The sequence below is a fragment of the Hymenobacter sediminis genome, from assembly GCF_003231285.1.
Classification (GTDB): domain Bacteria; phylum Bacteroidota; class Bacteroidia; order Cytophagales; family Hymenobacteraceae; genus Hymenobacter; species Hymenobacter sediminis.
On record NZ_QKNS01000011.1, the window covers coordinates 1 to 57,671 of the forward strand.

The following is a 57,671-nucleotide window of genomic DNA, read 5'->3' on the forward strand; positions in this document are numbered from 1 at the left end:
CTTCTTCAAGAAAAATACGGCCGTATCGCCGCAGTTTTTTCGTGAATCAGTTGGGTTCGCAAAAGCAGAAGAAAGCTAGCGCTGTTGAGCTGCTAGCGTTTGGCTGGAGAAATCGTTTTTCTCAACCAGGCCGCGGGCTTTCTTCTATAGGCTGCTGGCTCCCAAAGAGACCCCATACGGCGCATGGTAGATAAAAAATTATAATTATATAGGTAATTTAGGTGGTGTTAAACAAATAGGGGAAAACCTCCGAGTCGTCCGGTTAGGCTGACGCGTTCCGGCTTGGCTGGCGCTGCAGCTTGGCCAGGTAGTTTTTCAGGGAGAGGTACTTGCCGTACTTCAGGTGCACGGCCACGATGGTGGCCAGCGGCACGCCCAGTGCGTGCAGGTGCAGAATCCGCTCGCGGTCGGCGTCGTACATCGACGGCTGCACCACACCCTTGGGCTTGCCCAGCGCGATGCCCTGCTCGCGCCGCGCCCGCAAGCCTTCCTTCGTGCGCTCGGAAACGAAGTCCCGCTCCAGCTCGGCCAGCATGGCGAAGATGGTGAGCAGGATTTTGTGGGTCATGTCGCGGTGATTCTGCGGGTCCAGGTCCAGGCCCTGCTTGACCAGGATCAGCCGGCACCGCTTCTGGTGAATCAACTCTTCAATCAGGCCCAGCACTTCGCGCAACGAGCGGCCCAGCCGCGAGAGCTCGGAGACGATGACCGTGTCGCCGGCAGCAACCTTGGCCAGCAGCTCGGGCAGGCGGCGCTGCCCGGCGGTGCGGCGGGAAGACATTTCTACTTCAATCCACTCGTCGAGGGTCCAGCGGTGCTCGACCAGGTAGCGGGCGATGAGGCTCTTCTGGCTCTCGGCCGATTGGGCGCTCGTGGAGACGCGGACGTAGCCAAATAGCATGGGCAAAACGGGCAGGTTAGCGATAAGGTAAATGCGCTTCGTAAAGGTACCGGTTTTCGATACCTTTACATGGACGTTAACGCTATCATTGGTGGGTAGAAATAACGGTCGTTTACACCATCGCATTTTGGGCACCTTATGGCCACGCACCTGCGGATTCACCTGGGCAAGGAGCGTGAACTATACGAGCAGCCCCCGCTGGTGCCGGCCACCGAGCAGGCGCGGGTATTTGCCGTGCCGGCATGGGCCGATGGGCACCTGGCCCGGATGCTGGTGCCGGCTAACCGCGTCGGGTTTCTGTTGCAGCTGGGCTACTTCCAGATTAGCCAGCGCTTCTACGTGGCCACCCGCTACCACGCGGCCGATGTGGCGTACGTGGCCCAGCAGCTGGGGCTGGAGCCCGACGACTTTGACCCGCTTCGCTACGCCGATGCCCGGTACTACGCCCATCAGCAGCTCTTGTGCGAGCAGTTGGGTATTGCGCGTTTCGACGCGGCCGCCACGGAGCGTTTGTACCAGGAGGCCGTGCGCCTGAGCAGCCAGCACCTCAAGCCGTCGACTGTCTTCGACTACCTGGTGCTGTTTCTGCACGAGCACCGGTTGGAACTGCCCACCTACAACACGCTGGCCGACCTCATCACGCGGGCCCTGCTCGCGTTTGAGAAACGGCTGCTCCACCGCTTGCAGCAGCACCTGCAGCCCGGCGAGCAGCGCTTGCTGGACCGGCTGCTGGCCGCCGACGACCCCGACGCCCGCGAGGCGGATGCGGACCGCCGCTACCCGCTCACCTTTCTCAAGCGCATCCGCCAGGGCCTGCGGGCCGGGGAAATCCGCGAACGGGTCACCCATTTCGCCTCCCTGCGGCAGCTCTTTGAGCAGCTGCAGCCGCTCTGGCAGCGGTTGCGCCTCTCCGACCAAGCCATCACCTACTACGCCGAGTACGTGCTGCGGGCCCAGGCCGCGCAACTCTACCGCCGCGATGAGCGGCGCTACCTCTACCTGCTCAGCTTCGTGGTGCACCAGTACTACGAGCTGGGTGATGCCCTGGTCGATACGCTGCTGCAAACCATGACCAGCGCCGCCAATCAGTGCCGCGAGCAGGTCAAGGAGACGCTTTACCAGCAACGCACCGCCACGCAGCAGCTAACCAATCAGGTCACGGGCCGGGGCTACCGGCACCTGCAGGCCCTGACCCAGATTCGCGCCCTGGTCGACGTGCCCGACGTGCCGGCCGAGCAAAAGCTCCAGCGCATCGACGCGCTGCTGCAGCGCCACCAGGTCACGGCCGCGCAACTCAGCGAAGACCACCAGCAGCTGGAGCAATTGCGCCAGGCCACCGAGCAGCAGGCCGGAGAGGCACTGTTTCACGAGGCGCTGGCCGCCGCCTCGTTGCGCCTGCAGACTAAGCTCGGGACCCTGGTCAAAGCGCTGGTCGTGGACGAAGCAACCACCCGCGCCGACCTGTGGCGGGCGGTGCAGTACTACCAGCAGCACGACGGGCACCTGGGCGCGCAGGTGCCGCTGGACTTTCTCTCGCTCACGCAACGGGCCTACGTCCTCGATGCGCAGGGCCGGTTGCGCCCATCGCTCTACAAAGCGCTGCTGTTTCTGGAGATGGCCACGGCCGTCAAGTCCGGCCAGCTCAACTTCACCTGCTGCTACCAGTACCGGGCCTTCGAGCACTACCTGCTGCCGGCCGCGCAGTGGGCCAAGCAGCGCGAAGCCCTGCTGGAACAGGCCGGGCTAAGTGCCTGGCGCGACTTTGCCACGGTGCAAACCACGCTTCAGGCGCAGCTGCAGGCCCAGTTTGCCGCCACGAACGCCCACCTGAGCGGGGCCGACAACCCGCACGCGCACCGCACCCCGGCCGGGCGCTACCGTCTCACCACGCCCCGGTTGCCGGCCGAGCAGCCCCGCCTGCCCGCCCACCTGTTTCCCCGCCACCGGGTGGTGCCCTTGCGCGAGGTGCTCACCAGCGTGGCCCGGCTCACCCAATTTGACACGGCTTTTGGCTCGTTGCCCAGCAAGCACGCCCGCACGCCGCCACCCTTATCGCAGCTGCTGGCCGCTCTGGTCGGACTCGGCTGCAACTTGGGCCTGCGCCGCTTGGCCCAGGTTGCGCCGCAGGTGGACGAAGCGGCCCTGCAGCGCCTGGCCAGCACCCATTTCTCGCTCGACAACCTGCGCCAGGCCAACGAGCTGATTCTAAACTTTACGCGCCAGCTGCGCCTGCGCGAGACCTTTCGGCTCTCGCCCGATGTGCTGCATAGCAGCAGCGACGGGCAGAAATACGACCTGGCCGTGGACTCGCTCGGCGGCAGCGCTTCCTTCAAATACTTCGGCAACCGCCGCGGCCTGACGGCCTACTCCTACGTGGACGAAACGCTGCTTGTCTTCGACTCGACCGTGTTCAGCGCTGCCGACCGCGAGGCCACGCACCTGCTAGAAGGGCTGTTGCGCCACGCCGTGCGGCCCACCGACGTGCACAGCACGGACACGCACGGCTACACGGAAGTCATTTTCGCCGTGACCCGCATGCTGGGCATCGCCTACGAGCCGCGCATCCGCCAGCTCACCAACCAGCAGCTCTACAGCTGGGAGCCCGTGGCCGCCCACCGCCAGCTGGGGCAGACGCTGCTGCCCGACGCGCGCCTCGACCCCGAACGCATCGCCCGGCACTGGGACGAGGTCCTGCGTCTGGTCGTCACCCTGAAGCTGCGTCACAGCGAGGCCTCGCGTCTGTTCGGCCGCCTCAACTCCTACGCCCGCCAGCACCCGCTTTACCGGGCCCTGAAAGAGCTGGGCCGGCTGGTTAAAACCGAGTTTCTGCTGCGCTACGTCGACCAGGTCGAACTACGCCAGCGCATCCAGAAGCAACTCAACAAGGGTGAAAGCGCCCACCGCCTGGCCCACGCCGTCTGGCACGGGCGCAACCAGGAGTTTCACGCGGCCACCCGCTCCGAGCAACTGGTGGCCGAGACCTGCAAGCGCCTACTGATGAACGCCATCATCTGCTGGAATTACCTGCACCTCTCCCAGCACCTGGCCCGGCTGCCGCCCGAGCAGCAGGCCGCCACCCTAGCCACGCTCTCGCCCTTCGCCGTGCTCTCCTACCGCCACCTGAACCTGCACGGCGAGTATGACTTCTCTGACCACCCCCTGCCGGCCGAAGCCCCATTTGACATGGACTTGATTGCCGCCTGGCAGCCGCCGAGCAAACCCGCGTAACCGGTCGAGTCGGAGGTTTTACCCTATTTGTTTAACAACACCCAACATTGAGCAAAGACGTGCCATAGGTCCATAACTCGTCAAAACCACCGTTGAACATGCATGTGGCAGTCAGCGGCGGCTGAGATTCCTTGCGCATGGAAAAGCTACCGTTCTATCCAGTCGACAGTTTGGTAAATTCTCTGGCTGAAACACCGGTAACATTCTAAGGCAAATCCATTATAATAGGAGTTTGGATTTCTTTCACGTGGATTACTTGTCCAATTATCCGTTCTGCTCGCCTTCTTCACCCTATGCCACAACTTACGGGTCTGCCGCTCTACTTCGAAAACCCTATTGGCCGCCTCTACGAACACCCCGACGGCTACGCCATTATTGCTTACAACAGTGGTCCTCGCCAGCTGGCTACCTTCCAGGCGTTTCTCCAGCATTTAGAGAATCTGCTGCGGCGCCACGGCTGGCATAAGGTTCTCGCTGATCACCGGCAGCTGGCGCCCTTTACGGAAGAGGAACACACCTTTTTACATGAACACTGGCTACAAACTGCCCACGCTATACAGCAACAGATGCTGACGGCCGTGCTGATCCCGGCCGAACGGCTGGCGCAATTACCAGCCAAGCAGCACCAAACTGTGCATGTCGGTACCTTGACCTACCATCTGTTTACTGACGCTGCTGCAGCTGCCGCTTGGCTGCATTTTCTTGCATAGATACGCCACTCTATTCTCTCAAACATAAATGCCTCTACTCTGTTACGGAGGCTAGTACATTTCTGTCCCTTACTCTACCTGCCCGTTCTGCTCCTCTGTGGCTCATCTGTCGCTCTACTTTGAAAATACTATGGCTAGCATCTTCGCTCATCCCGATGGCTACGTGTTGCTACGCTATCATCCGGGTCCGAGGACTTTAGCCGACGTGCAAAATGTACTTACCCACACCGGTAAGCTACTGACGCTTCGGAACTGGCATAAGCTTCTCAGCGACCAGCGGCAGCTCTCGCCTTTCACAGAGGACGAGCAAGCACTAATTTTAGACTACTGGCAGGCTCGCCACTTTGCAGCTGGTCTTACCTTGGGGGCTGTACTGCTCTCGCAGAATGTATTTACTCGCCTCTCCTTCCATACGATTCGGGAGCAGGCGTACGGCGCGCTACGCTATCAGGTCTTCGAGGATGAAGCCGAAGCCGCCGCCTGGCTTCGGCGCGCAACCGCGTCACGGCTGTAACGGCCCGCTAGTTGTGGCGAGCCGACATTCCTCGCTTCTGTTCCAGCAGCCAGGCAATCGCCTGCTCTTCTTGCTCGAAATACTGGTAGACCATGGGCAGGTTCCGCACGGCCGTTGTAACGGTGCGCGTTGCCAAGCGGGCAAAGACGTTGTTGGCCAGTACCACCGCCCCGAACCGGTAGCCGCCGTCTGCCACGGCCTGGGGAAGCCAGTGCCCAATGACGAATTCTTGCTCGGCGGGCGTGAAGGGCTCCATTAGGCGTTGATCTACCAGCAAACACCCGTCTCCGCGCCAGGCCAGCAGACGGGTTACCTGCCCCAGTAGCGTGGCGAAAGGTGCCAGTTCCCGCGCGCCGGGCCGATACGTAAGCCGGGCAAAGCCCAGGGGGTCATCGACAGCACGGCCGATGGCATTTTCGTAGTGGACGCGGTGAGGGGTAGACATGGGGCGAAGGTAGCCATTTAGGAAGTGTTGCCGAGCACGGGAGCGTGAATCCTCTTCTTGGAGTGCGCAGGCATGCTCTCTTCCTGGCTAAGCTCCCCCTGTCCGGAGCGTTGCGTTGAGGCAACCTATGTTTCGTGCTGCGCGCCTTCGCCCGCTACCCAGCAGTAAGACGGCTTTCTCCCGTTGGAACGGGTGTTGACCCATTGCTACCAGGGAAGCTATACCCACCTGCCCACCTTGCAAACCGTGCCCGCATTTGCCCACCAGTTACTGAACGCTACCGCCTCCCCGGTCGGGTCGTAGCCGCTTGGCCTGCGGCAGCCACGCCTGCGAGTCAAACCACTGTCCCTCCAAGGCAAGGTTGTCGTTGAGTAGATACGGGTACGAGAAGTCCCCGGCCTGGTCCAGATAGTTCTGGGCCCCGCGCATGGCTTCCAGCGGGTCTACGTACCCGCGCCAAGTAGCCCGCAACCAATGGTCGCCTTCTTCGAAGGTGAGCGTACAGCGGCTGCCATCGTGATCGGGCAAGGAGTTTAGGAGCATGGAGGAAAAATCAGAAAGTCATTCACCGAAAACAACTCCCTCTCTCAAGAAGCGGGTGTTGGCTTAGGGCAAGTACCTGGGCGCATCGCGCAGAGCACAGAACTCCGGCCAGGTGAGGGCACCGGCCTCATGCTGCGCCACCAGCCACGCCAAGCGCGCTTCCTGCGGGTGGGGAACTGGGACCAGGGTGCCGCGGCAGACCGGGAAGGGAGGGAAAATAGGGGAAGGAGTAGGTGGCAACTGGTCGTCGTAGCACATGGGCGCAAGGAGGCAAGCAATAGTGTGTAGCTACATACATCAAGCACAACCAGAACGTGCCCTGGCTGGACTGTCTTTTTCCTGCCCTAGGTTGCGCCGTGGCTGAACCAGAGACGGGCACGGCTCTGATTAAACATACTTATAACCACAACCCCTGCTCCCGATTCCGAGGCTGACGGTGAACTTGCTGCTTACCGGCCTACTCAGTCACGCTGGGGGCCAAGGCCTCACCCTGTACCGTTTGCACGATGTATCGGTGGAAGCGCTCGCGCACGGGCGCGTACTTTCCCGTCTTATCTTCCACTCCCGGTTCTTTTGTGTTGCGCCGCCAAGCGCTGCGCATGTTCGTTGCTAGCGGTCAGTTGCATTTCCAGTACCCGCACCTAGTCTTGCGCCAAAGGGTTGGCGGTCGCCGTGATCGAGACCTGCTCCAGCTTGGCGTTGACCGCGGCTACCTGCCGGGCCTGACCCAGCTACTGGCCACGGGGGAAGCTTGTTTATCTGGTGGAGAAGGCGTATACTGGAACTTGTTCTACTCTCCCGCGTGCATGCATTAGATTGTCTATATCAGCTCGGCGACGGCGCCGCTCACCGAAGCCGAATTGGAAGTGTTGCTGCAGCGCTGGCGGCAAAATAACGAGCGGGACGGCATTACGGGCCTGCTGCTCTACAGCCAGCCGGAGCAGCGCTTCATGCAACTCATCGAGGGGGAGGAGAAGCCACTGCGCCAGCTGTTTGCCCTGATTTTGAAAGATCACCGCCACCGTAACCTGCTCACCCTCTCCGACGGCCCCATTCCGGCCCGGGCTTTCCAGGACTGGCTAATGGGCTTTGAGGTAGTGAGCACAGCCGCCTTCAGCCAGCTGGCGGGCTACATTGATCCACAGAGCGCGGCTTTTCAGCACGCCTTACGTGGCAGTCAGGATGCGCTGATCCACGACTTGCTGGCTAGCTTCTCCTCCGAGCAGTCTTCGGGAGTGTAGGAAGGGGGGACCAGTCGATATACAGGCCATCCCGGACTGCCCGGGCACTCTTTTGCAAACTGACAGAGCAGGGAGTACTAGCCCAAACGTGGTGCCGCCCCTTTTTGTCACTGCGAGAGCTCGTCTGTTCGTGGTATAGGTCGATCATGGTTTGAGTGATGGACAGGCGTTGGTCTTTTCTCCCCACAGGCTCTTGCGCCCGCCCCTATCAGGGGTAAAGTTAAGGGCGCCGGAGATCAACCTGCTAAACCTTTGCTGGCGCTGGTTGCGGTCGAAGCGCACGTAGAGAGGCTGGGCTGCCCCTTCGAAGGCAACCGGCAGGTACGTGAGCCACTGCGACGGCTGGTACTCGCTTAGGGACAGGCGCAGCCACGCTACCTAATCGGCCCGCTCCTGCTTGAGTTCCCCGTTCCCGGAGACCATGGACTCGCCATCCACAAAGATCCGGATCAGGGCCACCTTATTCGGGTAGGCGGGCTCCATGAGCGACTTTATCTTGCCCCCCTCCCTAAATGGTGTCCGCAGCACGAGCCGGCCCGCGCGAGCTATAACAGCCGCAAAACCAGGGAGAGCAGCGCCTGCTGCTGGGCCGCCGCCTCGCTTGGCAGCGCGGCCAACTGGCTCCGCAATACCGCAGCCGTCGGCAGCGGCGTGCCGTCGGCCGAGCCCTGGGGCCACTGCTCAACTGGCCAGCTCTGTAGGACGTAGTCGAGCTGGTCAGCTAAGCGGGCTAGGCGAGCTGCGCGATAAGGATCAGCCGCGGAGAGGTGGAGCAATTCCCAGCGCAAGGTGCGCAACACGGTGGCGGTAGCCCCGGAACGAGCGGGGGATGAAAAAGAGGGGGGCATAAGTCAGGGCGGCAGGTAGGCCCTATACTGGAAAGCAGAGGGGAAAGATATACCTACGTGCCAACCGCTGGCGCCCGATCAGGCCGAACTGTTACCTGTACAAACTGCTTGCACCCGTGAACCCGGAAAAAGGGAACATAGGAGTAGTATGAAAGCGGTCAACGCCGTGACAAGCTACTTTAACTAATTTACTTTTTTTCAATACGATACAGAAGCTGGATTAGTGACAGGAAAACCCTGGTGGCTGTTGCAGAACCCATGCCTAGGGTGAGATAGATTTCGTAGCAGCAGGATGCAAGGCAAGAAGCAGTACCTCGATAAAGAGGGGACCCGCTTTCGGCTCTCCGAGCGGGTCCCGCCCCATAACCTCTATCGCCGGCTCAGGGAGCTCGTCGACTGGCGCTTTCTGTATGAGGAAACCAAGGCGCTTTACAGCCACACCGGGCAACCTCTACACTCTTTCCTGACGCTAGCGCAAGTGCTGACCCATTGGGAGTTTCCTGGCTTCAAGCGACTCGTGAAGGCCAGTTGTCATTAGTGTGGTTAGAGCAGATAGGTGCTGCTTAACTTATCAGCAACGCGCCGGCTACCCCTCATGGCATCAGCTTCTGCTTTGCCCTTTTACCCATGTACCAACTTCTCTATTTAAGTACTCTAAGCAGGGAGATGAGCGAGGCTGACCTGTTCGCCTTGTTAGCCCAGTCACGGGAGTACAACCGTCAGCATGCCATCACGGGGCTGTTGCTGCACGGGCAAGGGCACTTCATGCAGCTGTTAGAAGGGGAAGCCAGCATTGTACAAGCGCTCTATCAGCGCATCCAAGCGGATAGACGTCACCAGCAGGTGACGACCTTGCTGGAACAAACGGGTGAGGACCCGTATTCTCCTAGCTGGGCGATGGCGTACCACTCCCTACAGGCCAGTTGGGACTGGCCCCGCAGTTTTCTGCCGCTCAATGAACGCTTGGTGCAACGCTGCCGCACCTGGGCTCAGGTGCATCCGGAACTGGAGCCGCTGCACGGGTTCGCCTGGCAAGCCTTACCCTATCATCTGCGCGACGCCTTACGCACTTGAGCCCTGCTAGCCAGTAAGACCAGTCAATCTGATAAGTGCCCACTTTATAACTCGAAGCCCTGCTCTAAGCTTTGAGGCTGGCGGTCCAACTTGATGGAGCGTACGGTAGCCGTGTGCCTAGTTTGACTCCCGTAGCGCTCCTTAGCCAATATGCCCTAGAAGCGCCTGTCGAAAGCGACCCGGATATGCTCCGCCTTAGAGGACTACAGCTTACGAGTTGCTACCCAGCCGCTTCTCCTGCTGTGGCTGCGCTCGGGTACACTCAATGACCTACTACACCTGCTTGTGCCGACTGGCCATTACGCCGAACATTGCTCACAAACTCAATAAGTTGGGTTAGCGGACCTGCCACGGAAAAGCACTCTTCCCTAAATTGGTGCAACACTTACGGCAGCACGCTGCTGCTTCATCATCGCTAACCCAAGTAGGTACCGCGGCGCATAACCGGGGCGTGACGCAACAATAAATACAGCCCTGTTGCGGAGAGCTGTTGCACGACCGGTTCCGAAAATCCTCGCCAGTATACAGTTACCTGTGCCCTGGAAGCTAATTGCTCAATCTGCAGAATCGCTTGCTGTCCACAGCGGTCCATAACTTGCAGCTGGTGGCAATCCATCCAGAGCGGCGAGATACCTTCTGCGAGCAACTGCTTCGCGGCCGCAACGAGCTGAACGGCAGCCGCCGAATTACAACAGGATCCCTGCAGATGCAGGCCTCTATCGCCGCGCTGTCTTTCGGATTTAACCGTAAAAGTAGGTACCATCCATCACCAATCGTTTCTACCATGTAAGGGCGCAAAGTTACCCTCTGACGCTCCTGCTACTGTTCAGGATAAATTCGGATTTGTTCAGCAGAAAAATACGGATCTTTCATCTAGCAATCCGTATCGTGACTATGGAATTAGTGGGTAAAGGAGCTTGAAACGAATGAACACCTATACGTCCCATCCAGCGGGAGAGCTGTGGGCGCGGCCGGAAGGTTACCTGCACTTGATCTGGGGCCCGGGCTCACAGGACTCACAAGCGGCGCAGGCCCTCTTCGACGAGGTGGTATGTCTGCTCCAGGTCACGGGCTACCGCAAGCTGTTGACCGATCAACGCCTGCGAGCCCCGGCCACGAAGGAATACCTAGGCTGGCTACTGGTTGATTGGCTGCCGCGGGTAGGAATAGGCCGACTTCTAGCTCAGGTCGCCATTGTGGCTGCCAAGCCGCTGGAGCTGCGCCTGCAAGTGGGGGACATATGCACCGAGGGTCAGCAGCGGTACGGTATTCTCACCTACTTCTTTGCGACCACCGAGGAGGCTAGCCGGTGGCTGCAACAGCCAGAGTTACTTATGCCTAGTACATAATACGCTTTACTTTAGTCCCAAACCAGTACCCGGCCGGCTTGCTCCCTTTTCATCTTAGGTTGTACTGGTTTGCTCGTAGAGGGCTTCCAGGGCCATGGACCCATACCCCGACCCCACTGCTGTGGCTTGCATCACGGCCGGGTCCTGCAGGTGATAGTAGCGCTTTTAGAATCTAATAGGACTAAATTACCAGGTCAAATTCCTAACTAGACGCACGGCCGGAAACTTATTAGGGTTACCCCACTTGCTCCGGGTTGACAGGTGTATGTCCCGCAGTAGTAAAGTCGCCCCTAGTGCAACAGAAAAGCCTCACTTGCTTTCAAGTGAGGCTTTTCTGTATGTCGATGTGGTCTCCATGAGTACCCACTCGAAAAGTGAAAGCGTTCCTCCTGGTATTGGTGCACCCACTGCTCCAACGAGCATCGAAATGCCAGTGAAGTTATATTAAGGCCATTTTTAAGTTATGCGCCTTGGCGTATCAGCTAGATTAGTAACAACCACCAGGGCGCGGTGGCGCAGCCGGAAGGGAATTCCGTCGCGAAACCAATATTGAAGTAGATGGCCGTGGCTTTAGTCAAGCGTACCCGGCCATCGCGGTAGAGGGCGATGTGGATGCTGGACATGCTGGGGCTCAAGCGAATACAAGTATCGTAGTATCAATATGTTATTGATCGTATGATTTTGAAAGCTCAGCCGTTCGTTGTACTTTCCACTTCCCACTCTGCTCTTTGTCCCACCAGCATGCCCCTCTCCGCTCCCGTTTGTTTCGAGAATTCGCTGGCTCTCATCCTGGAGGAAGCACGGAGGCAATATTTGGAGATGGTCTGGTACCTAGCTCCATGAATCCTGTCGGCAGCGCAGAGCGTCATGAATGAGGTGCTGCGGTGTATGCAGCGCACGGGCTGGAACAAGGTACTCTTCCAGTCGCCCGCACTGAGCAGTTTTCCGCTCATCTATCATACTTGGCTGCTCTACGACTGGCTGCTCCGGGCCCAGGTCGCTGGCAGGCAGTATTACGCCCTGATCCCGCCGCCTTCTTAAATGGCCCATATGGCAGTGGCTGACTTACTGTGCGAACTACGGAGGCGGGGTGTTTGCTGCTGTGTTGCTGCATCTCACGAGCAAGCCGTGGACTGGCTCGATGACCATTCGTCTGACGTGTAGGGAGCAGATCTTTCGCGCTTTCGTACCCAACTGCATAAATAAAACAGCTTTTACAGCCTATTAAAGAAGGGACTCCCGATAGGGTGCTGTTTGTTCTGAGTTGCTTGCTAGTCACAATTCGAGGGCCTTCGGCCTGGCACTGTGCTGGGTAGCAAGAATACCTTTGAGGTATTCTTGCTCGCTCGCTTACCTGCTCATGCACACCCAGTTGCTTCCCGCTCCTCATCAGCCTTCCCTGGCTGTTCTTGCCCTGCTGCTGTTAAGCGGTACCGACCTGTTCGGCACCGGAGCCCCACTAGCAGTGCCGGTGCTTCCTTTACCAGGAGTGGAGGATATCCCTCCGATAACTCCCGCGGCAGCAGAACCTGAGCGGTTGGCCGCTTAGTCCTACTCGAGTAGGATGCTTAAGGCCAGTAGAGTGGAGGCTAGGTCGAGGGTGTCCATGCAGCCTGAGCCCAAGCCCACCTCAGCTTTAAATTCTCAGCGCGTTGTTACTTGTGTCAGGCGGCGCAGCTAGCACGCTACATTGCGTATATTGATTCCGGCCTATAACATAAGCCGCGATAAGTAGGCCACTGATCCCGCACCCTGCGGGTGCGGGGGCTTTTCTTAGCTATTAGTTCGGTAACTAGTAACAAGGATGGCCCTTGTCTTTTGCTGGACATAAAAAAGCCCCAACCTGGGTAGGCTGAGGCTTCTTTGTCATAGCTCAGAATAGAATGGATAGCAGGCGTAAAGAAGAGCAGTAGAAGAGCTGCACCGCTCTTATAAAAAGAAGCGGTTAGCATCTAGGCCCCGGCTCTTTGAGGAGAATGGGTGTGCAAACATCAACGTTAACACACACTCTCCGCTTGTGCTTGGTCTAACGGCAAGTTCTGAAGCAGGGTTATAGACGAGTTTGCCAGTTTTTGTCCTAATCTGAACAGTTAACGGGCTGCATGGTATATTTACCCTGGACTAATGCAAGGTCCATAGAATTAGGTGAATTTTGACCCCGTACTTTTTAGGTGCGGGGTCTTTTTATGCACGATTGTTTGCTTTGCTGAATCGGAAAGCAAAGACAGCGTAAGCGAGAAACGTAACAGAAATAAAGGCACGTAGGTGCGAAAACTTTACAAGGCTGCAAATTAATTCAAACGAAAGGGCCAGGGACTGCTGGCCCGGCTTCGACGAGTGCGACGGCCGAGCCTGCCTCTCGGCCAGCCGAACCTTCCCTGCGGAGCCGGCTGCCAACTTACTTGCCCGCCCCTGCGTTTGCTGCCCAAAGGAAGGCACCTACTGCCGTGATTATGATGATGCACTTTGCACGCATTCCCTGGGGACGCATCGCGCTGGCGTGGCTGCTTGTGGCCTTGTTCATGATGGGCCTGCTGTACGGACAGGCCTTGACTCGCCACGACGCGGTGAGCTGGCGCGAGGTTATTCTGAGTCCCTTGCTCAACAGCGCGCTCTGGGCCCTATTGACCCCCGTAGTGTTCTGGCTGGCGGCGCGCTACGACCTGACGGCGGGCCGGCGGCGGCTAGTTCGCTTCTTGCTGCTCCACCTCGGGGCCGGAGTGGCCGTGACCTTGCTCTACCGGGCCACCTACGTATTGCTGCTGCGGGTGCTGGCCGTGTCCGGCACACCAGTGAGTTGGAGTATTATTGTCGCCTCCCTGAATGTGTGGGTGCCCATGTACTGGCTGCTGCTGCTGGCAGCCTACGCCCTGGAGCTGTACGACAAGTACCGCCACCGCAGCCTGGAAGCGGCCCGGCTGGAAACCCAGCTGGTGCAGGCCCAACTGCAGGCGCTGAAAATGCAGTTGCGGCCCCACTTCCTGTTTAATGCTCTCAACGCTATTGCCGCGCTCACCGGCGACGACCCCAAGGCTGGGCAGCGGATGATGGGCAAACTGGGCCAGTTCCTGCGCCTGGTGCTGGAACAGGGCGACGTACAGCAGGTTGCTCTGGTCCGGGAAGTGGAGTTTACGGCCCTGTACCTGGAACTGGAACAGATTCGCTTCTCCGACCGGCTTACCGTATGCTATGAAATAGAGCCAGCGGCGCAGTCTGCCCTGGTGCCGAGCCTGCTGCTGCAACCCTTAGTGGAAAATGCCGTGCGCCACGGCATTGCCCGCACCGACGCAGGGGGCACCGTCTGCCTGCGGGCCCGCCGCCAGGCCGACCGGCTGCGGTTGGAAGTGCACGACGACGGTCCCGGGGCCCTTACTGCTGACCCTGTGTGGGGTATTGGGCTGCGCAACTGCGAGGAGCGCCTGCGCAGTCTCTACGGCTCCTCAGCCTCGTTGACCCTGGCAACGGCCCCGACTCAGGGCTTTACGGTGCGGCTGGACCTACCTTTTACTACTGAACGATAATTTCTACCCCCTCCTCTTGACTGCTATTCGTACCCTTCTGGTTGACGACGAGCCCCTGGCGCGCCGGCGCTTGCGACAACTGCTAGCCGACGCACCCGACTTTACCGTCAGCGGCGAGTGCCGCAACGGGGCTGAGGCAGTGGCGGCCTTGCAAAATGGCCCCCAAGTGGACCTCGTATTTTTGGACGTGCAAATGCCTGACCTGAGCGGGGTGCAAGTGCTCCGCCAACTCACGGGCGACGGGCCGTGGCCCCTGGTGGTGTTCGTCACGGCTTACGACACCTATACCCTACAGGCCTTCGAGACGCACGCGGTGGACTACTTGCTCAAGCCGCTGGAGGAAGAGCGCTTTGCCCAGTGTCTGGCGCATGTGCGGCGGCTGCTGGGGCCACCGCTACCGGTTGCGCAGCCCCCCCTGGAGCGGCTGCTCGTCAAGCAGACCGGCCACTATTATTTCGTGGCCACTGAGCAGGTACGCTACCTGGAGGCCAAGGGCAACTACGTGGCCGTGCATGCCGGCGGGCAGACCCATCAGGTGCGCGCTACGCTCGGGCACCTGGAAAGCCGGTTGGATCCGCAGACCTTCGTGCGCGTGCACCGTTCTCTGATCATTAACACGCACTACCTGCAAGACCTGCGTCCCTGGACTCGCGGCGAGTACGTGCTGACCATGCGCGACGGTACTTACCTGACGTCTTCGCGCGGTTACGGGGAGAACATCCAGCGCTTTTTAAAGGGGTTTACGCTCTGACCGCTGGCCGGGCGCATGAAGGGCGAGGCCATTCATCCCGCAAATAGTCCTACTCATCCCTGACACTGCTTCCTAGTGGGGCTGGTCGCCGTAAGCGCTTCCACACGCTGCCGGGCCTTTCGCTGGGTACGCGGATACCTTCCCTTTTTCTCAGTAGACTCTCCTTTTCCTGATGAAAACACTTTTTTCTACCCTTACCTCATCCCAATGGGCCCGGCCCTTGGCGGCTGCCGTGCTGCTCAGCCTGACGCTGCCCGGCTGCACCGACGACAACGACGATGTCGCCGAACCTGGGCTGATTCAGCCCACCAGCGCTGCCGTTCCCTTCGGCGAAGCCATGGACCCGCAGATGCGTGCGGTTATCCAACAGTTCGTTAGCTACGGCACTCCCCCACTGCCTACTCTTTCGCCCCGGCAGGCGCGTATGGCGCCCAGCGTGACGGACGCCGTGATGGAGTTACTCAAGCAAAACAACCGCCAGCCCAAAGCTGCCGCCGTTACCACCACGCAAAAGTTTATTCCCGGCTCCTATACTCCGCAGTCGGCCCCGGATGGCATCCTGGTGCGCATTTACACGCCCACGGGTGTGAGCGGGCCCCTGCCTGTGGTGGTGTACTACCACGGTGGAGGCTGGGTGATTGGCTCACTGGACGTGTACGAGCCCTCAGCTAAGGCATTGGCGGAAAAAAGCGGAGCCATCGTGGTGAACGTAGACTACCGCCTTTCCCCGGAAGCAAAATTTCCAGCGGCCCACGAGGATGCCTATGCGGCTTACAAATGGGCCCGTGACAACGCCGCTTCCTTTGGGGGTAATCCGGCCAAGGTCGCTACAGCAGGCGAAAGTGCCGGGGGCAACATGGCCGTAGCGGTGGCGCTGCTGGCCAAGGAGCGCACCTTTACCTTACCTACCCACATTCTATCGGTGTACCCAGTGGCCAACAACGACCTAAACACGGCCTCCTATATCCAGTACGCCGCCGCCCAGCCCCTGAACCGGCCCAACATCCAGTACTTCACCGCTAACTACTTTCGTACCATGGCCGACGGGGACGACCGGCTGATTTCGCTGGTGGACGTGGCCGACCTGCGCGGTTTGCCCGCCACCACCATCGTGGCCGCCGAGATTGATCCGCTGCAAACCGAGGGCAAGCAGCTCGCCGACAAGCTGACGCAGGTGGGCGTGGCCAACCAGTATATGCTCTACCCCGGCACTACCCACGAGTTCTTTGGGACCCACGACGTGGTGCCAAAGGCTAGCGAAGCCCAAACTTTTGCTGCCAACCGCCTGAAAGAGGCGCTACGCTAAACCAGCAAACCTGGCTCGTTTGCTGGCCTTACACGGCAAAGGGCGTTGTCCCCGGCTGCCTTTTCTTTCAGGCCTTATCGCACGCTTAGCAAGTGACAATGGGGGCACCACAGCACCAAGCGCTCCTGATATACTTCCCGGATATGCCATCGACTCCCAGCCTGGGGGCAGCGAGACAGAACCTACCTCTTTGTTCCCCAGGCTGGGGTAACGGTCAACCGATGCCTGTACCCTCTCTTCCCGTTTCTGCCCCTGTGGCGGCCCAACTTTCAATGCTACGTGCCGTGCGAGGGCAGCTGTTGCAGGTGTCACCGAAGCAACCCTACCGGCAAGTCCGCCTGCACCGGTTAGCGGATCAGCTTGAGTACATCGTGCATACGTGGCCTGCCGGGCATTGGCCTCTGACCTCCACGCAGGACCATGCGGTTCCTACCCCTTCCGACTGGCTCACGCGTTTAGCATGCCTCCCACCTGAGGCCGAGGCCCGCCACCGCGAGTTGCTCACGCTTATCGATCTTCTCCTGTAAACGAGTTCCGCCTGAAGCCCAATGGAGGCATGCTGGCAGGGCGCTGTTCCTCCGGCCTACCTAACTGCCGCCTTGCGGCCGATGTACTACGCCACCCAGGGCTATTATTTTGTTTAAACCATATGCCGCACCCTACCCTTTCCTACGTCCGCTTTGATGCCGGAGTAGAAGAAATTCAGCCCAACGAGCAGGCGCTCATCAATGAAACTGTGGAATCCATGGCCCGGGTCAACCGCTTCATGTTCGAGAAGCACCGCCACGCCATTCGCGACGCCCACGCCAAAAGCCACGGCATTCTGCGAGGGGAGCTGCACGTGTATCTCAACCTGCCCGAGCACCTGGCCCAGGGCCTGTTCCGGGAGCCCAAGGTGTACCCGATCATCATTCGCCTGTCCTCGGCTCCCGGCTCCATCGACCCCGATACGCAGTCAGCGGTGAAGGGCATGGCCGTGAAAATCATCGGGGTGGAAGGCAAGAAGTTTCTGGCCGACCAGGCCGACGAGGTCACCCAGGATTTCCTGCTGGTAAATGACACCATCATCCCAACCGGCGACATCAGGAGCTACCGCGACATGCAGCTGCGCCAGGAAAAGGTGATGACCCACGCCCCGGAGGTAGTCACTAAGCTCTTAACCGAGGCCGGCACGCTGGTAAACCAGGCCCTGGATGCCGTAGGCCTCAAGCAGGAAATTCCGCTGGTGGTGCCGCCTCACCCCAACAACCACCTGTTGGGCGAGACCTATACTACGCTCGGGGCCATCCGCTTCGGCGACTACGTATCCAAAATCAGCGTGGCCCCGCTTTCCGTGAACGTGCAACAGCTGGCCGGGGAGCAGGTGAAGATTACCGAGCCGGCTGGCTGGCGCGACCTGGTGGTAGACTTTTTCCGCACTCAAGGTGCCGAGTACGAGCTGCGTGCCCAACTCTGTACCGACCTGAAGACCATGCCCGTGGAGGATGCCGCCGTGGACTGGCCCCAGGAACAGAGCCCCTACCAGCCCCTGGGCAAAATCGTCATTCCGGCTCAGGATGCCTTCAGCCCCGCCCGCCGGGCCTTCGCCGATGATGTGCTGTCCTTCAATCCCTTCCACTGCCTGCCCGAGCACCAGCCTCTGGGCTCCATCAACCGGGCCCGCATCAAGGCCTACGAAACCTCCACGGCCTACCGCCATCGCATGAACGCCCAGCCCCGCCTCGAACCCCGAGACATTAATCAGCTACCGGATTAGTTAGAGAGCCGACGTACTACTCCTTTCCAAAAAGCCCCAACCATCCGGCTGGGGCTTTTTCATGAACTGGGTCGTGGAACTCCACTAGGCGGATAACCAGCCAGTTTTTTAAACATGCGGTTAAACGTTGATTTCGAGTTGAAGCCACAGTCAAACGCAACCCCGACCAGTGAATAATGGGCGTAGCGCGGGTCGGCTAGCTGGGCCATAGCAGCCCGCACCCGGTAGCCATTCACAAAGTCGCTAAAGTTACAGTGGCAGCCCGTGTTAATGACCCGCGACAGCACACCGGGCGGAAGCTGTAAAGCCTGGGCCAACTCCGCTAGGGTTAACTCCGGCCGCAACCAAGGCTGCTCGTCCTCCATAAGCTGCAGCAAACGGGTATGGTGGGCTTGCAAGTCGCCGGGCAGCGCTACCGGCTCGGCCGGCAGCGAAGGCGATGCAGGAAAGGGAACAGGCCGGGGTTCTGACGGCAAGGTGGAAGGCTTTGACACCGAAGCCGACTCACGGGGCGCCGGGGAATGGCCAGCAGGAGCCGACAACCGTCGAATACGCAGGGCGTGAAGCGGACTACTGACCGCGGCATAATTGGCTTGCAGGCCCACCACGACTAGGCCGTAAATTAGCAATCCCTGCCCGGCATAGAAGTACCACGCCGATTCAAAGTCCAACACGCCTATCTCCTGCAGGCCGGTGAATAGTATTCCCAATCCCAGGCCGGCCACCTGTAGGAGCAGCAGGTGGCGCAACCCGGCAAAGCGGAGCCGTTCTGGATTAGAGAAATGGTCGTCGAGGTAGCGGTAATAACGGCGGTAGCCCGCCAGCACGCGGAGCGTGTAGGCCAGCAGCGAGGCGTAGCCCAGCAAAGCCAAGGGTAGTTGGGCCTGCTCCAGTACGCGGGCAGCATCGCCTTTTGTGCCATAAAAATCAGGTAGCTGCTGCTGGTGCAGGCCACGCCACCACAGCAGGTCATACCCGGCGGCTACCGCAAACAGCGCCACCTGCAGCAGGCCCGGTAGCAGGTGGCGGAGTACGGGCTGCGCCTGGCCGGGCCGCGTTAGGCAGCGGAAGTACAAGTAGTAGGCAGGCCCCAGAAGCAGCGCTGGCTGCCAGGGGATATAGAACATAATCGTGGTATGGGCGTCATGACTATCGTACCAGCCGGCAAAGCCCAGCAGCCACTGCGCGACGCTCAACGTCGGTAGCCAGAGCAGCAGGGCCAGCCAAGCGTCAGGCGGCGTCGCCCGCCGTAGGGCTCGCCCCAGCAGCCACAGCGAGATCAGTACTCCCGGCACCACGAAGGGCAACAGCCCGGAGCTATATCCATTGAAGCGAAACAACATAGGGGTAAAAGTAGGCCCTTACGTTGAATGGAATACGCCTCGTTCACTTAGCTGTTGAAAGCCCGTTAGGGCGTAGGTGCCACGTTAAATGTTGCCCGGTAAACGGTCGTGTCCCCGCGGGCAAACCACACCTGCCGGTTGGGCTGTCCTGGCAGCTCGTACTGCCCGTCGCGGGTAAACTTTACTTCCGTGTAGGCATAGCCGGTCACGGTGGTAATGACCAGCCGATAGAGGCTATCCGGACCGGTAGGCTGAAGCAGCGTGTCGCGTTCCCAGTCCAACGGGTTATCACGGCCCCGCAGTCCAACTGTCTTGCCCCCATCGGGTACCCGGAGCAGATAGACCACCGTTTTGGGAGTAGCCTGCTGCACGCAGCTCGGCAGGCCTATCGCCAAGACGAGTAATAACCCCATCCGCGCTGGCCGCTGCCCGCCCGACCCAAGCCAGCCAGTTAAGAGATAGTCCAGCCCGAAGCGGCCACTACCCAGTACCAGCGCCGGCAAGCAGGCCCAGATAAAACCGATAGCAGGCAGCATGTTCCACAGCCCCTGGCCTGCCTGCTGCCAGAAGGCGGCCACCAACAACGTACACATGTTGAGAAAGGCCGCCAGCCGGGTTTGTAGTCCCAGCACCAGCAACAGGCCACCCACCGCTTCACTAAAGGCGGCTATCCAGGCAAAAAAAGCGGGAAATATGGCGAAGACTCCACCGAAGACGGCTACATCATTTGGAAACCAATAAGCCACCTCAAAGAACCCTAAGTTGTTCTCGGGCGGCGACCAGGGCAAGCCAAACTTCACGGCCCCGAAGCTGGTGGCCAGCAGGTAACCCCCGATTGCGCGCGGCAGCAGGAGCAAGGCATCCTGCCACCAGGCCGGCAACAGAACGGGTTGAACAAGGCGACGGAATACCGGTAGCACGTGAGGCAGCATGAGAGGAAAGTGAGAGGGTGAAAAAATAGAGTCCTCAAAGGTCTTGTCAACACCTGCTTCCCATGCCTCAATTTGCTATAGTAGGTCGTCTCAAATTATACATTGAGACGCATTGCTTCCTAGATTAAGCGCTTCACTGATTGTTTGCCCCCATCTTATGAATGAACCGCCGGTTGCCAGCATACCTGCGGTTTTGACGCCATATTCCTAACCACAGTTAGATCTCCAAGTTGGAACGTAACCCCTCGAACGTGACCCTTGATACCCTACGCAAGGTGTTCGGCGTTATGCAAACAGTCATCAAGATTCAGGTAGTACTGCAAGCACAGTAAGCAAGCCCCGACCATCCGGCCGGGGCTTTTCTGTTGCCACCTGTCGTAGCAACAGGTGCCAACCGGCTCAGGCGCACGGTGTACTCAGGCTGCCGATCGATAACGTTCCCCTGGCCCTCCTCGTTAAGCAAGCAACGCTTTCTATCCCCAGCCTGATGACGTACGCCCTGATCACCGGTGCCAACAAAGGCATCGGCTACGAAACAGCCCAGCAGCTACTGCACGCCGGTTACTTTGTCTTTCTGGGCTGCCGCGACGCAGCCAGCGGGCAGCAGGCGCAACACCGCCTGCAAGAGGCCGGTTATGACCAAGTGGAAGTGATTTCCCTGGACGTGACCAGTGACGAGTCGGTGCAGCAAGCGGTGGCAGCGGTACGCCGGCGCACGCCGCATCTGGATGCCTTGGTCAACAATGCCGGTATCCCCAGCCAAGATCTCACGCAGCTGCCTTCCGCTACGGCACTGGCTGATTTCTACTCCCTGTTCGAAACAAACTATTTCGGGGTGGTACGCACGACGCAGGCCTTTCTGCCCTTGTTGCGCCAGGCTGCTCACCCGCGCATCGTCAACCTTTCTTCCAGCCTGGGCTCGCTGACGCTGCAAGCCGACCCCACGTGGGAGTATTACGAGGTTAAACCCGTCACCTACTGCACGTCAAAGGCCCTGGTCAATGCCTGGACGATCCTGCTGGCGCATGAGCTGCGCGATACGCCATTCAAAGTCAACGCCGTCAATCCGGGACAGACGGCGACCGATTTTACCGGGCACGTAGGTCATTCGCCGGCGCACGCCGCACAACTAGTAGCAAACTATGTACAGCTACCCCCGAGCGGTCCTACGGGTCAGTTCTTCAGTGAAGACGGCCCGACCCCCTGGTAGCGTTGCCTGTCTTCCCCTGCGCGGGTATGAGCTTACATTCAGCAAGTGAGCAGGTTACTTTAGGTTATCGAAAGGCGATTCCGTCACGGCCACCACCAGCAACTTGGCCAGCACTAGTAAGCGCTATGGATTGGGCGCTTGTTGCCACAACTCCTGCAATTCGGCCTCTGTATAAAGCGCAAACGATAACCTTAAGGTGTCCGCTTCGTCCAAAAGTTGTAACTCGTCCTCTGTAATCATAGCACTCATACATAGGCGGAATAGAACAATTGAACTCGTCTGACAAGTTGAATTACCTTAACTAGCGGCTTATCATAAAACGAGTGGCTGTTGCAAAAGTAGAGCAGGAGCCAACAAAATGGATCAGGTAGTGGTAGCGCTATCACCTGACTGCCTTGCTGCAGTGCGTTGAAGTAGAGCCACTTCTTCAGATTATAGGCCATCGCGGCGGCATATAGGACTTTCGCGGCGCCTGCTTGGCCTTTCTTGCTGAGGTGGCGCAAGCCATAATACGTAATCAAACTGCCCAGTACGGGTTCTACGGTGGCGGCCCGCAGCCGCAGCATCCGTTTACCTACGCGGGTGGCCAAGCGCTCGAGCATACGGTCATACTGGGCTTTGTAGGGCGTATGATGTAGCCGCTTCTCCTTGGCCTTCTTGCCCTTGCACTGCTCCCGCATTGGGCAGATCTTGCAGTCCGCGGCCTTCGCCATGTAGCGTTTCTTGGCGTTTCCCTGGGGATCGACGAACAGCTTGTGAAACGTGAGTTGTTTGCCCTGAGGGCAGATGTAGCTATCACTGTCGGCATGGTAGGTAAAGCCCGCGCGCTCCGCCTTGTACATGCCGTGGGCCTGAATATAACCAGTCAGACCACGCGCTTCTAGTTGCTCGTAGTTCTCGCCGGAATAATAGCCCGCATCCGCAACGACGGTGGTCATTCCCATACCTAAGGTCTTCAGCCGCTGCTGGGTCGAGTCGACAATGGCGAGCAGATATCGGCTGTCACGCCAGTCTGCTAGGTCCGCATGGATGTGGGTAATCACGTGCCGGGCCGAATCGACACTCACACTGGCCGTATAGGCTAACTGGCGCGGCTTGCCCGACTTGAAGGCAATCCGTGCCTCCGGATCCGAGGGGCTGTAGTGGGTGAGGTTGCTGACGAGTTGCCCCGCTTTTTTGGGCGCAGCTTTTCGGATCGCCGCATGGTAGCGCTCGATGTGCCGTAAGCGGTATGGTGTAGCCGTTATAGGTGGGGTTTGGGCCGTGCCCTTCGTGGGGCTCGCCTCCATCGCCCCGCCAGCAAGCTTGGGCTTGAGTCGGCTCATGGACGCATTGGCTTTGATGTAGGCCGAGTCCAGCACCTGGGTATGACCACTCACCAGCCCTCTCTGAATACACAGACCAACAATATGGGTGAAGCAGGTTTCAAAGACGGAAACGGGCAGGCGTTGTCGGGTGCGCGACAGGGTACTGTGCCAAGGCAGCGGTTGCGCGAGATCATACCCAAGAAAGGCGCGGATGCCTAGATGCAGCTGGGCCAGTTCTAGCAGCTTGCGGTCGGAAGTGATATTCTCGAAGTGCTCGACCAAAAGCAGCTTGACAAACACGACAGGGTCTAGCGAGGGCCGGTCACCTGCGCTGTAAAAAGGCGCAAACAGGGGCCGGAAGAAGCTGAAGTCAATAGAGTGGTCGATCATCTTCAACAACCAATACGGTAAGGGCCACCTGTTCCCCTTTCCGAAGCTTCAGCTTCTTGACGTCAACCCGATAGTACCCGATGAAACCCGCCCGGATACGATACTTGCCCGGGAGGAGCTCTGCTCGAAAACGGCCAGCCGTATCCGTCGTGAGCATCACCCCGTTGACTGCCACCATGGCCACTTTCAACGGCTGCTTCGAGGCTGCGGTGAGAATGCATCCGGTCAGAATACTGCTTTGGGTGGAGGCTACTTCCCGTCGGATGGTATATGTCCCATGAGCGGACTGTGCATAGCTAGGCAAGCTGGCGCAACAACAACTTAAGAAGAAGCAACAAGAGGCGAAGTAGACGTTCAAGCAAGTAGTGTTTTCCGAAGATAGCTTATCAGTGTATATGACACGTCTCTCTTAGTGTGTTTTCTTTACATAATCCTTGTTATATACCTCAAGTTGGAAAAGTGGTAGATTATTGGCTGGCACTGCTGCCACACGTATGATGGTATATTTTTAGGATGAGTCCTTCTGATAGAGTTCTGTTTCTTAAGGCAACGCGTCAAGTGCGAGCCATGCCATTGCCCTTTGATGAATAATATTTCAAATTATGGGGTCTACCGTATGCCAAAGCTACCTCGTGAGCATCTGGTAAGTATGCGTCCCTTTCTCGGTTTCTCGTTCGTCTTTCTGCTCTTGGCCAGTGGGCCTACGCTCGGCCAAACCCATTCGGCACCGACAGGCCCGGACAATGCGGCTTGGTTGGACAGTGTGCAACACCTCTCGTTGCCCCAGCAAGTCGCTGCCGTGCGGCGGCGCGCGTGGCGCGACACGCTGCTGGCTCCTTATCAAACGCCAGTGTGTGGGATGGGCATAGCCGGTACCCCGGGCCGCGAAGCTTCCGCTCGGGGGCTGGCCACTCCCCCCAAGCCTGCTGGCTTCCCCTTGGTCTATGTGGTCAATGGGCGGGCGTTCTATCACAACGATGCAGCCACGGTTCGCCAGTGGCAAGGCCTGTTGCGCCACCAGCCTGTCCGGCAGGTGACGCTCCTGCGCGATATGGCGGCGATAGCCCTCTATGGCTCGCGAGCGGCCTATGGGGTCGTGGTCTTATCCAGTACGAAGGTAAAACGCCGTTCATATCGAGCAGGATGCCAGCACCCAACGTCAGTCCTCTTCGGACTTAGCAGGTTAGATAGCCCAACTCCTATACTCCAATCCTGGCGGGTACTGCCCAGCCCCAGCTGTTCTGTTGGAGCCGCTGCTCCCTAACCCCGTGGGGCAACCTACTTTATCCCTATCCTATTCAGGAACATCGTGTTCATTCAACTCTTGGCGATTGGGTTAGCCGTATAAATAATAGGGGAGGCATTTCCTTGACACTAGGTGCTGCCTGAACACCCCCGGCCATACGGTACTATTGTGTATGTTACATCCCATGCGCTACCGATCTCTCGTCCTTCTCATCCTGCTTCCGGCCTGTCAATTTAGTGACAAGCCCGCACAAGTGCTGAATCCACCCCCACCCGCCCAGGAAGCCGTCCAGCAACACCAGACTACCAGCCGCACGGTCAGCACGCTGGCTGGTAGAGCGGGTAGCAAAGGCAATGCCGATGGCACGGGATCGACGGCTCGTTTCTTCAGCCCCCAGGCCGTGGCCGTCGATGCGTCGGGCACGGTATACGTGGCCGACGGGAACAATAACTCGATCCGCAAAATTACGACCGCAGGCCACGTAAGCACCCTGGCCGGCGCCATGAACGCATACGACCCCAAGGTGGCGTGGGCCTTTGGCGAGCGGGGCAGTCGGGATGGCACCGGCGCGGCGGCGCGGTTCAACTATCCTTCGGGTGTGGCCGTGGATGCGGCGGGTAGCGTGTACGTGGCTGACCAACATAACCACACCATCCGCAAGATTACGGCGGCGGGCGTGGTCAGCACGCTGGCGGGCATGGCAGGGGAGCCGGGCAGTGTTGACGGCCCGGGTACGGCAGCCCGCTTTTATGCCCCAACAGGCGTGGCCGTGGACGCAGCCGGCACGGTGTATGTGACCGACGTAGGCAACTTCACTATCCGCAAGATTACGGCAGCAGGCGTGGTCAGTACGCTGGCCGGCACGGTGGGTAGCCGAGGCAGCACCGACAGCACCGGCCGGGCGGCTCGATTTGGCGCTCCCCACGGCATAGCCGTGGACGCGGGGGGCACGGTATATGTGACGGACGTATTCAACAACACCATTCGCAAGATTACGGCCGCGGGAGTAGTCAGCACCTTGGCCGGGAGGGCGGGTAACCGAGGCCGGGCCGACGGCCGGGGCACGGGGGCTGCTTTCCATTCCCCCTCGGGCGTGGCCGTGGATAGGAAGGGAATGGTCTATGTGGCTGACTCGGAAAACGGGGCCATCCGCCTCATCACCCCAGCAGGGGTGGTCAGCACGCTGGTGGGCCCGTCCCGCGCCAAAGGCAGCACCGACGTTCCCGGCGCGGCGGCTCGCTTCAACTACCCGATGGGCGTACCGATGGGCGTAGCCGTGGATGCGGCAGGAACCGTGTATGTGGCTGACCGATATAACCACACCATCTGGGCGATGAAGTAGCAGGGGATAGTTGGCCTGAAGCGCCAGCATCGCCTGCCGCAGGGTAGAGGTGGCAGGCAATCGACCGCAACAAGTGAATTCACGCTTAACCTAAGCACGCAATTAAGGTGCCCCTTCCTGGATAGGACGCTTTATCTTATGGTTCGTTCGATGCTGAATACCCTACCTGCCTTGTCTTATGTTCCGTGGTGTTGCAGCGGGCTGCTGCTGCTTGGTGTGAGCAGCAGCTGCAGGGAGCGAGCGCCCGCCACCGGGGCGCAGCAAGCGGGGACGACGACGGCCCAACCTACGCCGACCCGCCTGCCCGCCTGGCAAGAGCTGCGGGTGAATGATACGCTGGTACTGGAGTGCCGTCATCCGTACACGACGTTGGTCCCGGATACGGGGCGGCGCCCCATCGTTATGTGGTCCCACATGGCCCTGCGTGGGCAGCGGGGTTATTACCAGGTGCTGAGTCATCCGGATACCCTAGCCTTGTATTGTTTATACCAGTGCTTGGACGAGGCGTTGGTGGCGGCTCCGGGGGATATCCTGCAGTTTTCGGTGCTGGAGCGGGGCCACGTACCCCCGGAAAAAGTGCGACGTGACCAGCCGCTGCCCCAAGAGGCTATTGACGGATTGGACCGTTGGACTTGGGATGTTGCCTATCGACAATTTGCACGCTACTTGACGGCCGACCTGAAGGGTTTGCCCCGGCGCTACGAGCAATGCTTTGCCGGCGGTGTTAATGGCGAGGCGGAGGAAGAATACCGCCTGCTGCCGTACTGGATCAGCCGGGAGCAAGCCTTTCTGAAGCGCCAGCATCGCCTGCCACCCACCCGGCGCCTCCTGGCCTATAGTACCTTCAGCCGCGAATTAGCCACGCTCAACGATCCAAGATATAAGCGGGGGTATGGCCCTTTACTGCTACAGCTGCTACGAACATGGCGGGCCTACCCTATGCCCGCGGCCACGGCCCGTCACCTTGATGGTAGCATCCAGGAGCTAAGAAGGACGTTGCGAAGAGCGCCTTAGACTCGGTTGGCCCTACCTTTCGTCACGGCGCCGTTTCACGACCAATAGGTCAGCTTTTGGCCTTCTTTATCCGCCGTTGTCCACCCGCGCATCCCTGAAGCGTCCCATCTGATCGCTCCCGTCTCTCCCTTACTGAATCCGACTTACATGCGTTCTTTCTTGCTCGGACCGATCATCCGATCGTTACTCATTGGGGTTGTCACCATCGCGGTAACGGTGGGTCTAGATTTAATTAGCTCGAGTGGATTCTACAGTCGCCATGTGGGTGGAGTGCTCGGCCTGCCTACGTATCTGAGTACGGAGGGTACCAGGAGCATCCAGTGGATAGCGTTGGCGTGGGTGGCACTGAGCTTTGCCGGCTCATACATATGGCACACGCGGCACTTGGATCGCAAAACAGTTGTGGGCACCGTGGCCGAAGTCCTGATGTGTCTTCTATATGCTTGGTTGCTGTTGCTGGCGCTAGGCATATGGTTCTTTATGCCGGAGCCATACGATCCGAGTAAACGCCCGTTCATGGACTAAGCCAGCCCAACTGCTGGCTAGACCTCCAGCCTTGCAGGGCCGTAGCTACGGCTCAGAAAATAGTCTCTTTTAAGAACGTTGGCCCCTGCGTAAGCTGCTCTCAGGACACGGAGAAGGTCAGCCACCGCATACACCAGATACGAGCGTTTTTCGATGAGTATATCCCGAGAAGACAATCTCCCAGCGCCACAAGCAGGGATAGGAAGCCTGAGCCGCGCGCGGATGCCGTGGAAAAGGAGCCTCTATCTGCTGTGGGCACTAAGCGCGTGGGGCCTTGGTGCAGGCACGAGTGTGCAGGCCCAAGGGAGCACCCTTGATCTACTGACCATCGCGCAACAAACCTTTGACCAGCGCTTAGAAACGACTCTCCGCTACCAGCAGGCTGTCGAAGCTGACGGCGTGAGAGCCGTTACCCGGTGTTTGCAGGTGGGCCAGCGAGCCTATGTGCTGGAACGCTACACGGCCACTCCGCAAGGGCTGGGGCGGGTAACCGAACGGTATCAGTTGCTGAGCCAGGGCCCCGATACAGTCAGCCGCTCTACCGCTCGGTTCTTGTTGGGGAATGAGGTAACTCGTCGGGGCAAAACGGCTTGTGTAGGGGTATTTCATCAGTATACAACCCCGCTTACGATTGAGGCGGGGCAGCTATTTATCGTGGGTAACTTTAGCCCCGCCCGTTTCCTGGCGCTGGCATCGGAGCTCGTGCCCGCTGGGCAAACGCTTTATGTACAAAACACGGCCCCGGGCGTGAGTGGTGACACGCTTGCCTGCTACCGGCTGACGCGCGTTGGCTCAGACCGGGTCTGTCTCACCTTGCACGAGCGCCAACCAGCGGGTAGTCAGCGCTGGCACCGCAGTAGTCGCCTCACGTACCGGTGGGAGGCAGACCTCGCCCAGCACCAGGTGACAGCCACGCAGGTCCAGGCTGATGGGACGCCAGGGGGACAATGGGTACGCACGTATACGAACCGCACGGATTTTTTTGAATGCCACTTCTACTTCCGCCCCCCTGAGCGGGAAGGTGACGGACTGGCAAAGCAGGAGCTCTACCACCGTGAGTTTAAGCAACTCAGCCCGCAGCAGGCGCTGGACCGCTATACGCTGACGCTGCAAACAGAGCCGGCTCAGACACTCACCTTCGATATTGTGCACAGCTCCCATTGAGCCAGTGGCTGGTGGCAGATAGCGCCGTTTTAAATGGGGTCCCCCATGCTAGTCCACCCCGTCTCGGGAGAAGATGCGGTGGACTAGCGGCTCCATCCAGGCCATCATGTGCGCGAGGCTTCCTTTCTTGGGGGTACCCTTTGTTCGATTAGATTGAGATGATGCCACTACTTCGGTCATTGCTGCTGGGGCTGCTAACCTTCTGCGGATTGCTACTGCTGTTTGCCGCCAGTGATATAGAGCTCTACACGGACTATTTGGCGGGGCTGCCCGGGCTACCGAAGGTCTATTCCTACACTGCACTCGTGATCATCTGCCGGTTAAGCTGGGCGTGGGTAGTGCTTAGCATCGTCATTTCCTACGTGTGGCACACGCGGCGCCTGGACCGCACCACCCGCCTTGGTCTGGTGGCGGATGCTCTGATGCTGCTGCAATACGCCTGCTGGCTCGTGTTGGCCGTGGTGCTGGAGCTTCATTTGTTCTGGCGCCCCCTTGGACTTTCCAGGTAGCCAACCTAGCCATGGTTAAAAATTTGGTACAAACAGTTAAACGGATGACGAGTGGGCGGACGTGTCAACGCGCACAGGTTGGGGGCTTCTCGAAAAATGGCAAATACCGTACGTTCATTAAAATGACCGTGGCTGTTGCAGAACTCCCAATAGTGAATCTGCCGAATAGAATCACAGTCGGGAACAGGCTAAAAAGCCCACTTACCGCCATTATTTTCTGTCAACATAGGGTAAAACATAGTTTATCTGGAATACAGATAGAGTTCTGCAACAGCCACGACCGTTTGAGTGAACTCCGAGTAGCGTTAACGTTACGGCGCTGCGGGCATGACCGGGCGGGGCCTCTGACGAAAAAAGCCCCGCACCATTTTAGTTTTACGCCCTATTGCTTGGCTCCTGTGCCCTGTTGCGCTGTTGATTTTGCCGACTTAATCAATAGAAACGGGCACGGTAAACTCGACGCTCACGGGCTGCTCTCTCTGCTTGCCGGGAACGAGGCGGGGGAGTTGCCGCGCCGCCGCGAGCACGGCCGAATCGGTCGCGGCGCCCAGGCCCTCTTTGATGCGCAGGTGGCGTACGTCCCCCGCCTTGTCCACCACCAAATGCAGCAGCACAACCCCTTTTTTGGCCGCTTGGGGCAGCACCAGCCGCCGGCCAATGGCGCGGCCGAGCGTGACGTAATTGGCTGGCACGCGCTCGGCGCCGCGCTCGCCTGAGAAGACCGGCATTTCTTCCACGTAGGTGTAGGCCTTGTCTTCCAGTGGCAAGGATGGGCCCTCGGGGAACGCTTCCTGCGGGGGCGGCGGCTGGCTCGACGGTTTCAACTTTACATAGTTGTTGTGGTCGATGTCGCCCTCCAATTGTAACGCCCCGACATCAATGACCAGGGGCGGGGCGTCAAAGGGGCGGCGGTCTTGGCAGGTGTTGCGAATAAGTACCCGTTGCGAGCCCTGCCACTCCGCGGCTAAATGGAGGTCGTGAAAAAACGGCTCATGAGCCCTGATGGTATAGAACCCGAGCTGCTGACTGTTATCGCCGGAAAATAGCCCCTGGGAAGAACAATATGTGACGTCGATTTGCTGCGTTGGAGTCTTCCACCCGACGTCCCGTAGCTCTAACTCAACATAAGCCCCTGATGAGACCCCAGGCACGTACGTTCGGAATGTCGGCGAGGAGCTGCAGGAAACGATTCCTGGAAACATAGCCATCATGACTACCAAGCGCTCCCATTTCTTCATTGCTACTGCCATCATTAAACGAATCCCATTAACGAAAATATAAGCCATATAGTGAATAATAAACCGCTCGTCTAGTTGAACACTATGTTCAGCTAAAGGAGCGATATTTTGCGTTATGAACCTTCGCCTATTTTTATGTATCCCGACCTTGCTAGTTGCAAGCTGTCGTTTTGGCGAGGATGGTGCCGAAGCAGCCAAATTATATTGCCAGTGTTTGGAGCATCAGGGGCCCTATTACAATGATGCTCGAGCCAACCAGATTGCCGTAGAACGTATCTGTCAAGGCAAGCTGATGGAGAAATATGCCTCGTATCGCCAATTCATAGTCCTTATGGAGGCTGATTCCCCCCTTGTGGTTTCTCCAGAAATACGCGAATCATCCCGGCTCTTTATGCGAGATTTCTTAAAAGCCGAGCGCGCTTACAGGGCTACCACAACTGTTAAATAGCATCGTATTCACCAAAGCCTAGTTCATTCAAATGGTCCGAATAAAATAAGGAGAGAGTTATTAAAACCCACCCAACTAAGCCCAACAACGCGGCGGCGGAGCTTACGGCTGCCTCTTTACCGGAATGGTTACGGGTACCGTAAAGCTCACGTCCACCGCCTGCCCTGCTTGCTGGCCGGGAACAAAACGTGGAAGCTGCCGCGTGGCCGCCACGACGGCCGAATCCACGTCGGCCCGCAGCCCCCTCGCGATCTGCGCATGGCGAACACGGCCTTCCTTATCGACCTCGAACCGCACAAACACGCGGCCGTCTGGGGCGGCCGGGGGCACGACCAAATACTGGTGGATGGCCGCCATGCTGCTGGTTAAGGCGTTTTGACCGTTCAGCGTCGGCATTTGCTCCACGTAAGTCCAGACCCGGTTCGCCTCGAGCGGCTGGCCAAGTGTATCGCCCAACTCGAAGAGGCGCATCTGCTCCCTGGCAAACTCTACTTCGCCTATATGGCACTCCCATGGTTCAACGGAAGGCTTAGGCTTTTCCCTTACCCGGGGCCGTACGACCACCGGTTTGCCGACGCGTTTTCTGGGGGGTATTTGGGCCAGGACGCTGCTACCCATCAGGGCAACCACCAGCGAAGCGCAATAAGCATATTTTCGGTTCATTGGAAGGGGCAGGTAAAGCGCAAGCCTAGAGGATAGACTAAATAACGCATAAGTTCATCTAAACGGTGGTATAAGTCTTTGTGGCTGTTGCAAAAGTATAGTATGAGCCAACGAACGGGCCTAGGTGCTGGTAGGGAGTTCACCCTAGTGCCTGGCTGACAGGTGTGGCAGCGCAGGTACTTCTTCAGATTATAGGCCATCGCAGCAATATACAGGACCTTGGCCGCGCCTGCTTGGCCCTTCTTGCTGAGGTGGCGCAAGCCGTAGTAGGTGATCAAACTACCCAGTACCGGTTCGACCGTTGCCGCGCGCAGGCGCCGCATGCGCTGCCCCAGGCGCGTGGCCAAACGGGCGAGCATACGCTCATACTGGGCTTTGTAGAGGGTATGGTGCAACCGTTTCTCGCGGGCCTTTTTGCCTTTACACTGAGCCGCCAGTGGGCAGACCTTGCATTCGGCGGCCTTCGCCATGTAGCGTTTCTTGGGATTGCCCTGTGCATCGACAATCTGCTTGTCGAAGGTCAGATACTTGCCTTGACGACAGATATAACGGTCATGGCCTGTATCGTACGTAAAGCCGGTGTGCTCGGCTTTGTACTTACCATGGGCGGGAATATAGCCGGTCAGACCACGCGCTTCGAGTTGCTTGTAATTCTCTCCGGAGCTGTAGCCGGCATCAGCCACGACCGTGGTCATGGTTAGGGCGAAGGATGTTAATCGCTGCTGGGTCGCGTCCACAATAGCGAGCAAATACCGACTACCGGCCCCTGCAGACCATCGCGCAGAATGCCGTCTCGGGCTGGGACCAGACCACGCACGAGCTGGAGCCCTTCACCGGGCGGGTCGTGGCCACGACGCTAACGCACTCGGGCTACGGGGCGAGGCATACGATCCGCAACGAGTTCACCTATGACCAGCAAGGACGCCTACTGCAAACGACACAGAGTACGGGAGGACAGGTGCCGGTGCTGCTGGCCAAACTGGAGTACAACGCCCTGGGGCAGCTGGTAGACAAAAAGCTGCACAGCACCGACAACGGAGCCTCCTTCCTGCAGTCAGTGGATTACCGCTACAACATCCGCGGCTGGCTGACCCACCTCAACGACCGGGCCCTGTCGGATGGGGCCACCATCGAGGGCTTCGACGCGGACCCGGATGGTAACTCGGCCCCGGATCTGTTCGCTCTGGAGCTGAAGTACGACCAGGGGCTGCAGCTTGCAGGTGCCCAGCAGTACAACGGCAACATTGCCGAGGCCCTGTGGCAAACCCGCCGGGGCAGCACGAAAACGGGTCTCAAAGGCTATGCCTACGGCTACGATGGGGTGAACCGCCTGACGTCCGCCAGCTATAAGTCGCAGGTAAGCAACACGTGGGGTACCTCCACCACCGACTTCTCCGTCTCCGACATTCGCTATGATGCCAACGGCAACATCGAGCGGATGACGCGCCAGGGAACCGTTAACGGGTCTGATGCGGCACCCCAAAAAGGACTGCTGGATCAATTGACCTACTATTATATTGATGCCACCGGCAAGCGTAGCAACCGCTTGCTGGCCGTTGATGACGCGGCGCCCGCGACAGCGGCCGGGCACGACTTTGAGGATAATGGATCCAAGTACCGCACCGCAAGTGGCACGGGCCCGGTGGAGTACGAGTACGATGATAACGGCAATCTGCTGCTGGACCGGAACAAGGGGATCACGCGGGTGGCCTACAATCACCTGAATTTACCCTATCGCATTGAGTTTGGCTCCAGCGCTAATCGGATTGAGTACACCTACACGGCAGCGGGTACGAAGCTGCGCAAGCAGGTCTTCACTGGCGGCGGGGCAACACCCTCCGCGACGACGGAGTATGCTGGCGCCTTCGTGTATGAACAGGGCCAGGTTTCTTTTGCCCACACGGCGGAGGGCCGGGTGCTGTATACGGCCAGTGTACCTGCAGGCAGTTACCGCTGGAAGTACGAGTACCACCTGAAAGACCACCTGGGCAATCTACGGTACGCCTTCCGGGAGGAAGGCGGAAACACGGCGCAGCGCACGGCCTCCATGGAGCCGGTCAACGCGCCGCAGGAGGAGCAGGCGTTTGCTCATGTGGAAGAAACTCGGCAGCAGGATGCCCAGCGCGCCCATACCGGGCGGTACGTCGCGCGTCTTTCTGCCCAGGAAGGACGTCGTCAGGGCCCCACCATCAGCTGGCCCGTGCAGGCAGGGGACAGCGTGCGAGCAGAAGTGTATGGGCGCTATGACCATACAGCAGCCACCGGGCGTTTCCTGCGCCGAGGAGCCGTGGTAGCGGGTGCGGCTGTCGCGGGCAGCCCCAGCGGGGGAGGAGTTGAACGAGGCCAACCCACAGCGAGTCGTCGCCGGTTCCTACCGTATGTGGGGGCGGGTATCGGTCTGGTGCCCCAACTGTTCAAGCGTAAGCAGGAGGAGCTGCCCAAAGCGTTCCTGCGCTACGAACTCTTCACTCAGGATAGCCAACTGGTGGCCACCCGCCTGCAACCCTTGGAACGGACAGCTACCGATGAGTGGCAACACCTGGAAGCTGGGATGAAGGCCGACAGCGCTGGGTTTGTGCGCGTGAGCGTCCTCAACGAGAGCGGTACACCAGCGTACTTTGATGATCTGGCCTTGAAAGCAGTAGACCCGCAGCAGTATCAGGAAAACCATTACGATCCGTGGGGGCTGAATCTAGTGGGAATTGAAACAGTCAACACCGATTACAGTAAGTTCCAGTATAATGGGAAAGAGAAACAAACGGAATTTGACCTAAATTGGTCGGATTATAAAGCTAGGATGTATAACTCACAAATAGGGAGATGGAATGCCATTGACCCTCATGCAACTAATTATTACCCTCTATCCCCGTATAGTTATGCAGGTAACTTCCCAGTAGTTGCTACGGATGTAGACGGTAAAGATTGGTTTATATCAACTAAGACCGTAAATGGACAACTACAAATAAACATAAGATATGTTGCAGCCGTATTAGATAATTCTAATAATAATATAAATTTAAATAGTTTCATGCAAGACCAAAGAGCGATGTTCAAGTCTGTATTTCAAAATAAAAATATAAATGCTACACTGGAGATAAGGAAAATATCTTCTGAAAAGGATCTCAAATCATACGAAACATTAATTGAGATAAAACATGATGATGCTAACTTTAATTCAGATAATACAAAAGAAACTGTGGCTGGGTACAGTCATATGTATGGAAATTATATTGCCCTTAATGCGAAAACGATATATGCATCAACAGGTAAGTTCCACGACAAAAGAACCTTAATGCATGAAATAGGACATAGTGGCGGACTAGTTCACCCTTTTGACTTCGATGCAAGATATAACAAGAATGCAGATAAATATGGTAGTTATGACAAGGCACAAGAAGATGTAGATTTTGAAAACTTTGATAACTTGACCAATTTTATGAATTATTATTCAATTGGGAATAAAGAAATGACAGGCAGATACTTCGGTCCCGGCACGATTGAACATTATATGTCCAACACCACTGGCCCTGCTACGAGAGGCCAAATACAATCTATTGTCAATAAGTTTTGGAGTGGTGAATTAAATAGAAATACTCGTAAAAAATAATTGTCATGAAAATACTTCCATTTTTTGCCTTGATTTCTTTATTAAATTTTTCGTGTCAAAAAAAATCTTCTTCTAAATTTGTCTTGTTAGGATATTTCTACAAAGGAGAAGAAGTTAATATTAATTTTAATCAAAATCTTATTTATAGAAATAAATTTGACAAAAAAAATAGATATATACGCGAAGAAATTGATGTGTATTATACACCAAAATTTAGTGTGAATTTAAAGATCGTATATCATAATAAAGTATTAAAAGACACAACTTTAATTGGATTTTATAAAAACAACAATCAAGGTATTTTCATACCAATTGCTATGCCAAATAATAAATATGGAACTCCAATAAACAAAAAATTGATAAATAAATGGCTTAAATTATCTCCTGATTCATTGCGAAGAAATATAATTTTAAGAGAATTATGATAGTTATTAATTTTAGTAAAAACAATAAGCAAAATAATAAGTTTTTTAATAAAAATGCCTTCAATGTTGATAAGTAAATTTGTGCGAACATATTTCGCTCTTGCAATCCTATTAAGTTTAGGATTGACTTTTCGGTCTCTAGGCCAAAACACATGTAACCTGATTCCAAACGGAGATTTTGACGCCCAGAATGGATCTACACCTACTACAGGTCAAAACAACGTGAAGTGGTCACTGAATCCAACTGGAGATGTGGCAAATTGGGAGGCAACTAACTACTCGACGCCCGATTATTACGCAGTTAATGCTCCTGCTGGCACTGGGGCAAATCCCAATTCAACAGTGCGAGGGGCCTTTAGTCCTTACCCTAGTTCGAGCCCTAATAATGGGTGTATTGGACTCTACACTTTTAGTAATGGCACTTTTGGGACTGACCGCTACATAGAATACATCACTCAGCGAACGGGCATAGTATTAGAGGCTGGTATTGAATACTACTTAACTATGCATGCCTATAAGGCAAGCGCTTCACCTGATCCGAGCTACGCTACTTCGGTCGGAATGGCCCTTACTCAAAATTCACCCAGTGACTACAGCTATACCACTACTTCCTCTACTGGGTACTCTCCTAGGGTATACGGCGCCAGTGCAGATTTTAGCATCAATGGCCTAGTCAGCTCAAGCCAGTGGACTCCTATTACGGGCACGTTCAAACCAACAGAAAGGAAAACCTACTACGTAAACATTGGAAATTTCCAACAATCAAATCCGCCTGCATCCCAACCGCAGACGCAAGTTTACCATTACGTTGATGCCGTAGGGATCTACAAAATTCCTACGGCTGGGCCAGCTGTTTCAACCTGTCCAGACACACCGGTTACCATTGGAACCAACTGCGGTATTCCGGGTGCGATGTATGTATGGTCCATTGCCGGAACTAACATGCCCTATGTTCCCAGTGTTCCGCAGATCCGGGTTCAACCGACAGCTACAACCACCTACACGTTAACGGTAACCCTACCGAACCAGGAAACGCGCACCAGCTCGGTCACCGTCACGGTAGTGCCTGCTCCTACCCCAGCTATTTTGCTATCCTCTATCGATAAATGTGCGAAGCGGGCTACCTATCAAATCATGAACTATAATGCAGCCTATACCTACTCTGTAACTCCCTCCAACGGACTTACGCTGCAGCAGTCCAACCCGATTTCCGCCAGCTTTAGCATTCAGGGGGCCAGCACTTCATCAGGGGGGAGCTTTACCCTTACCCGCACGGGCTGTGGTACTTCCACCACTACGACCTATGTAGATTTTACGACTCCTTCCCCCGGTGGCTACTATACCAGTGGGTATGGGCCCAGCTATTCAAACCCGGTAGCGTTAACTACTTATCAATACATTGATATCACTAATCCGCAAGGCGGATATGTGAATATGCAACTCACGAATACACCGTACACCTACAGCTTCACTGCAGACATGGTCGGGCTGTATCTGGCTAATACCACAGGTAAGTGGACTCAATTTATACTCAAGCCAGGACAGGCTGTTAACATTACAGCAACAGCCCTCAACTCACCTTGCCCTGAAGTAGGTCGTTTTGTATTTATCGCTTCCAAAGGAACCTATGGCTATCGCGTGGCTCCAAACCCGGTTAGCGACGAGGTGACCGTAACAGCCAATGAGAGCAGCATAGTTGAAGGTGGAGTGTCAAGTAATACGGAGTTTGAGGCAGAGCTATATGATCGGTTCGGCAAACAGATGAAAAGCCAAAAAGCAAGATCTGGCAAGGCCATCTTCGACGTTCGCGACTTCCCTGAGGGATTATACCAGATCCGGGTGGGGAAAGGTAAGAATGCTGTATCTGAGCGGATACAGGTTACACATTAACCCTAACCCTAACCCGTGATCAGCACTAGGCAGACCTGAGAGGTTATCTTTTTAATGTTTTCAGCCATGCTAGGCTGATGCGCGCTGTCATACCGGCTATCGAATACTCTCCTGTGCCTTTACCCCTTTCCTTTTATCCATGAAAGGTCCGCTGCGCTATCTGTCTTGGGTGCTGCTCGTCTGCTTAAGTCTGTATAGCTCTACCCCGGCGGGCGCGCAAACAGCCCCAGGGTACCGGTGGCTCGCCTCGGGCGGGGGCACGGGCTTTGATGGGGGGGATAACATTGCCGCCGATGCGGCCGGCAATGTGTATGCGACAGGCATTTTCTCGGGCACTGCCACCTTCGGCTCTGTAACGCTTACCAGCCAGGGAGATACGGATGTGTACTTGGCCAAATATAACCCTCAGGGCCAGTTGCTTTGGATACGCCCAGCCGGTGGACCCGGCACAGATACTGTCTTCGACTTGGCGGTGGATGATGCAGGCAATGCCTGGATTACCGGTTATTTCTCCTCAGCGGCGGATGATCCTAGCCTCAACCCGCTGGCTTCGATGATAGTAAGCACTGTGACCTTAATTGGGGGCAATCCATTTTCGGAACTTTTCTTGGTGAAGTATTCTCCTCAGGGCGCTTTGCAGTGGGCCCGGCAAACTGTCGGGCCTGCCGTCAGCACGGCGGTAAAGATGTCCTTGGATGGTCTAGGGAACGTCTACCTAATCGGGGCTACGGAGCAGCGTACCCGCTTCGAGCAACAGTACCCGCTCTTTACTCCTGGCACAACCAGCGGCACCTTCCTGGCCAAGTACACCCCCCAGGGTACGCTAGCTTGGGTTCAAACGGGATTTGGCACGCTCAACGGCTCGGCGTACGAGCAAGTGAGTGTTGGGGCGGGCGGACAGATGCTCGTCATTAGTTACGACTGGAAGATTGCCCCAGGGCATCCAGCCGGGGGCTACCAGCAAACCTACCTGACCAACGTGGATCCCGCTGGTCGTATCCTCTGGAGGAAAATGCTGCCGGGCTCGGATGGAGCGGGCACTCTACAGGTGCGCCGAGTGGCTGTGGAAACAGGGGGCAACCTGTTGCTGGCATGTCAATTCCGGGGCATCCTGCACGGCGGCCGTAATGGGCCGGTCTTCACCGCCCAGGGCCACCAGGATGTGCTGCTGCTACTGCTCAGTCCCCAGGGAGACGTACTGCAAGGACAGTCATTCAGTGGTGATGATCCTACTCATCCTGATGGCGTGCCGGGCTTGGCCCTGGACGCTATCGGTAACCGGTACTTGGCCCTTACCTTACCGGATGCGCGCGTGCTGCCCCCGCCGGGCCGGATAGTGGGTACTACCCTGCTTTGTCTGGCCCCTGACGGGGCCCTGCGCTGGAAGCGTTCGGGTCCGGCGGCCGTTGAGCAGCTGTCCCTCTCTCCAAAGGGAGAAGTACTGCTGACCGGGGGGAGTAACTATGCCGAGTCTTTCGACGACTACACGCTTTCTGCAGCCGGCTTTTCCGATGCCTTCATCGCTAAGCTGGCCAGCACCCTGCCCCCCGTTGCCCTAAGTACTCCGAATATTATCACGCCTAACGGCGACGGGCTCAACGAAACCTTCCGGCTGCCTGGCTTGCCCACCGGACCATGGGAATTGCGTATCTTTTCGCGTTGGGGCACCCTAGTGTATCACACCGCTGACTATCGTCAGGATTGGACGGCGACGGGCCTCCCGGCGGGTGCCTACTATTATTGGCTAACGGCTCCGGGGCAAACGCCGCTACGCGGGTGGGTAGAGGTAGTGCGCTAGAGGGAGCCGTTTCGCACATTATCGCACAAAAGTTGTAAAACCCCACTTAACTTTATGAAACAGATACTTTATGGTCTGCTGCTCGCTAGCCAGGTCGTATTGACGGGCTGCAGTGAGAAATCCGGAGCCCCTACTCCCAGTGCTGCTTCGGCCAGTGCAGTACACATCGTGGTCAGTGGGGCGAAATACGGGACCTTCTCCACCCCACGCCTCACCCTGTCGCAAAGCCCTGTAAACCAACAGAAGGCAGTGGATGTGCTGCTTACAGCCCCTGTGGTGACGTCCACCGGCTCCTCGATCGGGAACCTGAACCCAATCAACACCTCGACCTGGCAGCAAGCGGAGCTGCACAGCCGAACGCTCCACCTGAGCTTGTACTTTCAGGATATTGAGTCAGCAGACTTTATCGCACCCCGGGGGGCGGACAAAGCACAGGTCAGTGTTCGAGTAAATAATGAGCCTGCCCTATTGCTAGAATTGGATTCCTCTATCTTACAGGATACGGCACCGCGCTGGCAGGACGCACAAGGAAAATGGAATGCAGGCGTGAACATCACCTTCACCTATTGACCGGCCTACCTCCGCTCAACTACTCAACTCCTCCAGCCAGAAACACTTTAGTTGCTGTGTTACCCTTCAATAAATTGCTCGTTTAATTGTACATGTCAATCGTATGGCAGTAGCGAAGAGAAATGCTGCTGAACGGGCCGAAAACGGTTTAGAAAACTTGTTCAGGAATCAAAGTACATGGAAGGCAGCCTTCGTAACGAGATACCTGTACCTTAGATAATACTTTATCGGCTTCGTAAGTGGCTGAGCAACTCCTTGAAATTGTCTTGAATCTGATCAGTCACGTATTGGATGGATACCTCCCAGTGCAGGGCGAGGTAGTTTAGCACTATCTCGACGTGAGCAGGCTCAGCCAATGCGTTGCCAACCTGCACAAATGGACCATCTGTTTCTGTCAAGATTTTGTTTCTCGGAATGGTTGCAATGATCTGACGCCCCTTTTCTGAGCGAATCATGGCCGGGTTGACCGAAAAATAGTAGCCCTGACCGACTATAGTACGCAGCACTGGAAGTGACCCGGTGTACCAATGAAATATCGCCAGCTTGCAGTGGTACTCCACTAACATGTCCACAACCTGCTGCTCGGCACCGCGAGAATGAATACTCAGCAATTTGCGCTGTTGTTGAACGCACCGCAGGACGAAGGCAAAACTTTGCAGTTGCTGTTGCTTCGTAGCCAAGCCTTCACGGCTGAAGTCCAGCCCTACTTCGCCAACGTAGGAGGTTAGGGGCAGGTATTGTTTAAATAAGGCATACTCGGCCTGGTGACGAAGCGCATGCAGCGGATGCAGCCCCAAGGCCAATCGGATGTTGCGAAAGCCTTGCAAATGCTGCTTTCCTAAGGCGAAATGACTGGGTAAGTTAGTCATGGCCAACGTTGTTACGCCAGCCTGCTCACAGCGATGGGCTACCTGCAGCGGATTGGGATAGAGGTCGATGTGGCAGTGGGCGTCAATCATGGCAGGCCAGCTTTGTGGCGCAAGTTAGGCTCCCGACACGTACTCACCCAAGCGGCCAACTCCTGCCTGGTTTTACCCACTAAGGTAGTATAGCCCGGCAGCTTCGCTGTATCATTAATTCCGTTGATAAGCAGTTCGGTGCGTATCTGACGGGGGGTTAAGGTTGAGGCCAAAAACGACAGGCAGGCATCCAGATCCTGTCCGCGTTTGGTCGTCAGGCGCTGAAATCCAGCATCGTATTTCAATTCCTCCAGGTTGTTGCCGTAAGTAGTTGGGTCGGGATGGCCCAACAACGCGGCCCGGCGGTACACACACGGCATGCACACGCCACAGTGCGAAGAACCTAGCCGCACCCAGCCTCGGGGATGACCCCGTTTGCCACAGGAATTTGATTCGCCGACAATGCTCAGCAGGAAAGGAAGATCCGCGCACCCGGCTACCATTTCCCCCTTGGTTTGGAATTCGTACGGGTTGCTGATCGCCGTTGACAGGCCCAACTGGTCGGCGAGCTGGCAGATATCCTGAATAACCCGTGGGTGCGTGGTCCGCGTGCTACATGACGAGCGCCGGGAGGCACTGAGCGGGTAGTTCAGAGACACACTTCCATTCTCAGGCACCCAGATCGGTACCCCACCCCCGATGGCATCGCCCAGCAGGATGGCTAGGCTAATAAACAGCAAGGAACGGCTGCGAAGCGTATTCTCTTGTGAGTCGGGTGTGGCATCTTCCAAAAACACACCAATAGAATTACTCCACTCAAACTGCTGCGAGAATTGAGCGGTCAGTGCTTGGGCCAGCTTAAATTGGTCGCTTTTCGGCCCGTGCATGTTAGGGTCATAATGCGATACTAATAACAATTTCTGCGCAGGCTTATTTTTCAGGAAGTCAATGGCACCGATGAGTGAATCGAGTCCCCCGGAAAATAGGTTAATCTGATCAATGCCTGCCGGTGGAAGGTCCCCGGGGGCCGGAACTGGTAGCACCAAGGGGCTGGCGGTAAACTCTACTTGCCAATAGTCACCGGTCAGAAACGAGAGCAGTTGGGCCACAACGTCTTCCCGGCCCTGCCAAGCCGCAGTATCCAACACTGGCAACGACATGCTTAATTCACGAGACCAGCCATCTACAGAGTGAGGTCGCCGTTCCACCAAGCGGTCGATGCCGTAGACACAGGACGCCAGAAACAACAGATCAAATGCGGCCGGGGAGGCGTGGCGGCAATATGCCAGAATATCGCCGCATTTGAGAACGATTGTTGCGCTCTCTTGTCGAGAGGAAGCGCGCGGATTGCTGAACTCAACTGTAGCCCGCAGTACATCGTCGGCATCCAAGGTGGCCGGGGCCGTTATGGTCAGGTCAAGCTTCATCGTTAGTAGAGAGCTAGAATACTGTCAAAAATATCTTCAATGATTTGGTCTCCTTGGGCCCCTGCCCAGTTGATCTGTGCTAGAGGCCGAGCCGCTGCAATGACCAGTACTAGGCCCAGGATATCAAGCTTAATTTCCTCAAACGTGGCGGCAGCTGTTGCTGCACCTTTGAGCTGCGTGATCTTTTCTTGGAATCGCTGGGCTAGATGTTCGAAAATGTAGTAGCCGAAATACTGGCACAGCAGTTCTTCCAGGCCCGGGCCCGCGACGGCGGCTTGCATTGCTGCTTCAAATTGCTGCGGGGTTTGGCCTGGTTGCTCTAGCTGCTCCAACACGTGGGCGCAGGCGGCTAGGGCAGCGGTTTCATCCATGCCAGTGCTGCCGTCGGCACAAAGCAGCAGAATGCGTGTGATAACTTCCTCTACTGTGAGTCCAGTGAAGTCAAATGTGGCAGTAGGTGTAGTTAATGCGCCTGCCAATCCACTGGTGCCAACCACCGAAAACAAACGAGTCAGCCGACGGGCTACGCGGGTGCCTGCCCGCCCGGTTGCTGCAGACGAACCATTGCGCACGGCTGCCCGGCCACCTGCTGAGGCAATCAAGTGCCCAACGGTTTTCTTAATTTGGGCGCTCTTTCGCTGACTGAGTTTCTGCTGCAGCCTAGGATTAGGCTGGCTTGCGTTGGCCAGCTGTTCCTCCTTATCAACTGTTTTAGATACGGTCGTGACATCTAAGCTGAGGCTGCCCCAGTTGGGCTCCCCGGTCACGCCAGGTATAATTCGCTGCGTAGTTCCCATTACTTTTTCGAGCCCGCAATGGCTTTGCCGATTCTTGAAGAAGGATCATACACCCCATATAATTCCTTCAGACTGGGTGTTTTACCCTCGTTCAACCGTAGAGTATTATGTAGTGAGTAGGGTATGTCGGCGTGATTGATGTTAGCCAAAGCTCGTTTGTAGGCCGCTAGTGCATCCGGCATGCCGGTTATTACCAAGTCAATCAGCACGCGGTGTCCCTTGATATTTGCCGGGCGTTTGGCAATCTCCTGCACCATCATCTCCAGTAGAATCGTTTGCTCGTTATCCTTTAGCTGAGTGGCTTTCGAGGCAGAGGCTCGCAGAATAGTTTCTGACCCATATTCCATCAATTCCCGGAACAAGGTTTTGATCAACGGAGGAATCAGTGAGGCACCGCTGATACTGCCGGCCAGCTGGTCGCGCGAAATCCAGAAGTAGTCGCGCAAGTCTACTTCTGCCAATAGAGGCTCTACCTTTAACCAGCGTACTACTCGCTCCGACGTCCAGTGTGCTCCATGCTTGTTCTTGATTTCATCAATATTACCCTCACCCGCCAAGCTTTCCAGCTCAGTCAGCTCCCTTGGTTCGCCTTCTTGGCCAGCTTGCCAATCGTAAATTTTACGAAACAGGCCCGGCTCCGCGTACTCCAGCACCATGAGCTTGCCCAATACATCAAGCCGGAAACTGGTAAACTTAGCTACCCCGGCCAAGCGCGTACGAAGGGTAAACGAATTGAGAAAGCGCTTGATCTGGCGCGGATTTCCCTTCAGGCCTTCCGTAATGACGGGCGCTAGCGATGTAACCAGAGGCGCATTCAGCTTTAGTTGCTGTGCTTCCTCAGGCGTAAGTAAGGTACTCAGGTCGGCAAAGCCGAAGGCACCGTAGCGGTTCGCGGTTCTAAATCTTTCAAACTCACTGAGCACGCGACCATGCGTGGCGGTTGTCAAGTGCTTTTCGCAAAACAACAGAGATAAGTAAGTTTCTACTTCCGAGTCGGATAAGCGGGGCAAGTAGTAAGGAATTTGAATCAGCTTTTCCAGGTAATCCCGCACGAACTGGTCACTGATGCGTTCCGTTCGCGCATCCGCATTGGTCGGCTCATCTGCCGTAATGCGGGATTTATAGCGATACTCAATGGCGTGCTTGACAATGCGCGGGTCGGCGCCAATGATAAAAGCAGTCTTGGGTACGTTGACGAATAGCTTGATTGCTTCCAGGTTTTCAATGAGGCGATCTGGGCTACAGCGGTCCAGATCATCGATGAGCACAACCAACCGGGTAATGTTGGTTTCAGCCAGGAGCTCTTCGAAATTCTGCCGAAACTCGCGCACCAGCATGGTCTTCTCTTCCGGTGTTTCCTGTAGCAACGAGCTGAAGTCGGTTTTCTCCTCTTCATCTGCCCCGGCTTCGTCGTCCTTCTTTTTCTTGCCAACGCCCAGCGCCCCTCCAATTTTATTGACTACGCCGGCTGCGGCCGGTAGTGCACCGGATACGGCGGCAAGTACGCTAGTGGGCTCGCCCATGTGGGCCAGGATCAGTGGCAACGCTACATTCTTGAGGCCTAACCCCATCACCCGCATCCAATTGACCGATTTGAAGAGCTGGGTGACTTTCGCTTTTACCGCAGGGCCGAACCGTCTCTCGTCGGTGAAGGCTTTAAGGATAGAATCCAATAATGCGGCCTTAGCGTCATCATAGCCTTCAAACACCCAGCCATTGAAATACAAGCAAAGCGTATCATCCTCAAGGGCGTTGAGTTTGGCCTCCATCATGCGCATGATGCTGGATTTGCCGCTTCCCCAGTCGCCAAATACTCCTATCGTGACTGGCAGGATACCGTCGTCGAGCACTAAAGCCTCAAGTAGATCTGCATGAACTCGGAAGCCGAGCAAATCATTGGTAGTTTCACTATCAGACCACATTCCTAAATTATTGTAAAATACTTACATAAATAAGGAGGAAAGATATAACTTTCAAACCTATTAAGCTTGTCTTATATTGATCTTACTATAAAAGCAACGAGATAATAACTTGCCTACTTAGCAAGTAATTTTTGTACTTGTCATATAGACCATAGACGGCGCTTCATAAATAATACATAGGTCGATAATTCTGGCAGCAAAGGTCAAGTTTGCTTCTGTATCATTACATAAACGCACGTTTATATTATAAAAGCCTTTTTAAATTTTAGTCGAATATAATTGGTGGTTGAAGTCAGCATACTACCAGTATTTTTGGTTTCAAACCACAGCTAATGGATCAGGAAGAGGCATACCAAGCAATTCAGAAAGAGGATTGGAAAACAGTTCTCAGCTGGCTCTATCAGAACAAGGGAAAAATCAAATCTGATCCGCTGCTGAACCAGGCGGCCAACGTGTTTGCAAGTGAGTTTTTCCGGCTATTGCCTTCGTATGATCTTATGCGAGCGAGTGTGGAGGATAACCTAACCGTTATGATTTCGCTGCACCGCGGCAAAATGTATGAGTTCAGTGAAGAGCACTACAAGCTGCTGATTGTAAATCTGGCCGTGCGCAGCCGCAGAGACAAAGAAACATCCGTTATGTATGCGCGGATGATGCCCAACGAGCCCGAGTGTCAGAAGATTATCAACGACTACGAGCGGGGGCAGCCGCAGCGGGTGAAGCACTCGCAAAGCGACACCATTCAGATTACAACCCAGCCGGAGGTAGATGCCATACCCGAGATGGACTACCGAATTTCATTATTCAAATCAAATCAGGAACAGCACTTTTACAAGGCCTTGAAACGTGCGTATGATTCCTACTTGGTGTACCCCAACGTAGCTTTCAGCACCCTACTGGATATTAAAAACCTGCAGGCTGTCTTAACGGCCGAAGAGAGGAGGTTCTTCTATTCGGGGATAATTGACTGCGTGATGTTCGACCCAGCCGAGGGCTACGTACCTACTCATTTCTTTGAGTTGGATAGTGTGTGGCATGACTCGGAAGAGGCGCAAAAGCGGGATGCAATTAAGAATAGTATCTTTTCAAAAGCGGGTATCAAGTTGATCCGTATCCGGAAAATGGATGAATCAATTGATGATTCTGCCTTTCTGCGCATGATCCGCGAAGTAATTCAGGAGAGCAAACAGTAGACTCCACGGCTACTTCGCCTGGAGACGCCGCATTTTCCAGATAGCATCTTTGAGGTCGCCACCGATAAGGTCTAGCCTCTTTACATACTGAAACGGCGACTGACAGCGCGTAAAAGCAAGAGCGCAGCAATCCGCCGTCCAGTGGGCCGAGAAAGGTAAGCCTTTCTCGGCCCCGACAGCCGTAACCAGCGGCGCTGGCGTGCTTCGGCGACAGGCCACCGAAAGGCTGCTCGTTTAACTTTTAACCAAGTATCAGTGCTATAGGCATGATATTTAACTGTTCAAGCGCATCGTGAAGAATGCTGGCGGGCGCATCCACGTGCACAGTCAAGCCGGGGTAAGCACCACCTTCGAGGTGTATGTGCGGCGTTAGGTAGCACTAAGTAGCCAGCCAGCGTTGCAGCAAGGACAGGCTAGTATCCAGTACCTGTGAATCTGCAGCAGGTAAGTCCAGCGCCCGGCGCAAATGAGTTAACGCATTATGTGCCGACACTACCTGCGCGTACCCGGCTTTGTAGCGTCGGGGCCGCAAATGATCGAGGTCATGCTCCGGGCTGCTTTCCCCCACAGGTTCCACATATAGGGAGTGGGGCCGGACCCGCTCCTGCTCTGGGGCAGGCCACTTGCCGGTCCCGGGTTCACTTGATAGCCTACCCAGTGCCCGGGCGAAGGAAGCGTTTACATGCAGGTTGGTGACCTTGACGTAATGCAGCACACTCTGCAGCGACCGGTGCCCCAGCCACTTCTGGATGGCAAACAGGTCCAGACCAGCCAGGTAGAGCTGGGTGGCCAGCGTGGCGCGGGCGCGATGACTGGTGATGGGCAGGCCGGAGTCTTCCGTGTCGACGCCGGCTTTACGGCACAGCAGCGGGATAAGCGTGTCGTTGATAAATCCCTGGGGTAGGACGCGCCCGCGGTAGCTAAACAGAAAGTGGACGAGTTGGCCACCGCGCCGGTCAATTCGCGGGTTGCACGAGGAGCGCATCGCTTCCCAGCTCTTGAGAGCTTTACCAAGCCGGCAATCCACCGGCTTTTCAAAGGAGGCGCCGGTTTTGTGGGTGGGCACCCGCAAAATGCTGATAAACTGCTCAAGCGGCTCAGTTGCAAAGCGGCTACTTGTAGCCGGGTACGGCGCGCGAACACAGCCGACGGCTAAGCGCAGAATTTCATTGTTTCGAAGTCCCCCCAGCAGCCAGACACTGGCCACAGCCTGCACGAGTTCCAAGGGATAAATCGGCTGCTGCACTAGTTTTCCCTCGGCCGAGAGGAAGGGGCCGTGGGGAATATCCGCTTCCGTCAGCGATAAGCCCGCTTCCGTCAGCTTCGCCCACGTATCGACCGCAAGGACCCGGGGATCATTGCGCCGGGCTTGTTGAATATCCTTGGGTGTGGTCAGGTAGCGCGTTAAGTCCGGACGTTTGGATATGACTTCACTGCGCTCGCAGAACGCCAAGAATTGGCGGATGGTGCTGAACAGTTGCGCCTTCGCCCCGGCGCTTAGCTGCGGTTGCCCTTTCTTGGCGGCTTTGCCGGTCACACCGGACCACTTGTGCTTCCGCAAGTTTGTAAGATCGGTCTGAAGAGCCTGCACGATTACTTTTGTCCAGTTTTCGGGATCGGCCGCCTGCGGAAACCGAGCCGCGGCCCAGCGGGCGATTTTACGTAACGACGTACGATACGATTGCCGGGTATCGATCTGCTGGAAGCTCGCGGCTACAAATTCTTCGATGAGCTGCTGCCACCTGGTCGAGACGGTATCGGCCGGGGGCGGGGCGGTAGCTGCGTCAACGGGTAACGAGAGCGCCTGCTCCAGGATCCCGAGCTCATGCAGTACGCGGGCAAGAATGCGGCAGGCGCGCCCAGCCGTCGCGTGTTGGCGGGCGCGCGTATACACCCGCTCGATCACGTCCGCCGTAAGCGCATACAGGTCGGGGTTCCGGTTCAGCAGCAGGGCTTCACAGAGACAGCTTTTAAGCGAGGCAACATTACTGACGGTAGACAGCTCCACCAGGGGAAGACCGTCTTCCAAGTCCGCCACGGCTTCGTCCAGCTGCACCCGGCTGAATACCCGGCGGGCCGCAAATCCGAGCTGCTTCTCCTCCACCAGGCTGTGAATAGGAACACCACCCAGGAAATAGGCACAATCCATGAGCAGCGTGCGCAGGTTAAGGCGGGCGGCCAGCCGCGGCGCCTGCAGGGCGTACTGGGCACTGTGCCCGTCCAGATAGTCCTGCCGGGTGTTACCAAGTAGGCGGATCCAGGTGGCTTCGTCCCACGCCCAGAACGTGGCTTGCTGCTCGTGCATCGTGTGCAGCAGCAACAGCGTGCAGGCATACGTGCGCCACCGGGTCGGGTCATCATAGCCGCAGTAGGTGATGACCCGTTCCACGGCCACGGCAAAGCGATGCACGGCGTGCAGGTCAGCGGCCCGATCCTGCTCGTGCACGAAGGGAGCAGCCGGCGGGTTAAGAACCCATGAGGCAAGGGCCGTTTTCTCCGCCGAACTCAGCGAGGCGGTGCAGTCCAGGTCCTTGGCGTAGGCGGCCCAGTCTAGGGCTTTATCGATCACGCTCATAGGGAGGAATGGGCAGGCAGGTGGTTAGCTCGCAGCGCCACAATGGCTTCCGCCGTTTTTTCCAGCACCTCCACATCCTGAAGGTGGACGTACCGATTGGTCGTGTTGATATCGCGATGACCGACAAAGTGCGCGATCTCTACTATCCCCACTCCTTGCCGAATCAGATCGGTAATGCGCAAATGCCGAAAGGTGTGGGGGGTGAACCGGGGAAGATTTGCCCGTCTGGCTACTGATTCAATCACTTTCGTCCACGTTCCCCGTTGAATCGGGTCCCCTTCCGTGCGGTTGGATTCGGAGATAAACAGGGCGGTCGTGTTCGGACTGATGGGACGGCGGGATAGGATGTATTGCTGCAACAGCTTGGCCGTACCCGGAGAATAGACTACGCGGCGTCCCTGTTTTGTTTTGGTGGTTTCCGCGCGCACCCGAACCATATTTCTTGACTGATCAATATCGCTTAGATCTAATTTGCATAATTCTTCCCGGCGCATGGCCGTATCATAATTCAGCGAAGCCATTGTCCTGTTGCGCAAGGATTCTGCCTGCATACAATCAAGCAATATATTCCATTCAGTATCACTTGGAATCCACGCTTCCTGCTGGCAGGATGGCAGTAACCCGCGGATAGATTGACGCGGATTCAGGAAACAAAGTTTACCTAGTAGAACCGGATTCGTGTTAATAATCTCCTCCCCTTCTAAAAAGTCATAATAGAGGCGCAGCGAGGCTACTCGTTGCCGTTGCGTAGCGAGGGATAATCCTCGAAGTGGTCCGCGCCGACGACGACTTGGCCGGGTAGCCAAGTGCTTGATATACCGAACAATGTCGGACGGCTTGGCCGTTAGATACGCGACGTTGTGTTGCCCGCAAAAGGCAAGAAAGTCCTTCAGATTATGCTGGTACGCCGCCACCGTATTCGGGGCGCGGAAGGCAGAAATATGGTCCCGCCAAGAAAGGGCATAATCTGGTTCTGTAGGTGCTAATTCTTGATGTCGAAGCGCCATTTTAGTGAGGGTAAATGGTTTCGACAAAGGTCTGTCCCAGCTTTTAAATCGACTTTGCGGTTAGCAATGATTGCGTCGCAGAAATGCGCACATAGTATATTAATTAAAAAAGGAAGGTGATGTGAAATAACACGTATTTCACTGCTAGAACGCATTTATTGCTTTTAATTTAGACGTGGCTAGTTATTCTATATTCTCAATAGCGTGAAGGAAAAATTGGTATACTGGATAGTGAATGTGAAAATTCAAAGGCTAACGCTGCTAGTAAAATTTCTGGACGATGCAGATCGGGCATTTTTAAGCAAAATGACATACTTGTCAGCGAAAAAAAAGAAAAAACGACGGGTTTTACCCCTATTTTTCTATGATAATTTATATTTAAAATTTTATAAGTTATGTATTATAAATAACACCGTTTATATGTAATACATAATTAATTATACAAAATATATAAACTTTCTAACATTTTTTTTCAAAATTTATATTATAACATCCTCACTATTAGCACTCTGCTATTAAACGAACATCGTCCGAGAAGTACATGCCTATTGTCAACCTAAAGCAATACGGCTCGGGCTATTCAAATAGCGCTGTCACTTTGAGAGTGCGCTGGTTGAAAAACGAATGTCTATGCCCACCCGAAATGAGAAGCAAGCCCTACTAGCGCGGATTATAGGCCTTGAAACAACTCAGTTAGAGATACATCATAATAGCGAGTGAGGATGACCAGGGTGCGAAGCGTCATATTGGCACGCTGAGCTTCTAGCCGCCCAATGTGTACTCCGGTAGCATCATATACTTCTTGTTGTGTCTGCAACCGTTCACGTCGCAGTTCCTGCAGACGCCTTACTATTTCGCTCGCAACGGCTTCACTGGTTAACTCCTTCATGGAGGCGGCAAGGTGAAAGCGCTCGATTGCTGTGACAATTACATATTTGTCATTATTTTCGTGACTGCCTTCTCTCTCACGCGTCCGTTATGGTTTGCCGGAGGCACTTCTTCTCAGGCGAGATGAGTTAGATCCGCTTTCATAAGTATTCCCCCTCTTCTCCCTTGCCTTCAACCTTATCTGCTCTTATGGAAAGCGTGCGAAAAATCAGAATCGTCATCGAAGCAGAACTGCGCGAGCGGGTTCCGACTACGCCATCCCAGTCGGCGACAGATCTTGACCCACTTGAGTATAGCTACGAGCAGGCACTCTTTCGTGCTTTGCGGGCCGATGCCGAGCGTTATGCTGAGTTTATCAAGATACGCGCCATCACTAGCCTGGAAGCCCTTGGGTTGCACAACGAGATTTCTGGATTGGCCCAGATCCGGGATAGCTATACAGCTAGTATAAGAACCCTAGAAAGTCTGCTCCCAGATTTACCCCAGCCAGCGCAGGAGTACCTACAAGAGGCCTTAACGAAGGGGTGGATTATGGATGATGCGGATAGTATATACAACACCTTGCAGATTGAGCCGCTCAGTTTGTCGATCGAGTATCCAACCAATCCTGCTTAGCGAAGCACTACCCTTGCTATGAGATCCTGTTGCCTTGCATCAGGATCTGTCTCCTTGTAAAAGCTACAGCTCTTAATCCAGGCCTTGGGATACGCTATGTGTAAGCGTGAACCTAAAAACCATATCGGCCCGGTCCTTATCTATTGCGTTAGAAGTAAGGTGTAACTGCACCCACTTCTGGAAACCCTGAAGGCCCCCAGCCTCCGGGGTTTCACCGTTTAAGCCAATCGATGTTGGCGCAAATAAGGTATAGTTTCGAATTTTAATACGATCAGAACTCCACAATTAACTTACTAGTCGACTACTTGACGGTTTAAGGTTGAGAGAATAGCTTGTATCTACGCAATTGCGCTCTGTGAGAGATTAACAGGTTATCCTATTTCTTGACAAGCCACTCCTCTCCTTCCCGCTGCTCAATTGTGAAGCCGTCTTGCAGGTACACCTGGTGTAGGTGCTGTTCAAACGTGTCAGCGCGCTTCTGGCGTTGCGCGTAGGGCCCGGGGTTGTCGTACATCTCCCGGACTTCACTTAAGCGGAAGGCAACTTCCAGCTTTTCCGCTGCTTTCGGTAATTGCTTCCTGGTGCCGGTTCGAGGCTTGCTGGCAACGGTATAGTCGTCCAATAGATACTTCTCGACCAGTGCCTTATAAATCGCTCCGGCGGGCTTCTTAATCTTACCTTTCTGGAACTGGCTCTCCACAATCCGCACGACGAAAGCAATGTAGCCCACGTCGTACTCGCCGTTTTCCAGCTGGTGGGCAATGGTCGTGATGCTCCGCTGGCTGACCCCAATCTGCACCAAGGCCTCGGCCCATTCCACCGCGCCCGGTAACGTCTTTTTTGTAGCAGATGCAGCTAGCTGCTGGAACAGGAACTTGATTCGAGCGACAGTTTTGCCTTCCCGCTCGAGTTCGTAAGTGAAGGGAATGTCCGTGGCCGCAATCTCGCTCTGCGCTTTGTCCAGTATTCTAGCCTTGAAGTTAGAGAAGCGGGGGTATTCATTCTCTTCGATACCCAGCACGAAGCGCAAATCCTCCACGCTGATGGTGCGCTTGCCGAAGTCGGCGTACTCCTTCAGCAGCCAGTAAATGCGTAACGACTGGGGACTCTTGAGCTTAAGTACCTGCTGGATCTCTGCCGTAGTGAAGTTACCACTCTCGCGCAGCTGCAGCAGGTAGGGCATGATCTTGGGGTTGAAGCTGGCCACCACGCCGCCCAAATCAGCCCGGTAGCCCGCTTCTGCCATTAAGGGGATGTAGGTGTAGCTGGGCTTGCGCCGCCGCTTGCGGGTCTTCTCCTCCAGCTCTTCAATGTAGAGGGTGAACGAAGCGAGTCCTTTGCACATCTCGTCTACCTGCTCGTAGGCGGAACCACCGCGACGCTCAAACACGAGTTCATCCAAAGGAATGAAGTGTTCCTTGAAGTCAACATCCTCAAAATCAATGCGGGAGAGCAGCGCAACGAACAGCCGCATCTGTAGCGGCACGAAGCTGAAGCGGGCATTGATGAGCGCATTATGTTGAGCAACTCGCTTATCCGGGGTAGGCTCCATGAGGTGGCAACGTCTTTTTTGTAGCAGATAGGACCGTAAAACGTCTTTTTTGTAGCAGAATCACGTCTTTCGTGTAGCAGGACAACGTCTTTTTTGTAGCAGCAAACGTCTTTTTTGTAGCAGACACCACTCGTTACAAATTGTAAATCAAGTAGATACAGCACCTATAATACTCTTATAAGAGTAGTAATAAAAAAAAAGACTAGTTGTGCTTTTAGGTAACGTCTTTTTTGTAGCAGATGAAGGGGCATCATAAAGTACAAAAAAGTCCATTTGCGCTTCAAAAACGCAGATTTTTATGCTTTTTTATGCTGCTAAGACCGCAGTTTTTTGTTCTTCTGCAACAGTTTACGAAGATGTTCCTCTGGTAGACGGCGATTGGCAGTTTCCAGCTTATCCAACAGTTCGCTGACCACTTGCTCTATTTGCTGCCGGACGACAAAGCCCGGCTCCCAGTACTCCGCCTGCTTAAGGCGCAGGTAGGTGTTGCGCCGCAGGTAAGTACTGAATTGTACCCATTCCAGCCCAGGGTCTTCCGGCGCGGCAGGAGCAGCCGGTGGGGCTGGCTGAGCCGTTGGCTCGGTTGGGGTAACAGGCGGGACCACTACTTCGTCCATTCCATACAGAGCGGACGTATCAATTGTTGGACGGGCCGTTTTGGCCGTGAAGTTGCGTTTGGGAGGGGTGCTCATAGCCTGGCCAGCAGTTCGTCAGTGAGAGAAATGTAATCTAGCGCTCCATTACTGTCGGGAGCATAGGTCAGAATAGTTTCCTGCATGGCTTGCGCTTCGCCCAGCTTGTTGTTCTGGCGGATGCTCACGTTCATCACCAGGGGAGCTAGTTGTTCATCCTCGTGAATGAGGTTAACATACTGATGATGCATGGAAGACCGGTAGCTGGGGGAATACTTGGTGAAGAAGATGCCGCCCACCTTGAGTTTCTGATTGTAATGCTTCCGAACCCGGACGCAGGCCTGCAATAAAGAGGTCAGACCGTTATAGCCGAAATATTCCGGCTGCATGGGGATGAACACGGCATCCGCCGCAATAAGAGCTGAGTAGGTAATTCCTCCCAAGGAGGGAGGGGTGTCAATGAGGCAATAGTCGAACTGATCCTCAACGGTCTCCAACCCCTCCCGCAGAATAAACTCCAGCCCGGAGCTGCCCGCCATTAGCTTCTCCACTAACTGCAGCCGAGGGGAAGCGGCAATTAAGTGGATCCCCTCCCCTACTGGCTCCATCAACTCCGTGAGAGAGGTTTTACCGTCACTCTCCAGCAGTTCCCCCAAGTGCCGGTTACCCTTACGGTCAAAAGACATCGTCAGGTTGGTTTGCGAATCACTATCGATCAGTAGCACACGCTGTCCCCGACTAGCTAATACTTGGGCCACGCTCAAGGTGGAAGTGGTCTTTCCGACTCCTCCTTTATGGTTGGCAAAACATATAGTCTTCATGTCAAACAATGCCTTTGGTTGGTTCAATATTACGCATTGCATTTAATACACACTAGACAACCATGATATATGTAAAACACATTACATGTAATACATACATTAAATGTATTGCTTGTAATGTGTGTAGAACATGCATGTATGATCCTTTGAGCGATAATCTCTAAGTGTGTCGAGCATGCAGTAGATACCTTACATCTTAAACATTTATTGAATATAATGTATACTTTAAGTGTTATGTATGTATTACATGTATATGAGATATAGCATTATAAACCAAAGGATTATCGACACGAATTAACAGATCTACTTGGTCAGCCAAGGCATTTTAACCTAGGAGGGAAATGGAACCGGCCTTTACTTGTGCGTACTGGTCTGACTATTCGGGTCTCCTAACCTATGAACTCAACGGGGGTGGCTACTATCATGACTAGGGATTTAACGGGGTACTGGGAGTTGTCCGACGGCATGCACCAGACTCTTCCATGGTGTTACTTTAGGCTGAGCTGATCGCCGGCCAACAGCACGTTTGCTTGATGGCGGCTGGGGTACATCGGGCAAGCAGAAGGACGGATGACCAAACAGCTTCCTAGGTAGCTCAACTGATATAGTCAAACCAGCCTAGAACCAGAAGGTGTCCGGGCCCGAAGTAAGGACAGGAAGCTAGGGGATAAGAGGGAACAAGAGCCCCCTTTTATCCCCTAGCTTCCTGGATCCAGATCACAAGACGATGGGTAGGGTAGGAGTAAGGCAATTGGCGGAGGCATGCCTCCCTCGGGCCAAGCCTAATTACCAGGAGCAGGTAGCTCCCGCTTATCAAAAAAAGTATCCCCTATTAACGGGAGCAGCCAATTCCTCCGCGGCCTGGCATCGGGCTTACCGCGCCTCTTCCGGACCTTCTACGCCGTACTACTCCTGGCTCGAGTAGGCCTGGTAGGCCGAGACCAGACCGGAGTTCTGCCTTTCGCCCTCCGGGGTGTGACCAGGAAAATATACCGCCCGCCGTCCCTCACCAGCAAGAAGTTTCTCCCCAAGGTGCGTCAAAGCCACTTTTCCCCCTGACCGCCGGGCTATTCACTCAGAATCCGGTGCAACTCCAGGTTTTGATAGTAATGATGTCCAGAAAGGACTTTCTTACCCAGAATGCCCATGTCCACTAATTGATTGAGGTACTTGCGGGCCGTGTTCTCCACGTACAGGCCCGCATCGGTCAGGTGCTTGACCTTGGTGAAGGGCTGGGTAAAGAGGCTGTTGACCAGCTGCTCCGGGCGCTCCATGGCGGTATCAGCAATTATAGCCTGCAGAATAGCCTCCTTGGCCGCTACCAGGTCATTGATTTTATCATAGGTCAGGTTGGCGGTGCTTTCCACGGCCCGCAGCATGTACAGCAGCCACGCCTTCCAGTCCCCCCGCTGCGACACCCCCGCCAGCAGCGCGTAGTAGTCGCTCTTGTGGTCCATGATGTAGCGGCTCAGAAACAGAATGGGGTAGTCCAACAGGCCCTTTTGGGTCAGGTAGTGGATGTTGAACACCCGGCCGGTGCGGCCGTTGCCGTCGCGGAACGGGTGAATGGCCTCGAACTGAAAATGCCCAATGGCCATCTTCAAGACCGGATCCAGGGGGTAGCGCTCGTCGTCGTTCATAAAGTCGAGCAGGTTCGTCAGCTTGGCTTCCAGAATGCCGGTCCCGCGGGGCGGGGTGTAGACGGCCTTGCCGGCATTGGGGCCGGAGCCACCCTGTTTGATGTAGATCTGCGCCACTGGGGGACGAAGGCCGTCGGTCGCTTGCGTAATTTGCCGGTACATCTGCGGGAAGTAGTCCAAGTCAAAGGCCGGCCGATCCTGCAGGTATTCGTATCCGTGCCAGAGCGCTTCCCGGTAGCGCAGCACTTCCTTCGGGGCTCCCTGGCCCGAGGCCGGGGCCTGCTCGCTGTAAGCTTTGTAAAGCTCGTCATCGGTTGTGAAGATGTTCTCGATGGCACTGGAGGCTTTCGCTTCCTGCAGGCTGATACTGTTAATCAGCAACCCCTGGTTCGGGATGACGGCGCTCCTTCCCTGCAGGCGCCCCAAGGCCGCCCGGGCCTTGACCAAGTGCTGCAGGATCTCCACGGTTTCCACTAGCTCCGAGGCCAGGGGTAATTCCGGTAGATTATTCCAGGGCTTAGTACGGTCGGGGTTCAGGGGATAACTCATCGAAGGCGCTAGCGCTGGCAGTAGGAGCAGCGTGGGACAAAGCTACCTCTTTCCTAATAGACATTAACAGCACCCTGGATTTAATGTCTACTTCAGAATAGACAGCAGGAAATCACCTGCGAGCAATAACAGACCTCAAAATTGCTCTTATTTTAAGGTTTGCTCCGTAACAGACCTCATCCTGTAGCGGAAAAATAACACGGGCCTTGAATAGGTCATCTTTTTAATGTCTACTTACCACGCTCTTTCCCTTCCCGAAAATGCAAGGGCATAATCGTCACCAAGGGGTAGGCTTGCTGATGGTTGGCATACTAACTAAGCACTCTAACATCCCAAAGAGGCTGGTCAAGATGAGAGGTTCCGATAAACTTTACTTATCGGAACCTATGCCTATCTTCGCATTTTCAGCCCATTTTGGCTCCGCTACTCCTTATTATATAGTGTACATGAAACGTGACGCGCTACCCGTTCGAGTTACGCAAACCACGGACTCGCTAGCGAGCCTCTCGGAGCAGACCGCCCGCTACGTCGAGGCCGGTCTGCAGGGCGCGCCCAACACGGCGCGGGCCTACGCCTCGGACCTGCGGCACTTCACCCACTGGTGCCAGGCCAACCAGGTGGAGCCGGTGCCCGCCACGGTGGACACGCTCGCCGGCTACGTGACCTACTTGGCCGACGCGGGCAAAAAGGTCGCCACCATCCATCGTCACCTTTCGGCTATCAGTAAAGCGCACGTGCTGCGCGGACTCGACTGCCCCACGGACAACAAACAGTTTCAGGTCTTGCTCGACGGCATTCGCCGCGTGCACGGCGTGCGCCAAAAGCAGGCCCCGGCCTTCACCCTGGTTCAGTTCAAACGCCTGGTGCGGGAAATGGACATTGAGACGGTGACGGGGCTGCGCGACCGGGCCATTCTGCTGCTGGGCTTTACAGGAGCTTTCCGCCGCTCGGAACTGTCGGCCCTGAACGTGCAGGAGCTGCGGTTCACAGAGGACTGTCTGATTGTCTCTCTGGCGAAAAGCAAAACCAACCAGCTGGGCGAGTACGAAGAAAAAGCCATCTTCTACTCGCCCGAAGCCAAAGTCTGCCCGATTCGGTCGTTGCAGGCCTGGCTGCGGCAGCTCGGGCGGGACACCGGGCCCGTGTTTGTTGGCTTACGCATGGGCGGACGGCTCACTCAAGCCCGCCTGTCAGACAAAAGCATTAACGCGGTGGTGCAGCGCTACCTGGGACCAACCTATTCGGCTCACTCGCTGCGCGCTTCGTTCGTGACGGTAGCCAAGCTGGCTGGCGCCGATGACAGCGAGATCATGAACCAGACTAAGCATAAGACCAGCGCCATGATC

At 56.0% G+C, this 57,671-nt stretch carries 51 protein-coding genes (1 of these 51 running past the window's edge); 26 read left to right on the forward strand and 25 right to left on the reverse strand.

Features of this window, described 5'->3' with window-relative positions:
- Nucleotides 1–262: 262 nt before the first annotated feature.
- Nucleotides 263–1,027 (reverse strand): recombinase family protein, encoded by a 765-nt coding sequence (locus DNI29_RS22135; RefSeq protein ID WP_238388185.1) that lies wholly within the window; start codon nt 1,025–1,027, stop codon nt 263–265.
- 12 nt (nt 1,028–1,039) lie between these two features.
- Here DNI29_RS22135 and DNI29_RS22140 point away from each other — a divergent pair, with 12 nt between their 5' ends.
- The 3 genes from DNI29_RS22140 to DNI29_RS22150 all read left to right on the forward strand — a co-directional run bounded on the left by DNI29_RS22140 (nt 1,040) and on the right by DNI29_RS22150 (nt 5,353).
- A complete protein-coding gene (locus DNI29_RS22140; protein ID WP_110980335.1) occupies nt 1,040–4,129 on the forward strand; it encodes a Tn3 family transposase in 3,090 nt (1,029 codons plus the stop codon).
- A gap of 293 nt (nt 4,130–4,422) precedes the next feature.
- On the forward strand, nt 4,423–4,839 hold the full coding sequence (locus tag DNI29_RS22145) for a hypothetical protein (protein WP_110980336.1): 417 nt from the start codon (nt 4,423–4,425) through the stop codon (nt 4,837–4,839).
- A 130-nt stretch (nt 4,840–4,969) separates the two neighbouring features.
- Entirely contained in the window at nt 4,970–5,353 is a 384-nt protein-coding gene (locus tag DNI29_RS22150) for a hypothetical protein (RefSeq protein WP_110980337.1), read from the forward strand.
- 7 nt (nt 5,354–5,360) lie between these two features.
- Here the strand turns inward: DNI29_RS22150 and DNI29_RS22155 are convergent, their stop codons facing one another.
- From DNI29_RS22155 to DNI29_RS24625, 4 genes are all read right to left on the reverse strand, one after another.
- The gene (locus DNI29_RS22155; protein WP_110980338.1) at nt 5,361–5,798 is read right to left on the reverse strand and encodes a hypothetical protein; all 438 of its coding nucleotides are present in this window, start codon (nt 5,796–5,798) and stop codon (nt 5,361–5,363) included.
- A 267-nt stretch (nt 5,799–6,065) separates the two neighbouring features.
- Nucleotides 6,066–6,341: a hypothetical protein gene (locus tag DNI29_RS22160; RefSeq protein ID WP_110980339.1), complete on the reverse strand. Its 276-nt coding sequence runs from the start codon at nt 6,339–6,341 to the stop codon at nt 6,066–6,068.
- A gap of 63 nt (nt 6,342–6,404) precedes the next feature.
- Nucleotides 6,405–6,599: a hypothetical protein gene (locus DNI29_RS22165; RefSeq protein WP_110980340.1), complete on the reverse strand. Its 195-nt coding sequence runs from the start codon at nt 6,597–6,599 to the stop codon at nt 6,405–6,407.
- A 199-nt stretch (nt 6,600–6,798) separates the two neighbouring features.
- Nucleotides 6,799–6,942, reverse strand: a complete 144-nt coding sequence (locus DNI29_RS24625; RefSeq protein ID WP_162303713.1) for a hypothetical protein — start codon at nt 6,940–6,942, stop codon at nt 6,799–6,801.
- Between the two features lie 223 nt (nt 6,943–7,165).
- Between DNI29_RS24625 and DNI29_RS22170 the strand changes: the two genes are divergently transcribed.
- Entirely contained in the window at nt 7,166–7,582 is a 417-nt protein-coding gene (locus DNI29_RS22170) for a BLUF domain-containing protein (RefSeq protein ID WP_262510240.1), read from the forward strand.
- A gap of 545 nt (nt 7,583–8,127) precedes the next feature.
- On the opposite strand, the gene DNI29_RS22175 is transcribed toward DNI29_RS22170, so the two are convergent.
- Nucleotides 8,128–8,430 (reverse strand): hypothetical protein, encoded by a 303-nt coding sequence (locus DNI29_RS22175; RefSeq protein WP_110980342.1) that lies wholly within the window; start codon nt 8,428–8,430, stop codon nt 8,128–8,130.
- A 292-nt stretch (nt 8,431–8,722) separates the two neighbouring features.
- On the opposite strand from DNI29_RS22175, the gene DNI29_RS25490 reads away from it, so the two are divergent.
- Nucleotides 8,723–8,968 (forward strand): transposase, encoded by a 246-nt coding sequence (locus tag DNI29_RS25490; RefSeq protein WP_110980343.1) that lies wholly within the window; start codon nt 8,723–8,725, stop codon nt 8,966–8,968.
- Nucleotides 8,969–9,057: 89 nt separating this feature from the next.
- The gene (locus tag DNI29_RS22185; RefSeq protein WP_110980344.1) at nt 9,058–9,504 is read left to right on the forward strand and encodes a BLUF domain-containing protein; all 447 of its coding nucleotides are present in this window, start codon (nt 9,058–9,060) and stop codon (nt 9,502–9,504) included.
- Nucleotides 9,505–9,919: 415 nt separating this feature from the next.
- Here DNI29_RS22185 and DNI29_RS25395 read toward each other — a convergent pair whose 3' ends face one another.
- Nucleotides 9,920–10,267 carry an STAS domain-containing protein gene (locus tag DNI29_RS25395; protein ID WP_110980345.1) on the reverse strand — a complete coding sequence of 116 codons (348 nt, stop codon included), beginning with the start codon at nt 10,265–10,267 and terminating at the stop codon, nt 9,920–9,922.
- A gap of 163 nt (nt 10,268–10,430) precedes the next feature.
- On the opposite strand from DNI29_RS25395, the gene DNI29_RS22195 reads away from it, so the two are divergent.
- From DNI29_RS22195 to DNI29_RS22220, 6 genes are all read left to right on the forward strand, one after another.
- Nucleotides 10,431–10,853: a hypothetical protein gene (locus DNI29_RS22195; protein WP_123823383.1), complete on the forward strand. Its 423-nt coding sequence runs from the start codon at nt 10,431–10,433 to the stop codon at nt 10,851–10,853.
- A gap of 1,360 nt (nt 10,854–12,213) precedes the next feature.
- Nucleotides 12,214–12,402 carry a hypothetical protein gene (locus DNI29_RS24325; protein ID WP_123823384.1) on the forward strand — a complete coding sequence of 63 codons (189 nt, stop codon included), beginning with the start codon at nt 12,214–12,216 and terminating at the stop codon, nt 12,400–12,402.
- A gap of 907 nt (nt 12,403–13,309) precedes the next feature.
- Complete coding sequence (locus tag DNI29_RS22200) at nt 13,310–14,374, forward strand: sensor histidine kinase (RefSeq protein ID WP_238388186.1); 1,065 nt, start codon at nt 13,310–13,312, stop codon at nt 14,372–14,374.
- Nucleotides 14,375–14,390: 16 nt separating this feature from the next.
- A complete protein-coding gene (locus DNI29_RS22205) occupies nt 14,391–15,125 on the forward strand; it encodes a LytR/AlgR family response regulator transcription factor (RefSeq protein ID WP_202910565.1) in 735 nt (244 codons plus the stop codon).
- Nucleotides 15,126–15,297: 172 nt separating this feature from the next.
- Nucleotides 15,298–16,431: an alpha/beta hydrolase gene (locus DNI29_RS22210; protein WP_110980349.1), complete on the forward strand. Its 1,134-nt coding sequence runs from the start codon at nt 15,298–15,300 to the stop codon at nt 16,429–16,431.
- A 649-nt stretch (nt 16,432–17,080) separates the two neighbouring features.
- The gene (locus DNI29_RS22220) at nt 17,081–18,187 is read left to right on the forward strand and encodes a catalase family protein (protein ID WP_110980351.1); all 1,107 of its coding nucleotides are present in this window, start codon (nt 17,081–17,083) and stop codon (nt 18,185–18,187) included.
- Between the two features lie 59 nt (nt 18,188–18,246).
- On the opposite strand, the gene DNI29_RS22225 is transcribed toward DNI29_RS22220, so the two are convergent.
- Complete coding sequence (locus DNI29_RS22225) at nt 18,247–19,530, reverse strand: helix-turn-helix domain-containing protein (RefSeq protein WP_110980352.1); 1,284 nt, start codon at nt 19,528–19,530, stop codon at nt 18,247–18,249.
- A gap of 65 nt (nt 19,531–19,595) precedes the next feature.
- A complete protein-coding gene (locus DNI29_RS22230; RefSeq protein WP_110980353.1) occupies nt 19,596–20,462 on the reverse strand; it encodes a DoxX family protein in 867 nt (288 codons plus the stop codon).
- Between the two features lie 487 nt (nt 20,463–20,949).
- Here DNI29_RS22230 and DNI29_RS22235 point away from each other — a divergent pair, with 487 nt between their 5' ends.
- On the forward strand, nt 20,950–21,672 hold the full coding sequence (locus tag DNI29_RS22235) for an SDR family NAD(P)-dependent oxidoreductase (RefSeq protein WP_110980354.1): 723 nt from the start codon (nt 20,950–20,952) through the stop codon (nt 21,670–21,672).
- Nucleotides 21,673–21,917: 245 nt separating this feature from the next.
- Here the strand turns inward: DNI29_RS22235 and DNI29_RS22240 are convergent, their stop codons facing one another.
- Nucleotides 21,918–23,369 carry an IS1182 family transposase gene (locus tag DNI29_RS22240; protein ID WP_238388191.1) on the reverse strand — a complete coding sequence of 484 codons (1,452 nt, stop codon included), beginning with the start codon at nt 23,367–23,369 and terminating at the stop codon, nt 21,918–21,920.
- Nucleotides 23,350–23,547, reverse strand: coding sequence for a carboxypeptidase-like regulatory domain-containing protein (locus tag DNI29_RS25400; protein ID WP_369073978.1), 198 nt, complete (start codon nt 23,545–23,547; stop codon nt 23,350–23,352). Before DNI29_RS25400 ends, DNI29_RS22240 begins: the two co-directional genes overlap by 20 nt.
- Before the next feature lie 1,252 nt (nt 23,548–24,799).
- Between DNI29_RS25400 and DNI29_RS22255 the strand changes: the two genes are divergently transcribed.
- The 4 genes from DNI29_RS22255 (at nt 24,800) to DNI29_RS22275 (ending at nt 29,169) form a co-directional block, all read left to right on the forward strand.
- Nucleotides 24,800–25,957, forward strand: coding sequence for an NHL repeat-containing protein (locus DNI29_RS22255; RefSeq protein WP_110980357.1), 1,158 nt, complete (start codon nt 24,800–24,802; stop codon nt 25,955–25,957).
- 138 nt (nt 25,958–26,095) lie between these two features.
- Nucleotides 26,096–26,971 (forward strand): hypothetical protein, encoded by an 876-nt coding sequence (locus DNI29_RS22260; protein WP_110980358.1) that lies wholly within the window; start codon nt 26,096–26,098, stop codon nt 26,969–26,971.
- A gap of 747 nt (nt 26,972–27,718) precedes the next feature.
- Complete coding sequence (locus tag DNI29_RS22270; RefSeq protein ID WP_123823385.1) at nt 27,719–28,660, forward strand: hypothetical protein; 942 nt, start codon at nt 27,719–27,721, stop codon at nt 28,658–28,660.
- Between the two features lie 158 nt (nt 28,661–28,818).
- The gene (locus DNI29_RS22275) at nt 28,819–29,169 is read left to right on the forward strand and encodes a hypothetical protein (protein WP_123823386.1); all 351 of its coding nucleotides are present in this window, start codon (nt 28,819–28,821) and stop codon (nt 29,167–29,169) included.
- A 428-nt stretch (nt 29,170–29,597) separates the two neighbouring features.
- Here DNI29_RS22275 and DNI29_RS22280 read toward each other — a convergent pair whose 3' ends face one another.
- Nucleotides 29,598–30,455, reverse strand: coding sequence for an energy transducer TonB (locus tag DNI29_RS22280; RefSeq protein ID WP_110980362.1), 858 nt, complete (start codon nt 30,453–30,455; stop codon nt 29,598–29,600).
- A gap of 67 nt (nt 30,456–30,522) precedes the next feature.
- On the opposite strand from DNI29_RS22280, the gene DNI29_RS25030 reads away from it, so the two are divergent.
- The gene (locus DNI29_RS25030) at nt 30,523–30,855 is read left to right on the forward strand and encodes a hypothetical protein (RefSeq protein WP_110980363.1); all 333 of its coding nucleotides are present in this window, start codon (nt 30,523–30,525) and stop codon (nt 30,853–30,855) included.
- Nucleotides 30,856–30,957: 102 nt separating this feature from the next.
- On the opposite strand, the gene DNI29_RS22290 is transcribed toward DNI29_RS25030, so the two are convergent.
- Together DNI29_RS22290 and DNI29_RS22295 are read right to left on the reverse strand one after the other, a co-directional pair.
- Entirely contained in the window at nt 30,958–31,518 is a 561-nt protein-coding gene (locus DNI29_RS22290; RefSeq protein WP_110980364.1) for an energy transducer TonB, read from the reverse strand.
- Nucleotides 31,515–32,267: a transposase gene (locus DNI29_RS22295; RefSeq protein WP_110980365.1), complete on the reverse strand. Its 753-nt coding sequence runs from the start codon at nt 32,265–32,267 to the stop codon at nt 31,515–31,517. The genes DNI29_RS22290 and DNI29_RS22295 overlap by 4 nt, the downstream gene beginning before the upstream one ends.
- Nucleotides 32,268–32,362: 95 nt before the next feature.
- Here DNI29_RS22295 and DNI29_RS22300 point away from each other — a divergent pair, with 95 nt between their 5' ends.
- From DNI29_RS22300 to DNI29_RS22320, 5 genes are all read left to right on the forward strand, one after another.
- Nucleotides 32,363–35,125, forward strand: coding sequence for an RHS repeat-associated core domain-containing protein (locus DNI29_RS22300; protein ID WP_110980366.1), 2,763 nt, complete (start codon nt 32,363–32,365; stop codon nt 35,123–35,125).
- Nucleotides 35,126–35,130: 5 nt separating this feature from the next.
- Nucleotides 35,131–35,550, forward strand: a complete 420-nt coding sequence (locus DNI29_RS24330; RefSeq protein WP_123823387.1) for a hypothetical protein — start codon at nt 35,131–35,133, stop codon at nt 35,548–35,550.
- Nucleotides 35,551–36,111: 561 nt separating this feature from the next.
- Nucleotides 36,112–37,440, forward strand: coding sequence for a T9SS type A sorting domain-containing protein (locus DNI29_RS24335; RefSeq protein ID WP_123823388.1), 1,329 nt, complete (start codon nt 36,112–36,114; stop codon nt 37,438–37,440).
- Between the two features lie 139 nt (nt 37,441–37,579).
- On the forward strand, nt 37,580–39,238 hold the full coding sequence (locus DNI29_RS25035) for a T9SS type B sorting domain-containing protein (protein WP_110980369.1): 1,659 nt from the start codon (nt 37,580–37,582) through the stop codon (nt 39,236–39,238).
- Between the two features lie 54 nt (nt 39,239–39,292).
- On the forward strand, nt 39,293–39,808 hold the full coding sequence (locus tag DNI29_RS22320) for a hypothetical protein (protein ID WP_110980370.1): 516 nt from the start codon (nt 39,293–39,295) through the stop codon (nt 39,806–39,808).
- Nucleotides 39,809–40,032: 224 nt separating this feature from the next.
- On the opposite strand, the gene qatD is transcribed toward DNI29_RS22320, so the two are convergent.
- The 4 genes from qatD to DNI29_RS22340 are packed head-to-tail and all read right to left on the reverse strand — an operon-like array spanning nt 40,033 to nt 44,823.
- The gene (gene qatD, locus DNI29_RS22325; RefSeq protein WP_110980371.1) at nt 40,033–40,767 is read right to left on the reverse strand and encodes a Qat anti-phage system TatD family nuclease QatD; all 735 of its coding nucleotides are present in this window, start codon (nt 40,765–40,767) and stop codon (nt 40,033–40,035) included.
- Nucleotides 40,764–42,134, reverse strand: a complete 1,371-nt coding sequence (gene qatC / locus DNI29_RS22330; protein ID WP_110980372.1) for a Qat anti-phage system QueC-like protein QatC — start codon at nt 42,132–42,134, stop codon at nt 40,764–40,766. Before qatC ends, qatD begins: the two co-directional genes overlap by 4 nt.
- A gap of 2 nt (nt 42,135–42,136) precedes the next feature.
- Nucleotides 42,137–42,931 carry a Qat anti-phage system associated protein QatB gene (locus DNI29_RS22335; RefSeq protein WP_110980373.1) on the reverse strand — a complete coding sequence of 265 codons (795 nt, stop codon included), beginning with the start codon at nt 42,929–42,931 and terminating at the stop codon, nt 42,137–42,139.
- Nucleotides 42,931–44,823, reverse strand: a complete 1,893-nt coding sequence (locus DNI29_RS22340) for a KAP family P-loop NTPase fold protein (protein WP_238388188.1) — start codon at nt 44,821–44,823, stop codon at nt 42,931–42,933. Before DNI29_RS22340 ends, DNI29_RS22335 begins: the two co-directional genes overlap by 1 nt.
- A 362-nt stretch (nt 44,824–45,185) precedes the next feature.
- Between DNI29_RS22340 and DNI29_RS22345 the strand changes: the two genes are divergently transcribed.
- Nucleotides 45,186–46,046, forward strand: a complete 861-nt coding sequence (locus tag DNI29_RS22345) for a DUF2726 domain-containing protein (protein ID WP_110980375.1) — start codon at nt 45,186–45,188, stop codon at nt 46,044–46,046.
- A gap of 379 nt (nt 46,047–46,425) precedes the next feature.
- On the opposite strand, the gene DNI29_RS22350 is transcribed toward DNI29_RS22345, so the two are convergent.
- The 3 genes from DNI29_RS22350 to DNI29_RS22360 form a co-directional block, all read right to left on the reverse strand.
- Nucleotides 46,426–48,621 (reverse strand): tyrosine-type recombinase/integrase, encoded by a 2,196-nt coding sequence (locus DNI29_RS22350; protein ID WP_110980376.1) that lies wholly within the window; start codon nt 48,619–48,621, stop codon nt 46,426–46,428.
- On the reverse strand, nt 48,618–49,628 hold the full coding sequence (locus DNI29_RS22355; RefSeq protein ID WP_110980377.1) for a tyrosine-type recombinase/integrase: 1,011 nt from the start codon (nt 49,626–49,628) through the stop codon (nt 48,618–48,620). The genes DNI29_RS22350 and DNI29_RS22355 overlap by 4 nt, the downstream gene beginning before the upstream one ends.
- A gap of 670 nt (nt 49,629–50,298) precedes the next feature.
- A complete protein-coding gene (locus DNI29_RS22360) occupies nt 50,299–50,517 on the reverse strand; it encodes a helix-turn-helix domain-containing protein (RefSeq protein ID WP_110980378.1) in 219 nt (72 codons plus the stop codon).
- 164 nt (nt 50,518–50,681) lie between these two features.
- Between DNI29_RS22360 and DNI29_RS22365 the strand changes: the two genes are divergently transcribed.
- On the forward strand, nt 50,682–51,131 hold the full coding sequence (locus DNI29_RS22365; protein WP_123823389.1) for a hypothetical protein: 450 nt from the start codon (nt 50,682–50,684) through the stop codon (nt 51,129–51,131).
- A gap of 376 nt (nt 51,132–51,507) precedes the next feature.
- Here DNI29_RS22365 and DNI29_RS22370 read toward each other — a convergent pair whose 3' ends face one another.
- The 4 genes from DNI29_RS22370 to DNI29_RS22385 form a co-directional block, all read right to left on the reverse strand.
- The gene (locus tag DNI29_RS22370) at nt 51,508–52,683 is read right to left on the reverse strand and encodes a replication initiation protein (protein WP_110980380.1); all 1,176 of its coding nucleotides are present in this window, start codon (nt 52,681–52,683) and stop codon (nt 51,508–51,510) included.
- Nucleotides 52,684–52,997: 314 nt separating this feature from the next.
- Entirely contained in the window at nt 52,998–53,375 is a 378-nt protein-coding gene (locus DNI29_RS22375) for a hypothetical protein (protein WP_110980381.1), read from the reverse strand.
- Nucleotides 53,372–54,178, reverse strand: coding sequence for a ParA family protein (locus DNI29_RS22380; protein WP_110980382.1), 807 nt, complete (start codon nt 54,176–54,178; stop codon nt 53,372–53,374). Before DNI29_RS22380 ends, DNI29_RS22375 begins: the two co-directional genes overlap by 4 nt.
- Nucleotides 54,179–55,203: 1,025 nt before the next feature.
- A complete protein-coding gene (locus DNI29_RS22385; protein WP_110980383.1) occupies nt 55,204–56,325 on the reverse strand; it encodes a Fic family protein in 1,122 nt (373 codons plus the stop codon).
- 446 nt (nt 56,326–56,771) lie between these two features.
- On the opposite strand from DNI29_RS22385, the gene DNI29_RS22390 reads away from it, so the two are divergent.
- Nucleotides 56,772–57,671, forward strand: the 5' portion of a protein-coding gene (locus DNI29_RS22390; protein ID WP_110980430.1) for a site-specific integrase. Its footprint extends 63 nt past the window's final position; the window shows 900 of its 963 coding nt (coding positions 1–900); its start codon is at nt 56,772–56,774; its stop codon lies beyond the right edge, outside the window.

Bases quoted from the DNA above. Each gene is read 5' to 3' on its own strand.
- DNI29_RS22135 (WP_238388185.1), bottom strand. From the start codon at position 1,027: ATGCGATGGTGTAAACGACCGTTATTTCTACCCACCAATGATAGCGTT.
- DNI29_RS22140 (WP_110980335.1), top strand. From the start codon at position 1,040: ATGGCCACGCACCTGCGGATTCACCTGGGCAAGGAGCGTGAACTATAC.
- DNI29_RS22145 (WP_110980336.1), top strand. From the start codon at position 4,423: ATGCCACAACTTACGGGTCTGCCGCTCTACTTCGAAAACCCTATTGGC.
- DNI29_RS22150 (WP_110980337.1), top strand. From the start codon at position 4,970: ATGGCTAGCATCTTCGCTCATCCCGATGGCTACGTGTTGCTACGCTAT.
- DNI29_RS22155 (WP_110980338.1), bottom strand. From the start codon at position 5,798: ATGTCTACCCCTCACCGCGTCCACTACGAAAATGCCATCGGCCGTGCT.
- DNI29_RS22160 (WP_110980339.1), bottom strand. From the start codon at position 6,341: ATGCTCCTAAACTCCTTGCCCGATCACGATGGCAGCCGCTGTACGCTC.
- DNI29_RS22165 (WP_110980340.1), bottom strand. From the start codon at position 6,599: ATGTGCTACGACGACCAGTTGCCACCTACTCCTTCCCCTATTTTCCCT.
- DNI29_RS24625 (WP_162303713.1), bottom strand. From the start codon at position 6,942: ATGCGCAGCGCTTGGCGGCGCAACACAAAAGAACCGGGAGTGGAAGAT.
- DNI29_RS22175 (WP_110980342.1), bottom strand. From the start codon at position 8,430: ATGCCCCCCTCTTTTTCATCCCCCGCTCGTTCCGGGGCTACCGCCACC.
- DNI29_RS25490 (WP_110980343.1), top strand. From the start codon at position 8,723: ATGCAAGGCAAGAAGCAGTACCTCGATAAAGAGGGGACCCGCTTTCGG.
- DNI29_RS22185 (WP_110980344.1), top strand. From the start codon at position 9,058: ATGTACCAACTTCTCTATTTAAGTACTCTAAGCAGGGAGATGAGCGAG.
- DNI29_RS25395 (WP_110980345.1), bottom strand. From the start codon at position 10,267: ATGGTACCTACTTTTACGGTTAAATCCGAAAGACAGCGCGGCGATAGA.
- DNI29_RS22195 (WP_123823383.1), top strand. From the start codon at position 10,431: ATGAACACCTATACGTCCCATCCAGCGGGAGAGCTGTGGGCGCGGCCG.
- DNI29_RS24325 (WP_123823384.1), top strand. From the start codon at position 12,214: ATGCACACCCAGTTGCTTCCCGCTCCTCATCAGCCTTCCCTGGCTGTT.
- DNI29_RS22200 (WP_238388186.1), top strand. From the start codon at position 13,310: ATGATGCACTTTGCACGCATTCCCTGGGGACGCATCGCGCTGGCGTGG.
- DNI29_RS22210 (WP_110980349.1), top strand. From the start codon at position 15,298: ATGAAAACACTTTTTTCTACCCTTACCTCATCCCAATGGGCCCGGCCC.
- DNI29_RS22220 (WP_110980351.1), top strand. From the start codon at position 17,081: ATGCCGCACCCTACCCTTTCCTACGTCCGCTTTGATGCCGGAGTAGAA.
- DNI29_RS22225 (WP_110980352.1), bottom strand. From the start codon at position 19,530: ATGTTGTTTCGCTTCAATGGATATAGCTCCGGGCTGTTGCCCTTCGTG.
- DNI29_RS22230 (WP_110980353.1), bottom strand. From the start codon at position 20,462: ATGCTGCCTCACGTGCTACCGGTATTCCGTCGCCTTGTTCAACCCGTT.
- DNI29_RS22235 (WP_110980354.1), top strand. From the start codon at position 20,950: ATGACGTACGCCCTGATCACCGGTGCCAACAAAGGCATCGGCTACGAA.
- DNI29_RS22240 (WP_238388191.1), bottom strand. From the start codon at position 23,369: ATGATCGACCACTCTATTGACTTCAGCTTCTTCCGGCCCCTGTTTGCG.
- DNI29_RS25400 (WP_369073978.1), bottom strand. From the start codon at position 23,547: ATGGTGGCAGTCAACGGGGTGATGCTCACGACGGATACGGCTGGCCGT.
- DNI29_RS22255 (WP_110980357.1), top strand. From the start codon at position 24,800: ATGCGCTACCGATCTCTCGTCCTTCTCATCCTGCTTCCGGCCTGTCAA.
- DNI29_RS22260 (WP_110980358.1), top strand. From the start codon at position 26,096: ATGGTTCGTTCGATGCTGAATACCCTACCTGCCTTGTCTTATGTTCCG.
- DNI29_RS22270 (WP_123823385.1), top strand. From the start codon at position 27,719: ATGCCGTGGAAAAGGAGCCTCTATCTGCTGTGGGCACTAAGCGCGTGG.
- DNI29_RS22275 (WP_123823386.1), top strand. From the start codon at position 28,819: ATGATGCCACTACTTCGGTCATTGCTGCTGGGGCTGCTAACCTTCTGC.
- DNI29_RS22280 (WP_110980362.1), bottom strand. From the start codon at position 30,455: ATGGCTTATATTTTCGTTAATGGGATTCGTTTAATGATGGCAGTAGCA.
- DNI29_RS25030 (WP_110980363.1), top strand. From the start codon at position 30,523: ATGAACCTTCGCCTATTTTTATGTATCCCGACCTTGCTAGTTGCAAGC.
- DNI29_RS22290 (WP_110980364.1), bottom strand. From the start codon at position 31,518: ATGAACCGAAAATATGCTTATTGCGCTTCGCTGGTGGTTGCCCTGATG.
- DNI29_RS24330 (WP_123823387.1), top strand. From the start codon at position 35,131: ATGAAAATACTTCCATTTTTTGCCTTGATTTCTTTATTAAATTTTTCG.
- DNI29_RS24335 (WP_123823388.1), top strand. From the start codon at position 36,112: ATGGCCCTTACTCAAAATTCACCCAGTGACTACAGCTATACCACTACT.
- DNI29_RS25035 (WP_110980369.1), top strand. From the start codon at position 37,580: ATGAAAGGTCCGCTGCGCTATCTGTCTTGGGTGCTGCTCGTCTGCTTA.
- DNI29_RS22320 (WP_110980370.1), top strand. From the start codon at position 39,293: ATGAAACAGATACTTTATGGTCTGCTGCTCGCTAGCCAGGTCGTATTG.
- qatD (WP_110980371.1), bottom strand. From the start codon at position 40,767: ATGATTGACGCCCACTGCCACATCGACCTCTATCCCAATCCGCTGCAG.
- qatC (WP_110980372.1), bottom strand. From the start codon at position 42,134: ATGAAGCTTGACCTGACCATAACGGCCCCGGCCACCTTGGATGCCGAC.
- DNI29_RS22335 (WP_110980373.1), bottom strand. From the start codon at position 42,931: ATGGGAACTACGCAGCGAATTATACCTGGCGTGACCGGGGAGCCCAAC.
- DNI29_RS22345 (WP_110980375.1), top strand. From the start codon at position 45,186: ATGGATCAGGAAGAGGCATACCAAGCAATTCAGAAAGAGGATTGGAAA.
- DNI29_RS22350 (WP_110980376.1), bottom strand. From the start codon at position 48,621: ATGAGCGTGATCGATAAAGCCCTAGACTGGGCCGCCTACGCCAAGGAC.
- DNI29_RS22355 (WP_110980377.1), bottom strand. From the start codon at position 49,628: ATGGCGCTTCGACATCAAGAATTAGCACCTACAGAACCAGATTATGCC.
- DNI29_RS22360 (WP_110980378.1), bottom strand. From the start codon at position 50,517: ATGAAGGAGTTAACCAGTGAAGCCGTTGCGAGCGAAATAGTAAGGCGT.
- DNI29_RS22370 (WP_110980380.1), bottom strand. From the start codon at position 52,683: ATGGAGCCTACCCCGGATAAGCGAGTTGCTCAACATAATGCGCTCATC.
- DNI29_RS22375 (WP_110980381.1), bottom strand. From the start codon at position 53,375: ATGAGCACCCCTCCCAAACGCAACTTCACGGCCAAAACGGCCCGTCCA.
- DNI29_RS22380 (WP_110980382.1), bottom strand. From the start codon at position 54,178: ATGCAATGCGTAATATTGAACCAACCAAAGGCATTGTTTGACATGAAG.
- DNI29_RS22385 (WP_110980383.1), bottom strand. From the start codon at position 56,325: ATGAGTTATCCCCTGAACCCCGACCGTACTAAGCCCTGGAATAATCTA.